Source organism: Shewanella frigidimarina NCIMB 400 (assembly GCF_000014705.1).
Taxonomy (GTDB): Bacteria; Pseudomonadota; Gammaproteobacteria; order Enterobacterales; family Shewanellaceae; genus Shewanella; species Shewanella frigidimarina.
Map to the genome: position 1 here is coordinate 1,441,499 of NC_008345.1, position 57,671 is coordinate 1,499,169.

At 42.4% G+C, this 57,671-nt stretch carries 47 protein-coding genes (2 of these 47 running past the window's edge); 21 read left to right on the forward strand and 26 right to left on the reverse strand.

Annotated elements, in window-relative coordinates; translation table 11 throughout:
• The 17 genes from SFRI_RS06290 to SFRI_RS06370 form a co-directional block, all read right to left on the reverse strand.
• Nucleotides 1-5,610, reverse strand: partial view of a type I polyketide synthase gene (locus tag SFRI_RS06290; RefSeq protein ID WP_011636695.1) — the 5' portion only. The gene continues 2,253 nt to the left of window position 1, outside the view; only the first 5,610 of its 7,863 coding nucleotides appear in the window; it begins with the start codon at nt 5,608-5,610; the stop codon falls past the left edge of the window.
• Nucleotides 5,594-6,475 carry a COG3415 family protein gene (locus tag SFRI_RS06295; RefSeq protein WP_011636696.1) on the reverse strand — a complete coding sequence of 294 codons (882 nt, stop codon included), beginning with the start codon at nt 6,473-6,475 and terminating at the stop codon, nt 5,594-5,596. Before SFRI_RS06295 ends, SFRI_RS06290 begins: the two co-directional genes overlap by 17 nt.
• A gap of 445 nt (nt 6,476-6,920) precedes the next feature.
• Entirely contained in the window at nt 6,921-7,919 is a 999-nt protein-coding gene (locus tag SFRI_RS06300) for an AgmX/PglI C-terminal domain-containing protein (RefSeq protein WP_011636697.1), read from the reverse strand.
• Between the two features lies 1 nt (nt 7,920).
• Entirely contained in the window at nt 7,921-8,454 is a 534-nt protein-coding gene (locus SFRI_RS06305) for an ExbD/TolR family protein (protein WP_011636698.1), read from the reverse strand.
• Entirely contained in the window at nt 8,451-9,017 is a 567-nt protein-coding gene (locus tag SFRI_RS06310; RefSeq protein ID WP_011636699.1) for a biopolymer transporter ExbD, read from the reverse strand. The genes SFRI_RS06305 and SFRI_RS06310 overlap by 4 nt, the downstream gene beginning before the upstream one ends.
• Before the next feature lie 5 nt (nt 9,018-9,022).
• Complete coding sequence (locus SFRI_RS06315; protein WP_011636700.1) at nt 9,023-9,676, reverse strand: MotA/TolQ/ExbB proton channel family protein; 654 nt, start codon at nt 9,674-9,676, stop codon at nt 9,023-9,025.
• A gap of 132 nt (nt 9,677-9,808) precedes the next feature.
• The gene (locus SFRI_RS06320) at nt 9,809-10,162 is read right to left on the reverse strand and encodes a hypothetical protein (RefSeq protein ID WP_011636701.1); all 354 of its coding nucleotides are present in this window, start codon (nt 10,160-10,162) and stop codon (nt 9,809-9,811) included.
• A 1-nt stretch (nt 10,163) separates the two neighbouring features.
• Complete coding sequence (locus tag SFRI_RS06325) at nt 10,164-10,955, reverse strand: tetratricopeptide repeat protein (protein WP_011636702.1); 792 nt, start codon at nt 10,953-10,955, stop codon at nt 10,164-10,166.
• The gene (locus tag SFRI_RS06330) at nt 10,942-13,992 is read right to left on the reverse strand and encodes a tetratricopeptide repeat protein (protein WP_011636703.1); all 3,051 of its coding nucleotides are present in this window, start codon (nt 13,990-13,992) and stop codon (nt 10,942-10,944) included. The genes SFRI_RS06325 and SFRI_RS06330 overlap by 14 nt, the downstream gene beginning before the upstream one ends.
• Nucleotides 13,992-16,112: a tetratricopeptide repeat protein gene (locus tag SFRI_RS06335; RefSeq protein ID WP_150099374.1), complete on the reverse strand. Its 2,121-nt coding sequence runs from the start codon at nt 16,110-16,112 to the stop codon at nt 13,992-13,994. Before SFRI_RS06335 ends, SFRI_RS06330 begins: the two co-directional genes overlap by 1 nt.
• A gap of 117 nt (nt 16,113-16,229) precedes the next feature.
• Entirely contained in the window at nt 16,230-16,790 is a 561-nt protein-coding gene (locus SFRI_RS06340; RefSeq protein WP_011636705.1) for a hypothetical protein, read from the reverse strand.
• 54 nt (nt 16,791-16,844) lie between these two features.
• A complete protein-coding gene (locus tag SFRI_RS06345; RefSeq protein ID WP_049763576.1) occupies nt 16,845-17,999 on the reverse strand; it encodes a DUF3570 domain-containing protein in 1,155 nt (384 codons plus the stop codon).
• Complete coding sequence (locus tag SFRI_RS06350; RefSeq protein ID WP_011636707.1) at nt 17,986-18,246, reverse strand: DUF4266 domain-containing protein; 261 nt, start codon at nt 18,244-18,246, stop codon at nt 17,986-17,988. The genes SFRI_RS06345 and SFRI_RS06350 overlap by 14 nt, the downstream gene beginning before the upstream one ends.
• 4 nt (nt 18,247-18,250) lie before the next feature.
• Nucleotides 18,251-18,754 (reverse strand): TlpA family protein disulfide reductase, encoded by a 504-nt coding sequence (locus tag SFRI_RS06355; RefSeq protein WP_011636708.1) that lies wholly within the window; start codon nt 18,752-18,754, stop codon nt 18,251-18,253.
• Nucleotides 18,755-18,831: 77 nt separating this feature from the next.
• Nucleotides 18,832-19,494, reverse strand: coding sequence for an outer membrane beta-barrel domain-containing protein (locus SFRI_RS06360; protein ID WP_041412848.1), 663 nt, complete (start codon nt 19,492-19,494; stop codon nt 18,832-18,834).
• A complete protein-coding gene (locus tag SFRI_RS06365) occupies nt 19,464-20,204 on the reverse strand; it encodes an SH3 domain-containing protein (RefSeq protein WP_011636710.1) in 741 nt (246 codons plus the stop codon). The genes SFRI_RS06360 and SFRI_RS06365 overlap by 31 nt, the downstream gene beginning before the upstream one ends.
• A 57-nt stretch (nt 20,205-20,261) precedes the next feature.
• On the reverse strand, nt 20,262-22,919 hold the full coding sequence (locus SFRI_RS06370; RefSeq protein WP_011636711.1) for an HzsA-related protein: 2,658 nt from the start codon (nt 22,917-22,919) through the stop codon (nt 20,262-20,264).
• Nucleotides 22,920-23,222: 303 nt separating this feature from the next.
• Here SFRI_RS06370 and SFRI_RS06375 point away from each other — a divergent pair, with 303 nt between their 5' ends.
• The 7 genes from SFRI_RS06375 (at nt 23,223) to SFRI_RS06400 (ending at nt 32,152) form a co-directional block, all read left to right on the forward strand.
• Nucleotides 23,223-24,491, forward strand: a complete 1,269-nt coding sequence (locus SFRI_RS06375; RefSeq protein WP_011636712.1) for a hypothetical protein — start codon at nt 23,223-23,225, stop codon at nt 24,489-24,491.
• A 2-nt stretch (nt 24,492-24,493) separates the two neighbouring features.
• Entirely contained in the window at nt 24,494-26,932 is a 2,439-nt protein-coding gene (locus tag SFRI_RS06380; protein ID WP_244262857.1) for a LamG domain-containing protein, read from the forward strand.
• Between the two features lie 11 nt (nt 26,933-26,943).
• A complete protein-coding gene (locus SFRI_RS21645; RefSeq protein ID WP_167526086.1) occupies nt 26,944-27,084 on the forward strand; it encodes a hypothetical protein in 141 nt (46 codons plus the stop codon).
• The gene (locus SFRI_RS06385) at nt 27,077-28,654 is read left to right on the forward strand and encodes a hypothetical protein (protein ID WP_011636714.1); all 1,578 of its coding nucleotides are present in this window, start codon (nt 27,077-27,079) and stop codon (nt 28,652-28,654) included. Before SFRI_RS21645 ends, SFRI_RS06385 begins: the two co-directional genes overlap by 8 nt.
• Nucleotides 28,655-29,306: 652 nt before the next feature.
• The gene (locus SFRI_RS06390) at nt 29,307-30,383 is read left to right on the forward strand and encodes a hypothetical protein (protein WP_011636715.1); all 1,077 of its coding nucleotides are present in this window, start codon (nt 29,307-29,309) and stop codon (nt 30,381-30,383) included.
• Nucleotides 30,384-30,808: 425 nt separating this feature from the next.
• Nucleotides 30,809-31,552, forward strand: a complete 744-nt coding sequence (locus SFRI_RS06395; protein WP_011636716.1) for a DUF4145 domain-containing protein — start codon at nt 30,809-30,811, stop codon at nt 31,550-31,552.
• Nucleotides 31,553-31,672: 120 nt separating this feature from the next.
• Entirely contained in the window at nt 31,673-32,152 is a 480-nt protein-coding gene (locus SFRI_RS06400) for a hypothetical protein (RefSeq protein WP_011636717.1), read from the forward strand.
• A gap of 240 nt (nt 32,153-32,392) precedes the next feature.
• Here SFRI_RS06400 and SFRI_RS06405 read toward each other — a convergent pair whose 3' ends face one another.
• Nucleotides 32,393-33,376 carry an FAD:protein FMN transferase gene (locus SFRI_RS06405; RefSeq protein ID WP_041413467.1) on the reverse strand — a complete coding sequence of 328 codons (984 nt, stop codon included), beginning with the start codon at nt 33,374-33,376 and terminating at the stop codon, nt 32,393-32,395.
• Between the two features lie 215 nt (nt 33,377-33,591).
• On the opposite strand from SFRI_RS06405, the gene SFRI_RS06410 reads away from it, so the two are divergent.
• Nucleotides 33,592-34,587, forward strand: a complete 996-nt coding sequence (locus tag SFRI_RS06410) for a 4'-phosphopantetheinyl transferase family protein (protein ID WP_011636719.1) — start codon at nt 33,592-33,594, stop codon at nt 34,585-34,587.
• A 156-nt stretch (nt 34,588-34,743) separates the two neighbouring features.
• On the opposite strand, the gene SFRI_RS06415 is transcribed toward SFRI_RS06410, so the two are convergent.
• A complete protein-coding gene (locus tag SFRI_RS06415; protein WP_011636720.1) occupies nt 34,744-36,735 on the reverse strand; it encodes an alkyl/aryl-sulfatase in 1,992 nt (663 codons plus the stop codon).
• 215 nt (nt 36,736-36,950) lie between these two features.
• On the opposite strand from SFRI_RS06415, the gene SFRI_RS06420 reads away from it, so the two are divergent.
• On the forward strand, nt 36,951-37,907 hold the full coding sequence (locus SFRI_RS06420) for a LysR family transcriptional regulator (protein ID WP_011636721.1): 957 nt from the start codon (nt 36,951-36,953) through the stop codon (nt 37,905-37,907).
• Between the two features lie 148 nt (nt 37,908-38,055).
• Here SFRI_RS06420 and queF read toward each other — a convergent pair whose 3' ends face one another.
• Nucleotides 38,056-38,913, reverse strand: a complete 858-nt coding sequence (gene queF, locus SFRI_RS06425; protein WP_011636722.1) for an NADPH-dependent 7-cyano-7-deazaguanine reductase QueF — start codon at nt 38,911-38,913, stop codon at nt 38,056-38,058.
• Nucleotides 38,914-38,967: 54 nt separating this feature from the next.
• Here queF and syd point away from each other — a divergent pair, with 54 nt between their 5' ends.
• On the forward strand, nt 38,968-39,618 hold the full coding sequence (syd, locus tag SFRI_RS06430; RefSeq protein ID WP_011636723.1) for a SecY-interacting protein: 651 nt from the start codon (nt 38,968-38,970) through the stop codon (nt 39,616-39,618).
• A 114-nt stretch (nt 39,619-39,732) separates the two neighbouring features.
• Here syd and SFRI_RS06435 read toward each other — a convergent pair whose 3' ends face one another.
• The 3 genes from SFRI_RS06435 to SFRI_RS06445 all read right to left on the reverse strand — a co-directional run bounded on the left by SFRI_RS06435 (nt 39,733) and on the right by SFRI_RS06445 (nt 43,601).
• Complete coding sequence (locus tag SFRI_RS06435) at nt 39,733-42,372, reverse strand: DEAD/DEAH box helicase (RefSeq protein ID WP_244262858.1); 2,640 nt, start codon at nt 42,370-42,372, stop codon at nt 39,733-39,735.
• A gap of 89 nt (nt 42,373-42,461) precedes the next feature.
• Nucleotides 42,462-43,235, reverse strand: a complete 774-nt coding sequence (locus tag SFRI_RS06440; RefSeq protein ID WP_011636725.1) for a Zn-ribbon-containing protein — start codon at nt 43,233-43,235, stop codon at nt 42,462-42,464.
• On the reverse strand, nt 43,236-43,601 hold the full coding sequence (locus tag SFRI_RS06445; protein WP_011636726.1) for a hypothetical protein: 366 nt from the start codon (nt 43,599-43,601) through the stop codon (nt 43,236-43,238).
• A gap of 159 nt (nt 43,602-43,760) precedes the next feature.
• Between SFRI_RS06445 and SFRI_RS06450 the strand changes: the two genes are divergently transcribed.
• Nucleotides 43,761-44,144: a DUF3192 domain-containing protein gene (locus SFRI_RS06450; RefSeq protein ID WP_011636727.1), complete on the forward strand. Its 384-nt coding sequence runs from the start codon at nt 43,761-43,763 to the stop codon at nt 44,142-44,144.
• Nucleotides 44,145-44,178: 34 nt separating this feature from the next.
• Here SFRI_RS06450 and SFRI_RS06455 read toward each other — a convergent pair whose 3' ends face one another.
• Complete coding sequence (locus SFRI_RS06455; RefSeq protein WP_011636728.1) at nt 44,179-44,415, reverse strand: DUF2789 domain-containing protein; 237 nt, start codon at nt 44,413-44,415, stop codon at nt 44,179-44,181.
• A 173-nt stretch (nt 44,416-44,588) separates the two neighbouring features.
• Here SFRI_RS06455 and SFRI_RS06460 point away from each other — a divergent pair, with 173 nt between their 5' ends.
• From SFRI_RS06460 to SFRI_RS06475, 4 genes are all read left to right on the forward strand, one after another.
• Complete coding sequence (locus SFRI_RS06460) at nt 44,589-45,218, forward strand: GNAT family N-acetyltransferase (protein WP_011636729.1); 630 nt, start codon at nt 44,589-44,591, stop codon at nt 45,216-45,218.
• A gap of 69 nt (nt 45,219-45,287) precedes the next feature.
• Entirely contained in the window at nt 45,288-45,596 is a 309-nt protein-coding gene (locus SFRI_RS06465; RefSeq protein ID WP_011636730.1) for an Mpo1-like protein, read from the forward strand.
• A gap of 1,158 nt (nt 45,597-46,754) precedes the next feature.
• Nucleotides 46,755-47,801 (forward strand): oxidoreductase, encoded by a 1,047-nt coding sequence (locus SFRI_RS06470; protein WP_011636731.1) that lies wholly within the window; start codon nt 46,755-46,757, stop codon nt 47,799-47,801.
• A gap of 1,279 nt (nt 47,802-49,080) precedes the next feature.
• Entirely contained in the window at nt 49,081-49,788 is a 708-nt protein-coding gene (locus SFRI_RS06475; protein ID WP_011636732.1) for a hypothetical protein, read from the forward strand.
• A 94-nt stretch (nt 49,789-49,882) separates the two neighbouring features.
• On the opposite strand, the gene SFRI_RS06480 is transcribed toward SFRI_RS06475, so the two are convergent.
• Nucleotides 49,883-50,269, reverse strand: coding sequence for a DUF3301 domain-containing protein (locus SFRI_RS06480; RefSeq protein WP_011636733.1), 387 nt, complete (start codon nt 50,267-50,269; stop codon nt 49,883-49,885).
• Nucleotides 50,266-51,279, reverse strand: coding sequence for a DUF3549 family protein (locus SFRI_RS06485; RefSeq protein WP_011636734.1), 1,014 nt, complete (start codon nt 51,277-51,279; stop codon nt 50,266-50,268). The genes SFRI_RS06480 and SFRI_RS06485 overlap by 4 nt, the downstream gene beginning before the upstream one ends.
• Nucleotides 51,280-51,327: 48 nt before the next feature.
• On the opposite strand from SFRI_RS06485, the gene SFRI_RS06490 reads away from it, so the two are divergent.
• From SFRI_RS06490 to SFRI_RS06515, 6 genes are all read left to right on the forward strand, one after another.
• Nucleotides 51,328-51,690, forward strand: coding sequence for a YqcC family protein (locus SFRI_RS06490; protein ID WP_011636735.1), 363 nt, complete (start codon nt 51,328-51,330; stop codon nt 51,688-51,690).
• Nucleotides 51,691-51,773: 83 nt separating this feature from the next.
• On the forward strand, nt 51,774-52,655 hold the full coding sequence (truC, locus tag SFRI_RS06495) for a tRNA pseudouridine(65) synthase TruC (protein ID WP_011636736.1): 882 nt from the start codon (nt 51,774-51,776) through the stop codon (nt 52,653-52,655).
• 327 nt (nt 52,656-52,982) lie between these two features.
• Complete coding sequence (locus tag SFRI_RS06500) at nt 52,983-53,447, forward strand: flavodoxin (protein WP_011636737.1); 465 nt, start codon at nt 52,983-52,985, stop codon at nt 53,445-53,447.
• On the forward strand, nt 53,399-54,877 hold the full coding sequence (locus SFRI_RS06505; protein ID WP_011636738.1) for a PTS transporter subunit EIIC: 1,479 nt from the start codon (nt 53,399-53,401) through the stop codon (nt 54,875-54,877). Before SFRI_RS06500 ends, SFRI_RS06505 begins: the two co-directional genes overlap by 49 nt.
• Nucleotides 54,878-55,056: 179 nt before the next feature.
• On the forward strand, nt 55,057-55,929 hold the full coding sequence (gene purU, locus SFRI_RS06510) for a formyltetrahydrofolate deformylase (protein ID WP_011636739.1): 873 nt from the start codon (nt 55,057-55,059) through the stop codon (nt 55,927-55,929).
• A gap of 166 nt (nt 55,930-56,095) precedes the next feature.
• Nucleotides 56,096-57,671: the 5' portion of an HD domain-containing phosphohydrolase gene (locus SFRI_RS06515; RefSeq protein ID WP_011636740.1), read on the forward strand. The gene runs 320 nt beyond the window's last position; the window shows 1,576 of its 1,896 coding nt (coding positions 1-1,576); the start codon lies at nt 56,096-56,098; the stop codon falls past the right edge of the window.

Genomic DNA, 57,671 nt, shown 5'->3' on the forward strand with positions numbered 1-57,671 from the left:
AAACTCAGCGTGAAGATGCTTAGCCCACAAAAACGCGTTGTCGACAGCGGCTTTTGCTGCAACAGTGCACGACATTAATTCGCTGCTGTTAGCGGTAGCTTGCGGCTGTAAATGAATAAAGCCCGCAATGGCATGTTCAGCGCCCAAGTCGGCCTTAATATCGGCAATCACTTGTGCAATTTGGGCATCATCAATGCTGCTCAACGTGTAGCTTTTAATATCACTGCTTAAGGGTGAATGTGCCACGGTAATGGTTTGTGGGTTACGAATAACGGCGACGGTTAATCCCTTTGCATTTAGCTTTTCTGCTAGTAAACCTGCACTGTGGCCATCGTCTGTGATGACAATACAAGAGTCTGTTGAAAAGCAATCTACGAGTTTATCCGCCGCTGGTAACTTTTTTAGCGCTACCTCGCTGTGTGGAGGTAATGCTGCGGTGTTAACGTCAACCTTGTTTGCAGTTGATGTTGGTGCGACCGGCGCAATCGCGTTTGCTGCAGGCAATTTGGTTTGCATGTAACAAACGATTTCACCTAGGGTGCGACATTCGGCTAAATCTTCTGGGTTCAACTCAGGTAAGCCTGGAAGCTCATCTTGCACAGTACCTAAAATCTCGACGCGTTTGATTGAGTCGATACCTAAATCGGCTTCCATGTCCATGCTCAGTTCAAGCATTTCTGCAGGGTAACCTGTTTTGTCGGCTACCACTGACATCATGGTGCTTAAAACGGTATCAGCACTTAATCCTGGTGTTGCTGGAGCAGATACTGGGGCCTCAGTGTTGGTTGCAGGCAATTTGGTTTGCATGTAGCTAACTATTTCGCCCAAGGTACGACACTCGGCTAAATCTTCTGGGTTCAGCTCAGGTAAACCTGGTAGTTCGTCTTGCACTGTGCCTAGAATTTCAACACGTTTGATTGAATCGATACCAAGGTCGGCTTCCATGTCCATGCTCAGTTCAAGCATTTCAGCAGGGTAACCGGTTTTGTCGGCTACTACTGACATCATGGTGCTTAATACTGTATCAGCACTCAAGCCCGAAGTTGCAGGTGCAGATACAATTGCTACTGGAGCCAATGTGCTGACAGCAGGTAATTTAGTTTGCATGTAGCTGACGATTTCGCCTAAGGTGCGACACTCGGCTAAATCTTCTGGATTCAGTTCAGGCAAACCAGGGAGCTCGTCTTGCACTGTGCCGAGAATTTCAACGCGTTTAATTGAGTCGATACCAAGGTCGGCTTCCATGTCCATGCCCAGTTCAAGCATTTCAGTTGGGTAACCGGTTTTATCGGCAACCACAGCTAACATAGTACGCTGAACGCTTTCTGCACTTAAGCCTGTTGCTGGCGCTGCAGATGCAATTGGTGCTGCAGCCACTGTGCTGGCAGCAGGCAGTTTAGTTTGCATGTAGCTAACGATTTCACCCAAGGTGCGACACTCAGCTAAATCTTCTGGGCTCAGTTCAGGTAAACCTGGAAGCTCATCTTGTACTGTGCCTAAAATTTCCACACGCTTGATGGAGTCGATACCAAGGTCTGCTTCCATGTCCATGCCCAGTTCAAGCATTTCAGTTGGGTAACCGGTTTTATCGGCAACCACAGCTAACATGGTACGTTGGACGTTTTCAGCCGTTAAGCCTGTTGATGCTGGTGCTGCAGTAACTACCGATGTTGATCCCGTTGACGCTGCAGCAACCGAGTTGGCCGCTGGTAATTTGGTTTGCATGTAGCTAACGATTTCGCCCAAGGTGCGACACTCGGCTAGATCTTCTGGGCTCAGTTCTGGTAAGCCTGGAAGCTCATCTTGTACTGTGCCTAAGATTTCGACCCGCTTGATTGAGTCGATACCAAGGTCTGCTTCCATGTCCATGCCAAGTTCAAGCATTTCTGTTGGGTAACCAGTTTTGTCAGCAACTACATTGAGCATAGTGTCTAACACTTGTTGCTGTGTTAGTCCGGCTGTTGGTGCAGAAACCGCTGCTGAGCTAACTTGCTGAGCGACAGGAGCCTGGACAGGTTTACTGGCTGTTGGTTGTGATTGAACCGCTTGAGTTGTTTGAACCTGAGCAACAGGAGCTACGACAGGTGAAGGTGTCGTTGTGGCTTGAGCAACTTGGCTTGGCTGCACAAATGCAGGCTGTACTGATGGAGCAGGTACAGATACTGTTGCTTGTATTGAAGGTGTTACCGTTTGCCCTTGCAACATGGCTAATGCGGCTTGGTTTGCTTGTGCTTGCTGCGTTAAAAATTGGGTATGACTTTGCAATGTTTGTGCTTGATGCTGGTGGAACATCTCCATCGAACGTTGCAAGCTTTCTGGAATGGCTAATCCCGATGACGCCATTTGTGCTTGGGCTGTCATCAGGTGAGCAAAGGTGTCGCCATATTGCTGTGGTATGGCTAAAAACTGCTGATGTAATTCAGCTGTTTGTTGCTGCGCAGCAAAAAATGCACCGATACTATCGGCCGACGCTGGTACACTTAAGCTAACCGGTTGAGCTTTAGCTACAGGAGTCGTTGCCGCTAAAGGTGCGGCGACTGCAGAGGCTTGAGCTTGTGCTGCAGGCACTTCAATATATTCAGTTTTAATGACTTCTTTTTCCACAATCTTTTCCACAACTTTTTCGACAGGCACTTCCACTGTCTGGCTGGTAACGGTGCCAGTTTGCAATGATTTTTGCATTTTGGCTTGAGTGGCGGGACTAATATAATTACTCGCGGTTAACTTAACGTTCATCGGTGACACTTTTGCAAGCTCAGCGATAGGCGCTTGATATGGATCAACCTCGGTTAATGCAACACCTAATACTGCAAGCTGACAAGCCGCTTGGCGTAGTTGAGTGTCACTATTGCCTTTAGGATTTGGGTTCAAGCTCACTACACTTACTGACTCTGCTTTGTTGCCTAGGGTCGCTTCAACCAACTTGTGGAGGATATTCTTAGGACCAAACTCAACAAATACACGAGCACCAGCATCATACATGGCATTTAGTTGCTCGCTAAAACGAACCGATTGCAACATATGTTCACTAAATACTGCTTGGATTGCTTTAGCATCGTTAGGATGTGCTTTACCTGTGCCATTGGCATAAAGGCTTAGTTTTGGCTTAGCAAATTTAATCTTATTGATTGCCGCAGCAAACGGCTGCTGCGCATGTGCCACTAATGGAGTGTGGAACGCACCAGAAACCGGCAGGGCTATTGCTTTAAAACCAAGTTCGGTGGTGATAGCTTGTGCCGCTAAGGTACATGACGCTGTTGGGCCTGCAATAACCAGTTGGGTTGGTGCATTGTAATTAGCCACCTTGACGCCTTCAAATGCACTAATGCACTGTTCAAGCTTTTCAACTCCGTTGTCAACAGATTGAGCTGGGACAATAATGGCGTACATTACGCCAGCGTCTTGATCTTTAGGTGTTGCCGCCATTGCTTGGCCACGAGCGAAGGCCAATTGGTAATAATCAGCTTGGCTAATGACGCCTGCAGCACATAATGCTGACAGTTCACCAAAACTATGGCCAGCAACCATATCGGCTTTAAAACCTGCTTGAGTCAATAATGCATATTGGCCCATGCTGACCGCGCCAATAGCACTCTGGGCATTGGCTGTATTGGTTAATGCTGCCTGTTGTGCGGCAATATCTTCGGCTTCAAAAGCAGGGTTTGGGTACATAATTTGCGATAGTGGCGTTTGTTTATGTTGCGCAAACACCTTGTCTGCTTGCATCAGTTGTTGACGCATTTCTGGATACAAACAGGCTAAATCGGCGCCCATGTTCAGATATTGTGCCCCTTGCCCAGCAAATAGTGCTGCCACTTTATGGCTTGCCGCTTCAGGATGAATCAATGCTGCTGCGCGATAACTGGTACCAGAAGGCAATTGCCAGCTGTCGGCAGTATTTGAGCTTAACTGCGCAAGCGCCTGAGTCAGCTGAATGGTTAAGTCTGCTAATGAAGCAACCACTAAGCCTATACGTGCCGCATTAGGGGCGATGGTATTTAAGGCAAAACGTTTACCAAAATCGGCTAATACAATTTCTTGGCGATTTTGCTGTGTGGTATCAACAGCCTTAATTTCAGTTTGCAGGGCGGTTAATTGAGCCTGTAATGCAGCTTTATTTTCAGCATGGATCAATAGACTTTGTGGTACTGAGCGTTGACGATACTTATCGCCTCGAACATGTTCTTGGCGATATTCTTCCAACACAATGTGGAAGTTGGTGCCACCAAAACCAAATGCACTAATACCCGCGCGGCGCGGCGTATTGTCTGCACGAGGTAACCAAGGGCGGGTTTCGGTGTTTAAATAAAATGGCGAATCTTGAATGTTTAAATTGGGATTCGGTTTACTGACGTTAATGGTCGGTGGCAACACTTTATGATGCAAAGCCAGAGCCGCTTTAATCACACCAGCGGTTCCTGCGGTTGATTTAGTGTGGCCAACTTGCGATTTAACAGACCCAAGAGCAATATGCTGTTGAGTGTCATTACCGTCTGCAAACACCGACTTTAGGCCATTGAACTCCGCAACATCACCTGCTGCAGTACCAGTACCATGGGCTTCAATTAAGCCAACAGTTTGCGGCGCAAAACCTGCATCATCATAAGCGCGTCTTAATGCTTTAGCTTGGCCTTCAGGGCGCGGTGCATAAATACTTTTAAACTTACCATCTGATGATGAGCCAATACCTTTAATAACAGCATAAATTCGGTCACCATCACGTTCGGCATCATCAAGACGTTTAAGCGCCATCATGCCAATACCTTCACCTATCATCATGCCTTTTGAATCAATGTCAAAAGGTTGAATGGTGTCGTTGGTGGTAAATGCCGGTGTTTTTGAAAAGCTCATGTACATAGATGGCGAGTTATCGGTACACACACCACCGGTGATCATCATGTCACTGCGGCCTTCAACTAATTCTGTAATCGCCATGCGCATTGCCGCTAAAGAACCGGCACAAGCTGCGTCAACCACGCAATTCATGCCGCCTAGATCAAAGCGGTTAGCGATACGCCCTGCAATTACATTGCCGAGTGAACCTGGAAATGAGTTTTCTTCCCAGTGAATATATTGATCCTGAAACTTTTTGATCAACATCTCAGTGTCTTCATCACTTAGACCACTATTTTTAAATACTTTTTTGAGTATTGGGTACTGTAAGCGACCGCTGAGGCTATGATTGATTTTTTGACCACCGCCGACACCTAATGTAATACCGATGCGATCGGTATCGTACTGTGCATCAATACCTGCATCTGCCAGCACTTCTTTGGCGACCACTAACGATAATAGTTGTGAGGTGTCTGTTAGTTCGAGGATATTAGGTGGCAGGCCAAATTCCATTGGATTGAAATCGACTTCCGGTAAAAAACCACCGCGCTTACAGTAGCTTTTATCGGCCATTGATTTATCGGCATTGTAGTAATCTTCAGCATTCCAATGGCTTTCTGGAACGTCGATAATCGCATCAATTTTTTCGCTGATTAAATCCCAAAACTTGTTTAGGTAACGTGAGTTAGCAAAAATACTTGCCATGCCGACAATCGCGATAGGCATGTCTTTTAAGCGTTTGTTTAAACGCTTATCTTTATTACTGGATTGGCTCATATGAGTCTCCGTTTGATAACTGAGGTTCAGTTATCTGGTGTTGGGATCCAGCTGCATCAATGGTGCTAGTGGATACTGCTGCTGGTTGACTTGCTCCGGGAAAACGAGCAAGAAAAGTGTGATAATTGCGAACCAATAACTTACGTAAATGAAATGGTCCGTGCTTTAAGACATGCGTGATATAGCGATTACTCGCTTGGGTATGGCTGTCTTGATAAATATCGAGGTAAACCCAGTCAGACTTAAAATCGACTCCAAGCAAAACAGAATAGGCTTGCTGCTTCGTTAATTGAGGCGGAATACTTAACGACACTACTTGCACTACGTTGTCTGGATCTGGACTCGGCAGGGACAAAGTATCGGCTAAGGTCTTAGGGTTAACGGTATAGGTTTGTATATCAGCGCCCTGAGTAATCGGCAGCTGATTGAAGAATTTTTCTGGCACAAAAGGGCTGTCAAATTCGTCTAGTTTAGAGACCCCAAAACGCTTTAAGCAGCGGGCAAGGCCGGAGCGAGAGACATTGGGGTTGATAAATTCTTGGGTGACTTTTAGTAGCCGATCTAAAGGCATTTTTAATTGATAACGCAAGCCCAGCATCACGTATTCTTCCATCGGAGATAGTGTCGTGTTGAGTTTGTGCGGGGTATTCGGGGTGTTATCGATTGAGTCACGTTTACGCCATTTACGTACTGTGGCTTCGCTGATATTGAGAATTTTGGATAACTGACTGACACTGTAATCGGATTGCTGAATAAATTGACGCATTTCAGGCGTCGTCGTCGCATTACGGTGTTGAACCGTTTTTTGGCGAGGCTTGCCCTTAAATAAACCTGATTCTAAATGTGTTGTTATCTTTTTTGTCATCTAGACCGGGATTCCAAATAATCTATTGGGACTTTAGCGCATTTAAACTTACCGATACTTACTTAAGTCATACTTAAAGAAGTTAAAAGTTAGTCTAAATATCCATTTATGCTTTTTTTAGCACAAAGCACATTACCTGAGGTTTCACTCCGATACAATCACCCGAGACTGAAAACGATATCTTAGATGTAAAAAAATATTTACCTAAGGAATGTGAGGAGCGACCACCTTCGCTCATTAGGGGATAACAATACGTTATACATTCCAGACCCAGTATTGATTCTTTTGAAATAAGTGATGAACTGTCGATGGGGGAGCTGTTTATAAAAGGCCCGAATTCAACTCTAGCTGTTCATCTATTTAATCTTCGTATTCAAATAAAAAAAGCAGGTAAGAGTTGCCTCATTACCTGCTTTTTTATCAATCGACATTAAGGTTACACCAATCAACTCGGGAAGAAGTCGATAGCCCAGATAGTGGTCATTACCGCGACTTTTTCTGCTGGGAAGCTGATAGAGCGTAATACCAAGGTTAATTGGCGCTCTAATTTGGCGTTATTTAGCTCGCTTGAGTTAATCGTCACTTTACTGACATTGCCATTAGGTTGGATGACAATTTCAAACATCACTTTGCCTTTTAAGAACGGATCTTTTCGCAGTGCGCGATTGTATAACGAATAAAGCCGAGACTTATTGGCCTCCAATGTACGCCTAAGTGCCGCTTCTGAACGTTGTCCATTTTGGCTCGCTTGGCTGGCTTTTTCTGCAGAGGCACCTTGGGTGGCTAACACTTCTTCTTTTGCTAAGCGTATTTGTTGAGTTTGATTGCCACTTAATGACTCAGCTGCAACGGTTTGGCTAATGGCTGACTTGGCTAAGCTTTCGGTTTGCTTATTCGCAGCACCAGCCAACAAGTCACGCTTTACTTTGACTTCTTGTGCCGTCGTTTGATCAAGTTTACGTTGCGCAGCGGGTTTAACGTCAAAGGCTTCGCGCATTGAAAAAAGCTCGTCTTTCATCGCCGCTAAGCCTGATGTGCTGGCTTTTTCTTTTGCTGCTTCACGCGTCGTCGGCTGCACTATTTGTGGCTTTACAGCTTGTTCAACAGGCTTTTCTGGTACTTTTTCTTCTGGTGGTGCTAGCTCAGGCTCTAGTTTTGGCAGCGGTTCTGGCTCGGGCGGTTTCACTTCTGGTTTGACAGGTGGCGGTAGCTGCTTTTCTTGCAAGATGATTTTGGCTAATTGTGGCGGTACTTGCTCTTTCACTTCGCGCGGCAGTTCAACTTGTTCAAGCATGGGCACTACGACCGCAAAGACGACATAAACTAACAGCAACAACCACAAAATCTGTTTAAACAGTTTGTCTTGTTTGCTGGGTTTAAATAAGTCGCCTAAATCATTAAAACTCTGATTGGCTTCATGATGGTGTAAGGTTGCTGTTGTCATATTAGCCCTCACCATTAGTTTGCTTTGCTTGTTGTTCAACCGCCAACGAAATATCGCGGTAACCGGTTGCCGCGCAAGCAGTCATAATTTGCTTAAGCACCACATAAGGTGTTGATGCATCGCCAATAATAGTTACCGCACGACCATTTTGTTGCTCGGTTTCGCTTAGTTCAATACGTTTACTGGCTTGATAGGTTAACTCTGTGGTTAAGGTGCTAATAAACTCAGGGTTTTCTTGTTCGGTTAAGCCCACTCCATCTGGGCCTTTTTGCCATATTGCGCGTTCTTGCACTAATACTGTGTCTGCTAGTACAGTAATCACCAGATTTTCGACTGGCAGGGCTTCTGCCACCGACACTGGTAAAGTCATCTTGTCGATGTTTTGCAGTACTCGCACTTCAGATTGATTCACAATCAAGAAAAATACCAAAATGGTAAAAATATCCATTAACGCAACAAGGTTGAGCTTGCTACCGGCTTTTAAGCGTTTGTGATGTTTGGCTAATCTTCGGCTTCTTGCCGATTGCTTCATCATGGCTTAGCTCCTACTGGTTTTCCAATAGTGGCTTGTGTCGGTGGGGCGATATCTGCGTCATTAGTGGCCGGAGCATCACCTAATGAGATCATCGGAAACAGTTCCGCATCTACCAAATTGGCTGCCACTACCGCTTTAAATGATCGTACCGTGTCCATGGCGGACACTATGGTTTGATAGTCAACCGCAGGATCAAGTAACAATACGATGTCATTTTTTTCTATGCCTTGTTGCTGAAACGTCAGTTTCAAGTCTTGTAGATACACAGACAATGCGGCGAAATCATAACCTTTATCAGTCAGTTCAAACTGTTTAAGTGACATGCCTGCAGGGTAGTTTAGTGCTAAGCGCGCAGGGGTAATCACGAGTTCGAGTATTTTGGGCTCTTGATCATCTTGTGCTTGTTCAGCTTCTGACAATACTGGTAATTGCAGATTTAAAATACGCACTTGTGAGAACACCAAACTCAGCAGAAGTACTGGCACTAACACGATCATCAAATTCATGAATGAGGTGATATCCAGTTCTGCGTCTTGGGTATTGGGGCGACGACGGCGTCTCATACTCATTAGCCTCGGTTGTTATCCGTTTGCTTGTTAAATGACAATGAATTGAGCAGTTTAATGCCTGCCATTTCAATAGAGTCAACTATAGTTGCCGTTTTAGTTTGTAGGCTTGAATGAAATAAAATCAGCGGAATGGCAGTGATCAAACCAAATGCGGTGGTGTTCATCGCAACCGAAATACTAGAAGACAATAAGTTGGCTTTTTCAGCTGGATCGGCGCTAGCCACTGCCGAGAATGCTGCGATTAAGCCCATAATGGTACCTAATAGACCCAATAAGGTGGCGATGTTAGCGAGAGTGGCAATAAAGGGGGTGCGTTTTTCAAGGCGTAACATGTATTCCATCACGGTTTCTTCCATGGCGTATTCCACGTCTTCACGGCGACTTGCACTTGATATACGGGCAATACCTGACTGCAATACATCAAACACGGGGGCTTTATGGTTTTGTGCATGCTGGCTAATGGTGTTGATGTCACCGGTTTTTAAAGCATTTTTAATCAGTGCAAAAGCCTGTTGATTGGTGCGATGTGCAGAGCTTAAATATAACCAGCGCTCAATGGTAATGGCCAAACCGACCACTAACACTAAGGCGATAGGGTAGATAAATGGGCCGCCATTTTGTAAAAACGCAATGATATGGTCGGTAAAACTCATGTGATGTTCCTTCTCTTATTGTCGTATTGAACACTGGCGTTAATGGCTACAGGTGTTCAATTGTTTTTGTTAGGTATTACTCAGTTTTTGGCTAGCATGTTGCTTATTTAGAGTCATTATTTAATGATGCATTTATTGATCATTTTCTGGTTTGCCGTTGGCAAAATCTCTCACTTGTTGCCTAAATATTTTAGGGTTAATGGGTTTAAATTCTGGCAAGGTTAGCGGCATGTCTTGGTTGTTAATATTTATTGGGTTGGTGATCCCTTGCCACGGCATAATATAAAGCACTTTGGGTTGCTCTTGTGAGCCGGTCACTTGGCTTTGGATCACCACAGGTTTGTTGCTTGTGGGTTTCACTGTTTGTTGTTTTTCAGTGTCATCATTGGCAACCACCTGAGCAGAGACACTCAGTAAACTGACGGCTAAAAACAGCGGCAATGTGCCAAGACGACACCTTGCTTGAAACACCTTTTTCATGGTCATCTTAGCCTGCTCCATTAGCATTGTCGGGTAATGTTAACCCAGCGCGTTGAATTTTAATTTCCACGCCAGCGAGCCAACGCTTGGCTTGTTCATCATTTGGTTGGTTAACCAAATAAGCCAGGTAGTATTGGCGTGCTTGCAGCAGCTTGCCACGATATAACTCTAATAATATCGCCAAATTTAATTGCGCTTGTGGGTATTGTGGCCACAGTGTCAACGCTGTTAAGTAACCTTGCTCGGCCTGAGCATACTGGCCTTGTCGCCTTGCGATATTGGCTTTTATTTGATGCGCATATGGATTGTTGTTATTAACTGCTATCGCTTGTACAAGCAGTGCATCAGCTTGATCTAATTGCTGCAGGTCCATCGCGATGATGGCTTTATTCACATACGCGCCCGACAACTGAGGCTGGGCTGCAATCACTTTATCAAACAAACTATTCGCTGCTTGCCATTGCTGGTTTTTCATGTGGCTAATAGCTTGCTGATATTGACTTAATACCGATGCGGGCACATCGGCTAAACGTTGTGAGGCTTGTTCAAGATACACATTATGAGTATCTGTTGAGCTTGCACTGATACTGGTGCTGTTATTGGCTCGGTTAGTATCGAGGCTAACTAAGTCGACAATGTCCTTATTCATGCCATCTAGGCTTGGATCCTTAGCGGTTTGCTTATTCACATCATTACTGCTTGGCGATGAACTACAACCGGGTAACAGCATGAGGCTTACTAGCGCGAAGAGTGCCACTTGCGCTGTCGATGAGGTAAATAATGATTTAATGAATAGCATCGATGACCTCATGAGTGAGTTCTTGTTTTTGATAAAGGGCAGGGGACATTTGTGCCAAGCGTTTAAAGCTTTGTTCTATCCATTGGTCAACAATATCATCCCATGCTCTTTGGGTATTACTGATGTGAATTTCAATGGCTTTCTCTTCAAATGGATAAGCCAGCTCTTCGAGTAAAATCTCGTACTCTTCCAAGGCTAATTCATCTAAATCGCCAGGGCGTTGTGAGCTCATCATGTCGGCCGCAAGTTGGCGATACATTTCAGCAAGATTGTATGTCGCATGAGGTACGTATTTAGCCAATTGAAAATCGAGCACTTGTTGATAATAACCAATGGCTTTTTTCATCGCATCTTGTTTGCGCATCAAGCTTTTCTGCAAAGGCGCGTTGAGTTTAATTGCCGCAAAACTGCGTTGTTCTGCTTCACCCAAGGCAAACGCCGCGATAGAGGCAAGTTCAATTTGACGAGCCTGAATGGCATTCGCATCTTGCTGCAATTGTTTGCGATCGAAGCTGAGTATTTGTCTAAACCAGTAATATTCCTTATTAGCTTCACCGCTTTGGCGGTAAAACTCACTCATTTTAAAGCGGACTTCTTGTGCCACATCAAACGGTTGTGGGTAGGTTTTTGCATACGTTCTAAAGGTGCTGAGTGCGTTACTGTTATCGCCTGCTTTTAAGTAATATTCTGCTGCCGTGTACAAGGCTTCACGTTTTAGTGGGCCGGGCTTTTCATTGGTGACAATGATCAAAAGCTGCTCGGCGGCCAAGTCCCATTGGGCAAGTGCTTCGTAGGACTGGGTTAATTTGGCCGGAATAATCGCGCTAAACTCATGGTTTGGATAACGTTGTTGAAACGGTTTTAATACGTCGACCGCTTCTTGCCAGCGCTGTTGTTCCAGCAATAAGTTTGCTGCGTCGAGTTCGGCATTAACCGCATATTTTGATTCGGGTACTGCCTGAGCGACTCGTAATAATTGACTCACGGCTAACTCTGGTTGTGTTTGTTTAACGGCTTGCGCTTGGAAGTAAATGCTTGAAGCTAACAGATTACGCATTTCAGACCATGAGTCTGTGCTCTTGTCTGTGTATTGCAGCGCTAAAATGTAACCCTCTTCTGCCTGCGCGTATTGCTCTTGCTGATACAAGCTATTGGCATAAAGCTGGCTAACAAACTGCACTTGCTTACGGGCGGCGTCTGACAACGGCGTTGCGGTTTGCACTGAGCTTGCCGCGTCATTGAGTGTGTTAATGCCGTGGGTTTGTAATACAAAATCAGTAAAATATTTAAGGTCTGTGTAGTGTTGAGCATCAAACGAATATTGGGCGGCGTTACTGGCGAGCTGTAAGGCTCGGTTGTCAGATGGGTACTGATTGATAAATTCTTTATCTAACTGATTACGTTGTGAAATGAGTGTGTTGTAATCATCAGTATTGCGTTGTTCATTTTGGTTTTGTTGGCTTTGACCATGTTGCGAAAGGATTTCGCGTACTGTGACGGTTGTTGCGTAAGCCGATTGCTGTTGTATCTTGCGCAAGGCCGCAGACGTTGCTGTAGCGTCATAGGCAATGGCGTAATAACTGGCAAGGGCTTGCTGATATTGTTTTGCTTCAAAATTGGCGTCAGCAAACAAGTACTCGTCATTAAGAATATCTTTAGTGAGTAACTTGCTGGCTTGAGGTAATTTGGCCAATTGTAAATAGGTGTTTAATGCGCTGGCAGCCTGTGCGAAAGCGCTAATTCGTTGTGCACCTTGCTGAGTTTGTGCATCGGCATACAAACGGCGGCTATGCTCGTCACTAAAGCTAAGCAGTTGTGGTAATAACTCTGCTTGCTGCGCTGTGTTGGCATTTACCCAAAATGTGCTGCTAAGACCATATTGATTAACATAGTCATTTTTGAGCTGATGCATTGCTGCAAATTTGCCTTGACGCTGATAAAGGTCGAGCAAATCTAGCGAATAGCGAGCTGCCCAGATATTGTCTGACGCTAAATCTATATATGCCTGATAAGTTAGTTCTGCATCGTAGTCGAGTTTTTTGTCGAGTAAAAATTGGGCCAAATTGGCAAATAATACATGCTGATATAAGTTGATATTCGGCAAAGATTGATTGGCTTTAACTAAGGATACTAACGACTGAGATTGCAGTTGTTGGCTTAATGAAATGCTCAATACTCTTTGGGTATCAATCGCCAAATTTTGCGCGCGGCTGCCGAGCTTTTCAAAAGCAAAGTTGTCGGAGGTTAAGTTTGCAATATCACGATTACTTTGCTGGCCGGCCACTAAGGCTTCAAACACTTGCACGAATGCTTTGTCGGCATTGGCAAGTCGATTGAGTTTAAATTCAGACCAGCCGAGCATATATAAACTATTCAATTGGTATTTTTGATTATCATTAGCGGTTAATACTTGCTGATATGCTGTAATGGCTGCAGAGTAATTCTGTAAGTTGTAATAGATTTCACCGCGTCTAAAGTTAAGCTCGGCAAGATACATTGTCTGCGGATAGTGTCGCAGTAATGATTCAACTTCAGCCAAACTTGCATCCAACTTGCCCTGTAAATCGAGCGCTTTAGCTAATTGATATTGTATGTGTTCGTTTTCAGATCGCTGCGGATAACGCTGCAATAATTGTTGATATTCGTTAACTAATTTTTGCAGTGCCGCATCGTTTTGAGTCAACTGAGCTAGCACTTGACTGTCTGGTTGCGACTCATCATCGAGGTCTGCATAAGACTGGGCTTCAAATGATTCGGTATTGATTTGCGCTAAGCGATATTCAACGTGCGTCCGGATTTCAGGATCGGGCTCAAGTGTCAGCAATTGCTGATAAATATTAGCCAACTTGGCACTGCGTTGAGTTTTGCTCATTTCAACACTCGCCACCGTTTCGCTGCTGCGTTTGTTGGCCAAATCGCCTAAGCTAGTGCGTTTAGCTTGTTGAGCATACTCAGTTTGACCGCTGCTAAAACAACCCGATAATGCAATACCACTGATTAAGATTAATGCGCCTGATAAATAAGCCGATACTGACATTAGTGCGCTCCTTGTGCAGCTGACTCATCTACAGCGGAATCACTTTCAGTCGATTCGCTTGCAGCCGATTCGTTTGCTGAGAAGGGATTGATTGGCGCAGTGTCTGCTTGTGACATTTGTTCTAATACATTGGCCATTTGGTGGCGAGTGGTGAGCAGTAGTTGCTGTAACGTATATTGCTGTTGCTGGGTAAATATGCTGATTTTCCCACGAATATATCGGTCGGTTTTATCACGTAGTCCGGTAATATTACGGTTCATGCTATTAATGTCGGTTTGGGTTTGTTGCTGACGTAACTCAAAGTCAGACAGCAAACGGGTGTTACTCGACAATGCACTAAATCGACTGGCTTGTACTTCAAGCTGTTCAAGTTGCTTTGTTAATTGCATAAGGCTTTTTTTATGTTGCCAAAGTCGTTGTGGCAATGTTTGCTGCAACTGCCAATGCAATACTCCTTTAACCTTATCAAGTCTTTGTTGTTCATCGTCGATATTACGTTGAGGTGCCAATTTAGTTAACGTGGCTTGGCTGGCATCAATACGGTCTATCCATTGCTGCTGGTTTTGGTCGGCAAACACTTGCCCGTTTTGCTCTGCTTCAGCTTGTTCAATAATCTTCGCAATACGTTGTTTTTGCTCGGTGAGCGCATTAATCATCTCTGTGTAAGCGAGCTGTCTTTGCTGTTCAATAACGTTTGCTTGGCGTTGAGTGTTGAGCGCTAAAGTGTCTTTTAACCATTGACTGTTAATCTGTTGTTTTTGCACATTGTCGCTAAGTAAATCTAGGCTTAGTAAGGTTTGATAATCGGTCGCTAATTGCGGGTCATTTAAGGCTTTTTTTAGCCAAGGAGAATCAGTGCTAAAACGCTCGGTAAGGATAAGCTCTAACGCGTCAGACTTAGGCGCCAAGGAAGGTGTTTGTTGATCAAGCGTCTTACTGGCAAAGTCGGTGACATTGCTAATGGTGCTAACTGTTTCTGCAAACCCTTTTATTTCGACAATTTTTTGTAAATACAGCTGTTCAGCTTGCTGATACAAGGTTAATCCTTGGGCTAAAGATTGCTGCTCACTCACTTGTTTCGCATTTAACAACGCGGCTTGCCAAGCTAAATTTGAATAGGGGTATTGCTGCTGCAATAGCGTGAGCAATTTAAATGACATGTCATAGTGCTGTTGTTGCTGGGCCGAGTAGGCAAATAAAAACAAAGCGGATTCAGTGTAAGGGCTTTGCTCTGGAAAGTCGGCCAGTTCGTTATAGGCTAAATCGTATTGTTTATTGGCAACATACAACTGAGCTAACAGTAACTTTGCATAATCATTGACGGCTTGTTGTTGCAATAAGGCGTCTTTAACTTCTGGTAATAACTCGTCGTCATCGTCAAAAATATTGGGTTCTGCAAAAGGGTTAAACACTTGCTGCCAAAAATTAATCTTGGGTGGCTGCCATTGTTGGCTTTTAAGCTCGATCAATATAGGTTGTGCTGCACTGTATTGTTGCTGCTTCATATGCAACAACGCCTGGTTTAATGCGATGTAGGCGGCAGATGAACTTGCTGGTGGCTGGTCATCTTCTGATATTGATTGTTGCTGTACTTGCGCGGTTAACGGCGGCGCATCTGGCCAATAAGCTAATTGATTTAACACATGATATTGTTCGACATAATCGGGCAGTAATGTGGTAATTCTGCCTAGTGTGAGTTTGGCCGCATCAATATCGCCTTGTTCAATTTGCTGTTCGCTGAGTTGCAACAAAGCGATTAATAATAATTCAGTTGGCGATGTGACTGACTTCGTTTTGCTGCTATTGGTATTAGTACTGGTATTCGCTGTGGTTTTGGCCGTAGCATTCGCTTGCTGTTGTTCAAATTGCACCAAGGTTTGGGTGGCTTGATCGTGTAAGCCTATCGACACTTGAAGTCCGGCTTCGAACAATTGGCTTCGATCAGAATAGATGCCTTTGCGTTGGCGGTTGAGGCTGATTTGCCTTAATGCCGCGCCATAATCACCGGCAAAATAAAAGTACAATGATTGGCGGTAAAACTTATCTTCTAAGTCTGTTTTAGCTGCCGTTGTCTCCATTGAGTCCTTCACAGCGTTTTCTGCCGCTTGAAGGTCAGCCATGTGCAAGAGAGCCAAGCAACTGCAAAACATGGCGGCACAGCCCAAACCTTGTGTGAGTCGGTTACTGATATGAGCTAGCTTAACGCTAAGTGATTGAGTATTAACAGCCATTGTTGTTTACAATACCCACTGTTCGACTTTGATATCAGCACGATAGCTTGATTCACTGTCTTCGACTTTGAGTTCTATCATTACCGTTTCATCGGTTTTATCAAAACTATGGCTAATGGCGCGTTGCACCGTGCGGCCTTCGGCATCGTTGCCGGTAAAAATTGCCGTTAGTTGGTGAGGACCCATTTTAAGATTACCCAAGTAAATACGTTGAATTCCACCTTGCTCTAGTGCTTTACGTTGACGCTCTGTATATAAAAAACCACTGACATTGTTGTCGTCAATTTTTAACTCTACACTGTCTAGCTTTAGAAAACGCCCCACATCAACCGATACAAATACTGCGATTTGGGTGCTGGCAGGAAACAACAAATCCTCTTCTAAAATAAATAAATCGCGATTGAGTTTTAGCACTTGGCTTTTAATGTCTTCAAGCTCGCTGGCTAATGCACCATTGCCTTGTTTGGTATCTTCAGCTTGAGCTGGTAATGCAAATAAACCAGCAATCAGTAACGTTGCTGCGAATAACCGCGTTAAAAAAGTACCCCATTTACGATCGGTAGTCATAGTTATGGCCTTGGCAATTACGTTGTTAAAAGTGTCAATGTTTAGGGCTAGCAATTAAAAATACACGCTGACAAAAGCACGGATGACATTGGCTGAAAACCCATAAAACGGTTCGTTGCCCACTCCGCCATCTGCAGTAGGATCCCTAAAGTTATTGTATTGAAAGTCAATATAATCCCATTGCAGCGATGCTTCCGAGCGAGTGTCGCCAAACGATACCGAGGCGGGTAATTGATAGGTAATGCCTATCCCGTAAGTGATGTCACTAAAGTCACTGAGTTCTTTGTCGCGCGCAAGGTAGTTTTGTGCGTCGCGATAAGGAAACAAATCACTGTAAAATTCAGCTTGAGTTTGCTGGTAATAACGCACTTTAAATTCTAATTCGAGACTATCGCCCAGCGGATGTCGATATCCAAGCTCTACATCACTGGCGGTGATTTCCCAGCTGTCGTTAAAGTGACGGTAATGAAAAAACAAGGCTGCGCGATAAGGTAAAAAGTAACTGGCAGATAATTTTGCCGCAAACGAGTTGCGAGTTTCTGGGTACACTTCTGCCTGATAAGCCACACCTGATGGAACGCTGTTGTCTACGTATCTCACTGTGCGGTATGGGTTATTTAAATAACCACTGTCGGCAATGGCTTCAACGTTAATACTCGCCGTAAGGTTGCGGGTTAAAATTTGATTGATGCCAGCGCGAATCCGATATTGCTCGCTTTGCTCTTCAAATAAATCATCACCATTACGTTTAATTTCATTGTCGCCATAAGACAAACCCAGATTTAAATTGGTTAAATCGCCAAAGGTGTCTTGTGACACATTGATGCTAAATGATTGCGCTAAATAATCGTCTTCATCACTTTGGCGCAGGTTAAATGACATCAAGGTTTTGTCATGCAGGTATTCAACCCCAAATTGACCTTCGTTACGCTTTTCTGTGTACGCACTGGCTGTGCTGATAACATCTACCGATGCAGATGAAATACTGTCTAAATAATAATATGCGGTAAATGCGACCGATTCAGAGGTCTTTTTTCTGAGTAACACTGACGGACCATCAATGGTCATGCCGCCACCTTCGTAGCTGTGATACAACACATCAGCGCGATCAGGATCGAGCACCGCAGCTTGGACAGACAAGCTCGTCATACTGACAAGCAGTACCGCCAATAACTTAACGCCTTTATTGATAAAATTAGTTACAGCCACAACCACCACCTCCGGTTCCTTCTGCGCCACGGGCCGATTCACGACCTTCAAGTACATGAGCCATATGCATGCTGGCACTGGGATGACGATTTAAGCGCATGATGGGGTCGGCTAAGTTTTGACGCTCGTATGGTTTAACCCAAGGTTCAATGCCCATGCTCGTGCAGCCGCTCAAACTAATTAAGCTTAATAGCGCAATGCAATTAAGCGATAAAGCCGTGACGCGAGGAGATAAGGTGTTTGTCATCAATTTACTCCCTAATCAGCTGTTTGATGGCTGCAGCATACTTTTTATCAAAGCCGTCTTGATAGCCTTGAAATATAAAGCGCACATTACCATCGCGATCAATAATCACTGTGGTTGGCATGGCCTCAACTTGATAGGTCTTAGACAAAGAATTGGTTTGGTCGAAAAATATCGGGAAACGTAAATCAAGATCGGCTAGAAAGTCTTTGCCTGCTTGGTTTTCTTGTTCAACATTAATGCCCCAGACTTGAACGCCGAGGTCTTGATACTTGTCCTGTAATTTTTGCAAAACCGGCATTTCTTTACGGCATGGTCCACACCAAGATGCCCAAAAGTTGATCAAGATAATCTCGCCACGTTGCTCGGCTAAATTGAGGTTAGTCCCTTGCTGGTTTTTTAAGGTGAAGTCGGGTGCTGCTTGGCCAAGCGTGAGCGCCTGTACCTGCATCGACAACAATATTGCACCTAATGCAATAAGACATTTACCACTAAATCGACTGAACAACATTGTATTTCCTTATTGGTTTTTCACTTTTGCTACTCGAATATTCTATGGTCTCTTTTAACGACCGCTATCGAGGTAGATTAAAAATAGAACGACACACCCGTAGCAAAATTCAGGTTATGGGTTGTTTTAGACGCGCCAGTGACCTCGGTATTAAACAGGTAATCACTCATGCTTAAATCCCATGCTATCCAGTCGGTTAAAAATACTCGGTAGTTTGCTGTGAGGTTGACGGTAAATTGCTCATCACCGGCAAACTCGGTACTGCCGCCACCTAATTCGATTGAAAAGACACTGTTAAACACCGTGTCTTTGCTGAAAAAGATTTCACCAGGCAACAAGTTATAACCAATGTTTAAGCCGTAATAAGTTAACTCGCGCTCAGCATCAGTTAACAAAGGGGCTGCGTTAGACAGTTTTTCAAAACTGGTTTCACCTGCTTTGGCTTGGGCATAGCGAGCTTTGACGTAAAAGTGCTCGCTGATGTGGTAACCCACATGGGCACTTATCCAAGGATTTGATTCAAAATCCTCAATCGACAAAATACCGCCTTGAATACCCACTTCAAAGTTTTCAGTATCAATCACATCATCAAGCATCGTTCGACGTTCTACATCGGCTTTGACTGTGGTTGGAGCATCGTCTGCTGCAAATGCTGCTGAGCTTGGCGTTAATGCGGTCAGCGCTAAAGTACTAGCGGTGAACAAAGGCATTAAAAAAATACGCTGAATCCTATTTTCCATGTTTGGATCTCTTCATTTTCATCTCGGTCGGTTAAGGCTAACGAGAGTTTATATTCGGCCCGTAATAAAAAATTACGTGCAAGGTGATATTTAATCCCAACCGCAGCACTCATTAAGGTGCTGCGACGCGATTCGGTGTCGGCTAACACACTGTGGGGTTCGGTATTAATGATCCCCGCCCCAACGCCAATGTATGGCACTACGATTAAGTCGGGTAGAGGTTGGCTAAACAGCATGACTTCAAATACATCACTGTCAGAAATACTCCCTAGTGCTTTACCCGCTGATATTTCAGCACTAAATACGGGGGTAAATGCATAGCCTGCATAGATATTGTAAAAATTGGCACCTTCTAAATCGCCGTACATGACACCAGCTTCTATTTGACGATTGATGACGTCTTGATCTGTTATCAAGTTCGCATTTATAGCTTGGCCATCTTGGGATAAACCTTTTAGGTTATCTTCATGAAACCAACCTTCAACGCCACGTTTGTTTTGCACTTTTAACCAGGACGTACGCTTAAGCAGCACTGTGACTATGTCATTTTTTTCGATAATCGATACCACAGGGTAGCCAGCACTTGGCCCAGAATGTAGCTCAATAAAGGGCACCTCAATACGCAAACTTGGGTTGTCGTCGGCCTGCAACACTGGGCTTAAGCACAGCAAAATCAGTAACAAAAAGGTGTTTCGTAAATATGTTCGCATAATTCCCTATCGCAAAGTCATGAAGCAAACCTATGGATTTGCTTGTGGCATGCTTTGTTAGTCTTGTGAGTAAAATGGCGTGTTGTAATATTGCGCGCCAATGTCTAGCCATTCGTTGAGTAATTTGAGCTCATCTGCCGACAGCATATTTTGATGGGTGGTGTTACTCATCACTTCAAAAAAAGTACTGCTTGAGCGAGCACCATTAGTCGATAAAACAGCGGGTACATTGACTGTGGTTAACACTGGAATAGGGTTACCGTCTGCGTCGAGAATAAGTTCACCATTACTGTCTACTTGATAAACTACGTTGCCATCGGCATCGAGCACTTCAACTAATTTATCGATTAAAATACCGTCGACTTCTTCTTGCTCAACGTCGTTAAACAGCAATTCACGGTATGAGGTTAAGTGTGCGGCTTGATCGCCTGAAGGTGAATTGATTAACGACAACTGTCCCGCTGGTACTTGCGCTGCGCCATCTACATCGACGATATTATGGCAACTGGTACAAGTGTTATCGGCAACGATCATTTGAGTTGTCTCGTCTATAACGGGTCGAGCTAAGTCCCACAGCGGTTGAATATGTTCAACATAATTAATTTGAATGCGGCAATAGGGCGTCCAATTTTCAAAGCATTCACTGCCATTAGGTGCCGGTGTGGCTAAATTACTGTAGCTGTATTCAATATTTGGATTAACGGCAGACAATACGGGGTTAGTCCAAATATCTTGATATTTGATGCTGTCGCTAAGCTCGGCAAGGCCATTCACCATTTCATCGGCTTCGGCCATGGTTTGTCCTTGCTCAGGAATGATATTGCTAGTGGTATTAGGGTAGGCTGAACCACCCGCGGCTCCGGTATTAATGCTGGCTGCTTGGGCGTCGAGTCTGCCATGAGGCAGTTGACTATTAGCGGTGTGACAACCGGTACATTCTAGGTTTTCACCCGGCGTTAAGGTTATCCATTGACTGTGGCGTCCACCAATACGCTGACCATTGATGTCTAATACACTGATGGCCAATGGGACATTAGCAGGCACTTTTATTTTGACTGAACCATCGGGTTGAATAGGACTATATCCAACAATTTCGCGCATGAGTTGGTTATTACTGCGGCCAAAATCTGTATTGGCAATATCTCTAACATCGTCTGGTGGCATGGGAACGCCACGAACGATACGCAAAAAACGTGCTGGCAAATCTACCGCGGGTGTTTGCGACGGGTCGCTAAGCAGAGTTAACCCGCCTGCGCTAGTTGTGCTGTCAACGCCATCAAAGTCATAAACGCTACGAATGTGAATCGAGCCGGCTAACTCTTGGCTTAATTGCGAATCAAGTTCGTTGCCGACAACCTTGTCAGCGATAAAGGTTTTTGGTTGTGCACTTGGTTGCATTACGACAGATTCAGTTAGCACTGTGCCTTGAGATGTGGTGGCCACTAATTGTTGAGTATTGTTGGCATTATTGAGTAGCCATAACTCGTATAATGGATCGGCTTGAATCAGATTGTCGTCAGCGAGTTGCTCCGCGGTGAGTTGGCCGCAGGCACGGACGATGTCATTTACAACAACACGACACAAATCCCAACTCATTAAAAAGCGCTGGCTGTTATCGGGTAGTGGGTATAAATGATTGATTCTACCGTTTTCTGACAATGTGGCAGAAAATGAGAAGTTAAACTCCGATAACGTGGCGTCTGTAATCGCTTCGCCTTGCGCGCCAGAGTTGGCAGTGGCTTGCTGAGCATCAATGTAGTCATCAATATTAATCAGCACCGGACGCTTTTGAATCCTGGTGTCATCCTGTGATGCCAACAACATCAATATCTCGCCGCTAGCTAATTGTTGTGGCTTGATGAAATCTATCGGCTCGGCTTGGCCGTCAAGGGGCAATTGATGCGAATGCCAGCCAAATACTAATTCGTTTTCTGTTCCGTCTGGATTCATACGGTACAGGTTAATTCCATGGCCGCCGCCCATTCGATCCCAGCGGCTGTATAAAATCTTTCCGCTTTGCAGTACCAATGGGTAAAAGTCATGGCTTAAGTTAAAGGTTAACTGCTTAATGGCGCTGCCGTCTGGGTCCATTACATGGATGTTAAAGGTTTCATTAGCACGGCTTTCATCTAATGCTGTGTATTGTGGTTTACCTTCATCAAGCAAAATAGCGCGAGATAAACGTTGTCTGGTTGATGCAAATATAATTCTGCCGTCTGGCAAAAACGCCGGCATTAGGTCATTGCCTTGCTCAGCTGTTATGTCACTCGTGATAATTCGTTCTAAGGTTTGGCTAGCAACTGTATAACGCCAGATATTCCATTTAGGTTGTTCATCGTCGTCAACACCATCGATTTCTGGTGCGCGAATGGCCATAAGCAGTTGTTGGCCATCGTCAGACACTGACAGATCGCGAATATCAATCAGCTGATCTTCAGCAAATAAGGCGGCGGTTAAATTCGTCGCAGGTGAATCAGCGAAGGCATTACGTTTAATGAGCAATTGAGCGCCAGGATTAAAATGGCCTGGATTGAGAGGTTCAAATTGTGCAGGGTTTTGATCGACCGCTGTTAAATTACGCTCAATATAAGCTACTGGATATTCAACAAGAACGGGATCAGGCTGTTGATCTTTAATTGCTGTCTCAGTGTTACATCCTAATAACAATGTAATTACCGTAAACATCATAATGTTATAGCCCAAAGTCGGCCTCATTTGTTTTCCTTAACGATTTATTATTTTTGTGGGTATCATGGCAAAACCTGATGGCGCCTGACATTATTGCTTTCTAGGACCAGTGTTTCAACATTTTTTATTAAATAATTGAATACTTTATTTTGACGCTGCAAGACACTTTTTTGGCGCCAAGTTATTGGCTGCAAGTGTCAAAAAAATTAACAAAATAAAAACTTTTATTGTGAGCCGTTGAATGATTTAATCAGCACCATTCGATTTTCAGCATGTCCAACATCAATGTCAGTTCAATGTAAGGCAGTCAAGTGCTAACAAGGAGACAGTATGAAGCAACGACTTCGTACGGTAAAAAGCCTCAGCTTATTATCTTATTATGGAAAAACAATGCATTCTAAGGCGTTTAGGAGTGTATTAGTACTTGGTGTGTTTGGTCTTTTCTCGATCAATGCAGTAGCGGCTAGCCTAGAGCAAGCAAAGCAACTGCACGACCGCATAACTGGTGTTCCAGCATCCGAAACCACATTGCAAAATATGGCGGCATTACTGGATGACGGAAAACCCATTGACGCTGCATACCTCGCCATGGAAACGCCGGCATTTTATTCCACTACATTAAAATTATTCGCTACGCCGTGGACCAATATTGATCAAGACATTTTTGCGCCGTTAAATGACTATTCTGCCACTGTGATTGGTGCGGTTAGGGACGATGTTGATTTCAGAGATATTCTGCAAGCAGACATGGTGTATGTGGGTAAAAACAGTTTGAATTTACCCGGTTACAATCGTAATAATAATGACCATTATCAGGCATTAGAAGACCAATTTATTGATTTAAAAGACGGCTTAGAGCGCACCACTCAATCGAGTGTGAATGGATTACCTGCGGATGCAACCGCAGGGGTGTTAACGAGCCGTGCAGCGGCAAAAGAGTTTTTTTATTTAGGCACTAACCGCGCCATGTTCCGTTTTACCTTAATGAATCATTTGTGTACCGATTTAGAGCCATTAAAAGACAACACCCGCCCAACCGATCGTATTCGCCAAGATGTGAGCCGCAGTCCTGGTGGTGACAGCCGTTTATTTATTAATAACTGCTCAAGTTGTCATAGTGGTATGGATCCACTGGCGCAAGCGTTTGCTTATTATGAATATGAGTTTAACCGTGACCAAGATCCAACCGGTGAGGCAGGTGCGATAGCTTACAACACCAGCGGTCAAACCGACCTAGCCACTGGCACCCGAGTGCAAGGTAAGTATCATATCAATTCAACCAGCTTTCCTTTTGGCTATGCCACACCAAACGATAAATGGAACAATTACTGGCGCGAAGGACCTAATCAGAAATTGGGTTGGGATAACAGTTTATCGGGCCAAGGTAGTGGTGCTAAATCTTTAGGGCAAGAGTTGGCAAACAGCAATGCCTTTGCCCAATGCCAGGTTAAAAAGGTGTTTAAAACTGTGTGTTTACGAGACGCAGAAAGCCAAGCTGATATTGCACAAATTAGTGCTACTACGGCTTCTTTTAAACAGAACTCTTACCAACTTAAGCGCGTGTTTGCTGAAGTTGGCAACTACTGTATGGGAGAATAACCGTGAAGTATTTAATGGCTAAAGGCCTTGTTATTGTCTCATTAATCTTGGGACTTTCTGCTTGTGGCGGTGGCGATGTTGAAAAAAATCCGCCTGCGCAACAAATTCCGCAATCTGACGTGTATACCGGCCCCGCAGCAGCAACGGCTGATATTCAAAAATACAAAGCATCATTGTGGGATAATATTTCAACCCAAGACAAATGCGGTGCGTGTCATACAGAAGGTAATCAAGCACCTTATTTTGCCAGTCGCAATGATGTAAATGATGCTTATGCCGCCACGAATCCATTGGTTGATTTAACCGACCCCAAAGCATCACGTTTGGTTAGCAAAGTGGCTGGTGGCCACAATTGTTGGCTCGCCAGTGATTCAGCTTGCGGCGAAACCATGACTCAATGGATTAAATTATGGGCAGATGAACGTGTTAGCAGTGCCAATACTATTGAGCTGACCGCACCGGTTATTCGTGATCCTGGTTCAAGTAAAAACTTCCCAGATGACAACAGCTTATTTAGTCAGCACGTTTATCCCATCCTGAGTCAATATTGTGCGTCTTGCCATAACCAAGGCGTGCAGGCTGCACAGTCGCCTTTTTTTGCCAGTAACGACATTGAACAAGCTTATGAAGCGGCTAAAGGGGTGATTAATTTAGATGATCCTGCGCAATCAAGGCTTGTAGTGCGGTTAGGTTCTGAGTTTCATAATTGTTGGAGCAATTGTGTAGACGACAGCATTGAAATGCGTGATGCGATTATGGCGCTCAGTGATGGCATTGAACTTGATGAGATTTCACCAGACATGGTGGTGTCAAAGTCATTGCGTTTAACCGATGGTATTACCGCATCAAGTGGTGGCCGTTTTGAAACTGACGTGATTGCGCTTTACCAATTTAAAACCGGTGAGGGCACGATTGCTTATGACACCTCAGGTATATCTCCAGCCGCTAATTTGACCTTAACCGGTGATGTAGATTGGTTAGGCAGTTGGGGCTTGTCGTTTACTAACGGTAAAGCGCAGGCGAGTACGGCTAACAGTAAAAAGTTGCATGATTTAATTACTGCCACTGGTGAGCTTTCTGTTGAAGCCTGGGTGACACCTAATAATGTAACTCAAGAAGGTCCAGCAAGAATAGTGACCTATTCAGCAGGAAACAGCGCACGTAATTTTACCTTAGGTCAAACTCAATATAACTATGACTTTATGCTGCGCACGCAAGCATCTAGCATCAATGGTGAGCCGGCATTAAGTACGCCAGATGCCGATGAAGTATTACAGGCAACATTGCAGCATGTCGTGATGACCTACAATGCAACGACTGGCCGCAGTATTTATGTTAATGGTCAATTAATTGATGTGGCCGATGAAGACATTGCGCCACTGGCCAATTGGGACGACAGCTTTGCGCTTATTTTGGGTAAAGAAGCGTCAAACCAGCATGTATGGCAAGGCGATATTCGCTTATTGGCTATTTATAACCGGGTGCTCGCACCTGAGCAAGTACAGCAAAACTATAATGTTGGAGTGGGTGAAAAATTCTTTTTACTATTCTCGATAAGTCATTTAATTGATCTTCCCAATACCTACGTCATGTTTGAAGTCAGTCAGTTTGATAACTACAGCTATTTGTTCAGCAATGCTGCCATTGTCAACATTGATGGTACGCCTGTTGCCGACAGTTTTGATATTAAAGGCTTACGTATTGGTATAAATGGTAAAGAAAGTGCTCAAGGTCAGTCCTACGCCAATCTGGATTTATCAATATCTGCAGGGCAAGCGATTGCAGAGCCGTTTTCTATCTCGGCATTAGGCACCATTATCGCCCTTGAAAAAGGCGCTAATTTGGATGAGTTTTTCTTAACCTTTGAACAATTAGGCGAACACACCAATGTGGTGTTACCTGGGGTATTTGTTACCCCTGCCGAGGTGCCTGCAACCACTCAATCTGCACAAATCGGCGTGCGTAACTTTGCTGAAATCAATCACAGTATGAGTATGCTGACGGGCGTTGACCAGAAGTCGACTAAAGTGTTTAACACCTATCAATTAGTTAAACGCCAATTACCGAGTCTTGAAAATATTGAAACCTTTATTTCAGCTCAGCAAATGGGCATTACCCAGCTTGCCATAGCCTATTGTGACACTGCGATTGAAGGCAGCACTATTCGTGGTAATTGGTTCCCTGATGTGGACTTTACTGCCGTGCCTAGTGTGGCGTTAAATTCGACGAATCGCGCTAATTTATTGAACCCATTAATTAACCAACTTATGCCGTTATCGTTAGCCAGTCAGCCAAGCCAAAGTGCAGTTTACAATGAGCTGGATAGCTTGGTGAGCAGTCTGTCGGTTTGTAGTGGCACTTGTACTGCTGAGCGCACCCGTACTATCGCTAAGTCTAGTTGCGCAGCCGTATTGGCCAGTGCCGTGATGCTAGTGCAATAGGAGGCGACAGTATGAAACGACACATAAAACGATTGATACCATTAACCGCGCAGCAGCTTAGGCAAACGGTTGTTGGACTGACTGTTTCACGATTAACTTATGCAACTGATGTAGCCGTAATACAAGCACAAAAAGGATTCAACAATGACTAGACCTAAGCACCTTCATCCAGACAGTCCATTGTTGTTTGCTGATCATCGTAAGCCGATGACTAGGCGAGATTTTATTTCGACAGGCTTGTACAAAGGCGGCGCTGCAGTTGCTGGTTTGTCACTATTTAGCCTGTTTGCTAACCCTAACAATGCCCATGCGGCGTTATCGCCCGATCTTGAAGCATTAAGAGACTCTTGTGGCATCAGCGTACAAGGGGCGGGCAAAATTCCGTTTATTAGTTTCGATTTAGCCGGTGGTGCCAATATTGCGGGTTCTAATGTGTTGGTTGGCGGCGCTGGCGGGCAGCAAGATTTCTTATCCACGGCTGGTTATAACAAACTGGGTTTACCAGGTGATATGGCTCCGTCTATTGCAAACCCTAATGCGGGAATGTCTGATTTTATTAATACTGATTTAGGGCTGGCGTTTCACTCTGACTCAGCATTTTTACGCGGGATTTTAGAGAAAGTGTCTTCTGATACCGCATCGCGTATCAACGGTGCTGTGATCCCAAATCGCTCAGACAATGACACGGGCAATAATCCACACAATCCAATGTATGCCATTGCGGCGGCAGGGGCGAACGGTTCGTTAATGCCGCTAGTGGGGTCGCGTAATTCAGATTCAGGCGGCAATTCAATGGCGCCCACCAGCTTTATCGATTTAAGCAAACGGCCCACTAAAATTGACCGACCTTCAGACGTAACGGGTTTAGTGGATGTAGGTGATTTATTCAGTTTATTGTCGCAACGAGATGCTGTGGCCGTAATGGAAAGTATTCAACGTATTAGCGCGCAAAAAATGGCGGCGGTGAACACGCAAGTTACCCGCGGTGATGTGATTAAAGATTTGGTTAATTGTGGTTATGTTAAAAGTGCTGACCTTGCCGACCGTTTTGGCGATCCATCAACATTAAATCCATTGTTAGATCCTGATATTGTTGGCCCTGGCGGTATTTTTGGTATTAATGAATTTGACTCAGAGTCTGAGTTCCAAAAAACCGCGTCAATCATGAAGTTAGTGGTGAATGGCTTTTCAGGTGCGGGCACTGTCACCATGGGGGGGTTTGACTATCACACTGGCGAGCGCGCCACAGGTGAGTTAAGAGATTTACGAGCTGGTCGCTGCATGGGCGCGTGTTTAGAATATGCCTCACGTCGTAATATGCCGTTAATGTTATACGTGTTTAGTGATGGCTCAGTTGCTAGCAATGGCCGCATCGATGACTCAATGGAAGGGCGCGGTAAAGGTGAGTGGACAGGCGATAATTCATCAACAGGTGCGTCTTTCTTTTTGGTTTACAATCCGTCTGGCAAACCACAATTAATGGGTGGCAGCGCCGACCAAATGGCCAGAAAACAACAAATTGGTTTTATGCGCAGTGATGCATCAGTTGATACCGCGTCAGCCCCGTCGGCCAATAACGTTAATTTGTTGGTAGAAACCGTATTGCTTAATTACATGGCATTGCATGGCGAACAAAGCCAGTTTACGTCAATTGCCCCAGGACAAGGATTAGGCAATGCAACCATGCTTGATTCGTTAACCGCGTTTCAACCGATAGTGTAGCTTGGTTTTTCTGTAAGATAATCAAAGGACATTGTTGATATTGCACTGGCATGGATGTTACTCAATCGCCTCGAGTGCAAACACTTCTGTGACACGCTGCGAGTACATCCTTGTAAGCTCGGCCATGACGTCCATGTCATGGACGGTCACAGCCGCGCTTACACCCGAGGCTCTATTTCTTCGTCGCTGGCTGTGTATCGACACAAAAGTGCAGAGAATATTGGCTCATGGATTCGGCTGAATCACCTCGAACAAAGGAGCATCTTAATCGGAAGCTGCGCATTTGAAAAAATCAAAAGTGTTAAAAACAAAATCAGCATGAATACTTTTATGTGACATGTACTGATTTTATGTACAGGTATAATGGTTTTTCATCGATTTACGCTAAAGAATGATTAAAAATCGTTCTTTAGTTGTATCGTTTTAAAAATAAAGAAATCATAATTGTCTGATATTGTTATCTTTAATTTTTTGTACAGTGAAAGCTAATTCTACTTTACGCGCAAGCTCGGGTTGTTTTTGTCTGTTAGACATAATTAATTGCTTTACTTCAATAAGATAGCAAATGTAGGATGATATTAATCAATAACTTAAACGGCCGACTTTAAATTTATTTAGCCCTTTAATAAGCTGTTATATTTTTGGGGCAATTATGGCTATAACTGTATTTAGTAAGAAATTTTTCCGAGAAGTTGATGCACTCCAATACTTTTCATTAATTGGTCACAACGTAAAACAAGATCAAGAATTAAAGCTCATTACGGACATAGAAAGATCAATTGTTCGAGCTGATATTTCTTGCCCGTCATGCGGCGTAACTAATGCAATTATTGTTTCTGGAGCTAAAGGACATCGAAACTCTTCTTTACGTCAACCGCATTTCAGGTTTATCGATGAAAATGGTAATGAGTCCCATGATGAGTTTTGTGACTTAAAAACAGTAAAACCATTCAAAGATGAAACATCACATTATGAAAGTTTTACTTTAAATAAATCTAATACAGATACGACTAGAATTATTGGCAAGTTAATATCAAATGCTTTATCTAATAACATTATAAACGTAAGCGATATAGTAGGATTTCGACAATGGCATTTTAATATTAAAAAAAATAATATTGTTTATGTCGATTTTAACTCGGATAAACTCCACCCATATTTGGTTTATCGTCATAGAGAAAATTTAGATTTAAACTTGGCGCTTTCACCAACTGTTGATTCTAAGTCGGTAATTAATAAATTAGCACTAGATAAAGTTGTAGCATTAAATAAAGGTACTCTTGATAGAATATTACAACAACCTAAATTCAAGATGAAAGAACGAGAGCTTGATAAATTCTTTAAAAATGGTGGTAAATCCATTTTCGATGTCAGAAAAATAATAAAGGAATATTATCTGGTTAATATGCTTGGAAATGCAATGCTAGATAGTTTTAACTGTTCTCTTCGTGGCATAAAAGATACTTCGGCTTTACAGGCTTATTGTGGCTTGCTTCTTTATGTAAATGAATGGAGTGTGGATAATAGTATCGAGATGTGTAATAAAATAATTAATTGTAAAATTAACGAGCCAGCTATATTAGGTAATATCATTGGGCTAAATCCATTTTATAAATTTGAACTGTATTCCGCAATTCTAGATATTAATGAAGTTCAGACTGATTTGCCTTCAAGTGAAAAGCTAAAAGAGTTAATGCAAGAAGCTGCAAATAGTATTGTTCAAAAATAAAAAATATAACAATGCGTTTAAAACGTAACTAAAACAGTTGGTTAGGTTCCGCTTCGCTACACATTATAACCAACAATTTTAGTCCGCTTAACGCGACGTTGAACTAAGCCGCTGCGCGGAATCTAATGCTGACTCAATCGAGTGTATTAACCCCATTGAATCAGTTAGACTTAAAAAAGATGTGATGGAACACCACAATGACAAGGGAATTTCAATGAGACACGAACAAATCAAGCCACATATTCAGTTCAAAACGGCTCTACAGCCCAGAACTAGCCTCAAAAAACGTAAATTCCTTTAGCATAAAGCGTACCAATTAACCTGGACTCGGCATCGGCCAAGTCCAACAAGCGATTTATGCCATGCAAACAGCGCAACGCATAAATACTAAAACGTTATGTGCCCAACTAAATAGGAGTTAAATTTTGGATTTAAGCCCAGAATTCAAAAGCGGAAGGTTTCAGTGTCCGCATTGTAAGATTGCATCTCAACAAACATGGTTTGATGTAGATAGTTCGAGTGAAGCTGCCAACAAGATTCTTAGTCATGTTTTTTATGATTATCGGACTAAAATTAAGGACTACCAACAAAATGCAATCTCTGCTTTTATTAGTGAACTAGAGCTCGCGAACGAAAGGCATATGCCCGAGTTCGTACCTGACGGATTTTCTGTCGCAACTTGTTCAACATGTTCAGAGATCTCCCTATGGGTAAACGAAAAAATTGTTTTCCCAAAACAAACGGCAGTGGCTCCGCCTAATGAAGATATGGAGCAAGATATACGAGACTTATATACAGAAGCTTCAACAATTGTTATTGATTCGCCAAAGGGGGCTACAGCATTGCTTCGGCTAGCTCTTCAGTTACTACTTAAGCAGCTAGGTAAGTCGGGAAAAAACATAAATAACGATATAAAAGAGCTTGTCTCCGAAGGATTAAGCCCAAAAATACAGAAAGCTTTGGATTTGCTTCGTGTGGTAGGGAATAACGCTGTTCACCCGGGACAAATAGACCTTGAAGATGGTCGGGATATTGCCTTAAAGCTATTTCATGTACTTAATTTTATTGCAGATGAAATGATTTCAAAGCCCAAGGAACTTGATCTTCTATATGCCGATGTTGTCCCTGAAGAAACTCAGAAACACATTAATGAAAGAGATGGGAAATAATGCCTCGCATCAAGGCCGCACATAACAAGCGCATGTTCTCGGACTGGTTTTCCGCTGCACTCCAAACCAGCCGCAAATGCGGGCGTTAGTGTTCCTTAAGATTGAGTTTTTAAATTTAAGATGAATGAAGAGAACGAAAATTACTTTATAGCAAAGTATGTGGCTGGTGCTTGTGATACTGATGATTTGGTCAATTATGCAAATTATAAGTTAAACAGTGGCATTTATTCTGACGGGTTACTGGGTATCATTGATGCAGAGCCTAAATGTTGGGATATCGTTTCACCTCTTTTTGAAAAACTTATTGCTCAACTTCCCTCATTTGATGATTCAATTCATTTAATAATCAAACATCACTTAAAGTTAATTGCTTGTGAAAAAATCGACCCATTCATTCAATTTAGGCAGCTGCTCAATGATATTGCTAATTTTGATCTACATGAAAATGTGACTAAATATGTTGGTGATAATGTAGGGATCGAGCATCTATATGGGTTGTATTACGCTAGAGATGATTTGGAAGTAAATGACAATTATGGTGTTGTGGAAATAGGAGCCTTAATGCAAGAAGAATCTATCAAGTGGCTATCGGAACACTAACAAACGACTAAACTCCGAAAAATTAACATAGCCATATATGGACCTTCCGGTGAGTGGCGGCTGGGCCAATTCTTTTATGAATAGAAAGAGGGAACAGCCGTTGGTTTCCTCTTGGTCTGGTGTGGGCGAAGCGCCACGACGTTAGTGGCCGCAGGCCATAAGTTCATAAGTACAAATCAAAATAACTACCTGGATCCCGGCTCAAAAGCATTACTGGGACGACGAGAAGATTGTTAATGATTAATCTTGTTGTAGTCCCGTCGATACATGTAACGTTTGTTGATTGTCTATTATGATCGCTTCGTATTCAGGTAACTCATTGATTAGCGCCATGCCTTGTTGTAATCCCATGACAAAAATGGCGGTGGAAAGGGCATCCACAAAAGTTGGATTTTTGCCGATAATCGACACGCTGACAACATTGCGTGCTGAGTCGCCTGTTTTAGGATTAATAATGTGATGATAACGCACGCCGTCTTCAATAAAGTAACGTTCGTAATCGCCAGAAGTTGAAATTGACTCGTTACTAAGTGGTAATTGCACCGCAGTTTTATCGTCAGCACGAGGGTGTTTTATCCCGACAAACCAAGGGCGTCCGATGCGATCGCCCAGTAATGTCGTGTCGCCGCCAGCGCTGATAAGAGCATGTTCTATGCTTGCATCTTTTAATATCGAAATACAATTTTTAACCGCATGTCCTTTGGCTATGCCGCCTAAATCAATTTTGACATCGGTATTAGCAAAACGAACTGAAGAGGTTGATTTATCGAGCATTACTGCTTGGTAGTTTATTGCTTTTAATGCGTTGTTAATGGCTGCTTGGTCGGGCTTTTGGTGTTTACGGTAATCATATTGATAGCCGATAGAAGCGTAGGTGATATCAAACATGCCGTTGGTTAATTTGGCAATATCTTGCGCGTCGGTGAGTAAATCAAATAGCTCTGGGCTTATGGCCACAGTTTTTGTGGCGGCATCGCGATTAATGATACTGAGTTCGCTGGTGGCGATGTAAGGACTCATTGTTTGATCAATGCGCTGCATTTCATGCTCTACAGCGGCAATTAAACTTTCTGCCGTTGATGACTCGGCAGTGTCGGGTAGCCAAAACTCAACATGGGCCAGTGTTCCCATTACATCAAAACTCTTTTGATGCCATTGAGCAAACGCAGCGTTTGAGCTGAGTAGCGATAAAAATAGCATGATGACTAAACTGATTATGCGCATGAAGGTATAAGCTTTCGATGTTGTGATGATAGTGGTGATTGTTGATGAATTAGCGTCAATCATCAACAGTAAAAGTGAAAATATCTTTTTTGATGCTAAAAGTGCTTATTTGCACTACTCGCTATATGGGTTTTATTTGACAAAACTCTCGCGGCATCGGTCTTATTACGGTAATTTAGCCGTATTATCGTTTAATAGAGTGTTATGTATTTTTAATGTCGGTCATGTCCTCTGCAACTCAATCAACGACACCATTAGCTGTTCAATCAGGCACTCGATCAACAGGGCTTTCTCAGCCCTATGTTTATTTTGTGCCGCTTAATGGGGCGCTATCACCTGCTGATTATGAAGCGGGTTTAGCCTTAGGTTGGTTAACTGATGACGAGGTCGTTAAGGTGAGCCGTTATAGGAGCTTGTCGGCACGCAATAATGGTTTACAAGTACGCTTAGGGCTTCGGGCTGTGTTATCACTGCATAGTGAACTAAAGCCCAATGAGTGGCGTTTTAATTACGGTGCTAAAGGTAAACCGGCACTAACACCAGATTTGTTGGCGAAAACAGGGCTGCATTTTAATTTAAGTCACAGTGGTGAGTGGTTAATGATTGGGATTTTAATTGCTTCCAATGCCGAACAAAAAACTGAGCCAGCGAGTGAAGATGCAAGTAACGAGTGGGTATGTCGTCCTCAGCAAGCTATTTGCTTTGGTGTCGACATTGAACGCGAGCGCAGCAGTACTGATATAGTGCCCATTTTGAATCACTATTTTACCGACGCAGAAACCAACACCTTGTTGCAATTGCCCGAGGAATTACAACGACAACGTTTTTTTGATCTGTGGTCTGTAAAAGAATCCTACATTAAGGCGCGTGGACTTGGATTAGCGTTATCACTCAAGTCATTTAGTGTTGATTTTAGTCGTTCACAACAGTGTCATATCCCGCTACAGTTGATTGATAATGGCAGTAAGCCAATCGAGTTACATAAGCTAGTAAAGCTGAAGTTCACTGATAGTAAAGAGCCTGCCGCAAGCGATTTTAGTTGGCAAACGGTGATGGGACGACTCGATGAAGAATACCGTTTTGCAGTGACTTTGGGGTTGGCTAGCTCAGCAGCTTCTACCTTGGCAACTGAGTCATACTCCATTTACAACACGTTATCGTGTACTCAATTAAGCCTTGATGATTTGCTGAATGTATACAAGGAGTCTTAACCAAAGCAGAGCTTTGGCTAAGACTCAAGTGAGTGTCAGTCTTTAAACCTTGCCAACATAGGTAACATCAATACAACCAACATGACACGGCCAATCCCAAAACCGCTAGCATTGAGCCAATCAGCCCATCATTCACGTAAATATACCGTCACTCGATTAGTTTAATGGCACAATTTCAAATTGGTCATTGAACTGCACTAAGGTTGAGGCTATTTTGCCAAAAGCTTGTTTGTCGCCGGTCATGTTAGCTTTACCTTGTTGTAGCAATTGTTTTAATGATGTTTTACCTAATAACATGTTGACCATATCCGTTTTGGCAATCGTTAATGTGGCATCGGCAGGTTGTGGGCTGTCAACAACAATATTGTTCAAGTTTCCATGGCTAAGCTCTACGAATATGGTTGTTTCAACGTCACCTTGTTTAGTTTTAGTGACCACATTTAAACTGACGTTTCCAAGTTTAGCTGCGGCTATGCTATCGACTTTTACGGCAAGAAAATCAAATAATGTAGTCACATCCATTTCACCCAACACATCAGCCGATGCCGACTTAGGTGCGCCTGGTTGAATACCCACGCGTAACTCTTGTGCGCCAGTTAAATAGATGTTTCTCCAACCTGCGCCTTCAGCTTGATAACCCAACTGCTCATAGGCATCGGCGAGTAAATCACGTGCCTGTTGATGACTAGGCTCCGCCATCACGACTTTGTTTAATACAGTGGCAACAAATCGGTAATCACCTTGGTTAAAGTCCGCTTGTGCTTTTTCAACCACTTTGTTGGCGCCGCCCATGTATTCAACAAACTTAAGCGACTCTTTTTTTGTGGGTAAGGGATTCAGATTGGCAGGGTTCATATCGAAATAACCCAGATACATATTATAAACTGCTTTGGCATTATGGCTGTAAGTACCGTGATAGCCATTGGTGTACCAGGTTTGCTTAACCTCTTGCGGAATAGTATTCATGATCGCATTGCCAATATCTTGTAATACTACGCCTTGGTTAGCTAATCGTAATGATTGGTTATGGACCAAACCATAGTTATCGCGTTGCATTTTAAGGTAAGTGTTTACTTGTTCGTTGCCCCATACCGGTGCTGAATGCGATGCAAAAAGCACTTCAACATCTTGGCCGAACGAGCTGATCATTTGGTTAATATTTTTAGACCACTTAAGTGCATCGCGTACTTTGGCACCTCGTAGGGTGTAGATATTGTGCATACCATCGTAGGTAAGCTCTGCCGTCGATAACGCTTTTTTTGACGGAATATAGGTCACCATTTCACTTGCTGCTTCTGTACCAGACACGTCCATAAAGACCATTTCTAGGCCATCAATGACCAGAGTTTCCCATGGTCCTTGTTGATTAATTTCATAATCTGGTTTTACGTAAGTGATTTCGCCTTTTGATAATCCTTTTGCCAATGCTGCATCAATAATACCGTGATTATTTTTACCCAGTGTTACGCCATATTGGTAACTGGCTCGGCGACTCATGGCATTACCTGCAAGCACATTTTCGTCTACTATTTCAGCGGTAATATTATTTGAACCGTACACTTTCACGTCAGGATATAAGTTTTGAACCCCGCGCGCTCCACCAAAGTGATCTGCATGACTGTGGGAATAAATCATTGCTACAATGGGTAAGTTGTTGCCTTCTGGTAAGTGTTCAAAAGCAAATTTTAGTGATTGCTCTGCGGCTTCTTTTGTTAACAGTACATCATAAACAATCCAGCCTGTTTCACCTCGAATCAAGGTCATATTAGATAAGTCAGTGCCACGAATTTGGTAGATACCATCAGTCACTTTATATAAACCGTTGGGTACCATATTAAGTTGTGCTTGACGATAAAGTGATGGATTAACCGAGTCAGGAAATTGTTCACTGATAAAGCTAAATTCTGCCCGTAAAATGTCAGCGGTTACTTGGTCGAACTCAGCAATTTGGTTTCGACTAAAGCGGTCAAAGGCTGTTTTATCGTTAAAGTTAAGGCCTTTTGCAACTTCGGCATTATGCGCCGCCGTAACGGGTGTAGCAGGCTTGCCTGAATAGTCGACACTAATGTGGTCGTGTTGATGTTGAGCTGCAAATACAGTGAATGGAAGTGTCGTTAGCATTGAAATGGCTATGAGGGATTTTTTCATCAATTAGTTATCACCCTATGTGTATATAAAATGTAAAAAGATGAATTTATCTTAGTGGCTAAACATCAAAAGATAACTATAGCTAAATGGTGGTAATGCATTTATGTTGTGAATGTATAGGGAATGGATAACGTATTAGTAATGTCGCTAAAGCCAGTAAGTGGAAATCTTGGTTTAAAAGCATGGAATAAACAGAGCAGGGCGATGGAGCCAACATGGGTGATGAAATAACCAATAAGCTAGGTCAGCAAGTCTATAACAAACTGCCCATGCTGGATTTAAACTTATTGCGGGTATTCTGTACTGTGTGTCAGCATTCGTCTATCACTCGTGCGGCAGAGCAGTTAGGGTTAACGCAGTCATCGGTCAGTAATGCGATTAACCGTCTTAAGCATGCTCTGGAATGTGAATTGTTTATTCGTATCGGTCGCGGTATTGAGCCAACAGCCATCGGAACTCATATTTTTAATACTGTACAACCTATGCTTGATACCATTGAACAAACGTTAATGGGGATTAAAGCGTTCGATCCTAGTACCTCTAAACGGGTGTTTACCATTTATGCTAATGAAGCTGTTATCGATTTGTTACAACCACAGTTAGATAACGCATTAGCGCATTTGTCTGTCAGGGTGGTGCTACGCAACTCACCTGTTTTTGAGGCTGAGCAGTTTCAAGATTTGCAAATGCAAAAAGTGGATTTGGTCATCGATATCGTGCCACCAAAACTGAAAATGTTTAGTTGCCAAAAAGTTGCACAAGAACGAATCGTCTGTGTGGTGCGCCAAGGCCATCCGGTGATAAAAAACCATCTAAGTCGAGACGACTATTTTGCCGCCGAACACGTTATGTATCGATTTCATCGCGACAATATGCGTGTGGCGGACATTATTGCTAACGCACCTTTGCCACAACGAACTTTATACAGTGAGCAGTCATCTTTATTAAGTATGCTGTCGTTGATCAGCAAGTCTAACGCGATTGGTATTGCCCCTTATATTTTCACCCAAAACTACGCTGAGTTGTTTAAACTGACGTTACTTGAACTACCTTTTGAAACTCGTCCAATCGATTTGTACAGCATTTGGCCAACTAAGCACGCGTTAGACAAGTCGTGTATTTGGTTAAGGAAAACCATCGTTGAGTTAATAGAAAAGGCTTATAACCTCTAAACTTAGGGTTTTATATCGCGCGCTGTAAATAAGGTTGTGAGCCACAGCAAACTGCCAATAAAAAAGCCAACCTGATTTAGGTTGGCTTTCATGTTTTTTCAGCTAGTAACCATTGGCGATGATGAATCGTTCACATCATCAATCGCGATTATTGTCTGGCTAAGCGATTTGATTCAGGTGGGTTTTCAAAGTCGCTGCGGTATGGATTGATGTCTAAGCCACCACGACGCGTGTAACGTGCGTAAACGGTTAACTTAGTACACTGGCAGTATTTTTTTAAGTCGACAAAAATACGCTCAACGCACTGTTCGTGAAACTCATTATGCTGACGGAATGAGATTAAATAGCGCAGCAATTTTTCACGATCAATTTTAGGGCCTTGATAACGGACCATCACACTGCCCCAATCGGGTTGCGAGGTGATTAAACAATTAGACTTCAATAAGTTTGAGTTCAGTGTTTCTGCCACGTTTTTATCAGGATCTGTACCACCGATTAAATGGTCTGGATTAAATTCGTACTCGGTTACTTCAATATCCAAGTCATCAATACACGTACCCGGCAAATCAATAATTCGTTCAAGATTAAAATGCTTAGGTTCGATGACTTTTACGGTCACTTCGCCTTCAGCACAAGCGGCTAAATCGCGGCTTAAGGTTTCTTGTACGGCTTCGACACTGTCAAACTTAGTTTGGTTAAAACTATTTAAGTACAGTTTAAACGATTTAGATTCAATCAAATTGACACTGTTGATATCTAACTGAACTTCCAAAATGGCAACAACAGGCTTGCCTTTAGCATTAAGCCAAGACAATTCATATCCGGTCCAAATATCGGTACCGTGAAAAGGGAGTTCACCACTTAATTGAATAGCATCTCGGTTAAGTTTACGTGGAACCCCTTGCAGCAGTGACGCGTCATACTCAGCTTGATAAGCAGTTGCTTGGCCTAATGTAAGGCCTTTTAATGCTGCTGCATCACTATAAGGGTCGTGATTGTGTGTCATCTAATCGGTTTCCGTGTCAAAATATGGTTTTATTATAAACTACGAGTGGCTTAAGTGTCTTGTTCATCTGCATTAGATTGCTTTATAAAAAATTATCTTAAATCTTATCAAGATACGCTATCTGAATTTCCGCGCTATTATCCTTTGGGCGAAGACTCAATATGTATTCAAGGTACATTTAATGCGGACACTGATGATACCGTGTTCTGGCAGCCTGTTAAACGTGACAATGTCGCTGACTTTAGTAACGTGGAGCATGCATTAAATATTCAATTACACCAAGATATTCATGCATTTTATGGCCAATATTTTTCAGCGCCATTACCGTTTACTGCATCATTTGGTGACGGTGAATTACTCCAAGCATGGAATCAAGATGACTTTGAAAATTTGCAACAAAATGTAATTGGTCATTTGATCATGAAGAAAAAGCTTAAACAACCAGCAACTTGGTTTATTGGTGTGTTAGGCGAGGGCGACGAAATGCTGACGGTAAACAATGACGATGGCAGTGTGTGGATTGAAATTCCTGGTGAAAAACAGCGCACTAAATTAGCCGAATCATTGACCGAGTTTTTAGAAAGCCTATCTCCGATGATAAAACCGCCATCAAAACCCGTCGAGGAATTACCTCATACGGTAGATCATCCAGGAATTTGGCAACGCATTAAAACCATGTGGGATTATTTGTTACGTAAAAAGTAACCGCATGAAGCATTGAAGTGCCATTCTAGGGGGGCTTCAATGCGTTCATTGAATGCAAACACGAGCATTCAAACACGAATATTCAAACACTCATCTTCCTCGTAACATCCTCCTTTATGCTTCGCTGATATTATTGATTCCACACTCTAGTGTTTGAGTGATTTTATCTATGCACGCTTGTTTATCAACAATCCACAATCCGTAGCTTATGGGCAATACTTCAACGCCAGCCCGTTTAAATAATTTGTAGGTTGTTAGCTCAAAAAAGTTAGCCCAAGGCCCAGGAAAACCAATAAGATCAACAGCAAGGTATTTTTCTGCATAACGACACAATAGATCTATTTCGGTGCCGGCAATGGTATATCCTGCCCAAGTATCTACCTTGTACCTTGCTAATACCTCAATGATCTCTTGTTGAAATGTGTCTATCTCGGTGGTCATGCTGTGTTTGGCATTAAAGGTTGTTATAGAAGTAACATATTGGCGTAACAGGTTGTGTTCTGGTAATAACGAGTCGTCAATAGACAAATATATCAACTGTTTTTGACGTGCCCTGGTAATGGTGACGTTAAACACATCCGCTTTATTTAAATACGCAGCCGCACGTTTACTGTCGTTATCAATCGCAAATGAAATCAGCATGATATCCCGTTCTTCGCCTTGAAACCCAAACGGCGTGGCTGCGCGTATGCTGTGTTTAATGACATCTGTTTGAGGGATCTTCTGCTCAATCAATGTGGCGATATATTCAGCCTGTGCGCTAAAAGGCGAGATAATCCCAATACTATGAGTGATGCCTGTTTGGGCATCTTGTGTTATTTGATGTTGGATCTCTGCTAATAAACTCTGTGCTTCTTGTGGGTTAACGCCAGATGCATCACGAGTGCCGGCTATACGATGAAGGTGCAAATGGCCTGAACTGGTGCAGGGGCGATGTTGCATGATTTTTAATTTAGATTGATAAAAAGACTGGTTACTAAAATGAATAAGCTCAGGCTTACTTCTAAAGTGTTCATCTAAAAAGGCCAACTCTTGCGCGCTAGTTAACGTTTTTAACGCTAAATCTAAGATGGAATTATCTCGATAACTGATGGCACCTGGGCTGCTTTCGGGCACATTATTTTTGGCAAGCAATTGAGTTTGTTTGCTTCTGGCTAAAAAGGAATAGTGCTTTAATTGCTTAGTATCGCCAACAATCAATACACGTTTTGCACGGTATAGCGCAGGTAAGCAACTGCTAATATTGCACTGTGTTGCCTCGTCAATAATCACTAAATCAAACATCTCACGATTAAGTGGCAATACTCTGTGTAGGCTGTTTAAGCTGGCGAGCCAGATGGGAAACGCGGCAAATAATGTGGCGTATTCTATTTTTTCAAATAACGCAAGTTGTTTACTAGACGTTCTACTGCGAATAGCTTGGTTAAAGGCCTGTAGCGATTTACGGTGCTGATTAACTAAAGTGGTTAAGTTATTCTTTTTTAATGCGTTAAGATATTCAGCTGCCAGTGTTTCCCGCGTGACAGTGTGCTTGTTGATAGTGTTTAACGCATCCCATTGTCGATGCCATTGGTTTATTGACCCTTGGGTAAAAAACAAATAAACCCGTTTTAGCCATGTTGATTGTTGTGCTTGAAGTTTATGTAGGTGCAACCCACGGCTAATAGACCTGCGACTGAACGCCAGGAAACGTTTTTCCAGTTTTATCAGTAATCGTTGCAGCTTATTCAGTTCGTCTTCACATGCTTGCGGGTTTTGGCTTAAGTCATCGCTAAAGTATCCTGCGAGTAAGTCCGCGGTATAATCTTTTAATTGTTTTAAAAATGCTTTTTGTCCTGCGCGAATAGACACTTCGCCCAAGTTAAAATTACTCGCCAATTTAGCTGCAATCACATCAAGGGCTACGTCATTATTGGCCACAATAAGCACCGACTCACCGCGCGCCATATGTTCGGCAGCAACAGCCGCTATGGTGTAGCTCTTGCCCGTTCCTGGCGGACCAGACACGCAGCCTAAATCGGCATTGGCAGCGATATGAATAACTTTCTTTTGTGGCGTAGATAATAACCCCGGTAAAAAGTCATATTTAAGTATCGGCTCTCTGAGTCTTACAGCCCGTTTTTCAAACGTTTGGTTAAACAGCTTACAAATGGGAGCCGATTGTTCATTGGCGTTAATGATACTTTCTAATTCGTGAAGAACACCACGACTGCTCGAAGACCGCTCAACAAAAAGTAGCATCGAAATAGGTAACAAACGGGGTGTTTTTTGGGTTAACGCTTTTTTAATGTCTTGGTGTTCGGCAAGTTTTGGATAGTTCAGTAATTCAAGCGAATGAATGTCTATGTGATTGTGATTAAAGAATGACGTCCAAAACGACGGTGAATGTACGTCTTCATTAATGAGCTGTTGTGATAGCTCATTATCTTCTGGTAGCAATTGCAGCAGCAGGGCTTCATTGATTTCAGTGTCTTCAGCTTGGGCCGAAAAATAGAAACTATTGTTTTGTTGTTCAATGGTGGCTTCATTAAACAGTAGCGGCGAGACAACCGTTTTGAGCTCACCTTTTATGGTTACTTTACCGACAAATAGAAATCGTGCGTACAGCAGTATTCTTTCCCTTTGATACATCGCCACTCGTTTAAGCATTGGCTCGGCAAATTCTTGCGGGATAGGTAAACGAGGTAAAAAACCTGTACCTAGTTCATCTTGCCCCTCAAGAATGAGACGATCTTCTTGTTTAAACTTGTTCACATTCCAAAGATTGATGGAGGCGCTATCTTCCTTATAACAATCTTTGTAGTAGGAAATAATCTGCTGATAACTCAATGGCACAATTCCATTTATTGATGATCCCAAGACAAATTAGACACAATACGGCAAGGCTCGCAGCGAAAGTGAAACATGTCTAAAAGTGGTTCATCTAGCTTCCAATCTTCAGCGCCGCAGCGTGGGCAGGGGCGAGATAACTCTGCTTGCAATGATTCGCCGCCCACACGGTATAAGTAATAATAGGTGGGGATATTAGTTAGATATTCTATCCGGCCACGTAAATCCCAACCGCGTCTAAACAGGTCACTGTCCGTCCGAGTTATCTCATCCAAAGCTGCAAACTCTGCTTTAGTGGCTGCGGCCATTTGCAGTTCATCGCATGCTTGCCATTCTGTTTGCCATTTTATGATGCGCTTATGATCGCCATTGAAAGTAGCAGGCAGTTGATAAAGAGGGATCGGTAATAGATTGTCACCATTACGCAGTGGCGAACACATGTGCACATAACTGGTATACAGCAGTTGCCATGAAGGCGTGTCGGTATTACTAGCTTCTGAATTAATGTCTTGGCCGATAAACTTTTCTCTAGGGGCCAATAGTTTGGCTGCGGTTAAGCCTGCTAAGGTCACTTTTACCCATGGGCTACTGTGACGGTTTGCTAAGCTGGTTTTTTCAGGTAGCAGCAGACGAACTCTAAATTCACCATCATTAAATGCGACCGCAAATTCACGTCCTAAAATTTGTCCATTAGCTCGTAAGGCTTCAAGAAAAGCGTTAATGGCTTTCTCTACCGTCTCAATAGTCGTATCGGCAAAACATTCAAAGCGTAGTTCGGTGACAAACATCTATTGGTCAGCCTTATTATTGATTATGTTGCTTTGAGCCATATTATTTTGTGCTTGGTGCTCTAACTCAGTAACTCGTTGGGTTAGCTGAGCAATGTGTTGCTGTAGGGTTATAACCTGTTGGATCACTTGAGCAAGATCGGGTTGGTCATGTGATGGGACGTCGGCTATTGATGGAATGTCTGTTAATTCCGGTAAATGTTGCCACTCAGATTTAGGCAATGCCTTAAATTGTTGTAAACCTTGGATAAGGGTAGGCATTGGGATGCTATTGCCTAAACGGCTTTTTATCAGGGCCAAGCTGGGCGTATGCCCATTGTTAGCAATCGATTTTGCTGCGGCAAGCACTTGTTCAATTGGACTCATTGTTGGTTTAATTCCTTAATTCCATATAGTGAGATTAACTAATTCTTGTTGAGTTAAAACATAAAGCTATATAAATCAGTGCATTATTTTATGGCACGATTTTGGCTTAAAGGATCTGTAAATACAATGTGGATTTTATTTTAACAAAAAGGATGCAACATGAAATTAAAACTTATCGCAGCGGCATTAATTGGCGCGACATCACTAGGATTAAGTGGTTGTGTTATCAGTGTCGGTGACCATGAATCGGGTAAAAGTGCTGATTATTGGCAAGTGCAACAAGATAAAAATCGTGACCTGTTGAGCAAATTGTCTATGGGAATGAGCAGTGATCAAGTGACAACTTTAATGGGAACTGCTGATTTTAGTGAAGCTTATACTAAGTCGACTCAAAATAATGCAGAACAATCCATCAAAGTGTTGTTTTATCGTACCCAATGGGCTGAAGGAGATGGTAAAACAACCAAAGATGAATGCACGCCAATTGTGTTCAGAGATGACGTCTTAGTGGGCTGGGGCGACACAGCCTATAGACAACACTAATTGCCGAGTGACGTTATCAGACATTAAGCGTTAATTACAATTTAGCTCGCATCATCACGTCCAATTGGTCAATCACTTCTGACCATTGGGCGTCTTCTAATAATGCCTCTTTTAAAAATGCTTTTTGACCTGGATTCCAGCAATCAGCATCAATAATCAATGTGTGTTTAGCAAGTTTGTTTTGGATAACAAAGTCGTCGATTCCCTCTTGATCATGAGGTAACCCTAATTGCTTAAATAAGTGACTTAAATCATTTGATGTAGTGTCCATTTGACGCATTCCTTATGATGGTTAGATAAACAATTTTAGTATCCGTCTTGATGAGATAAATAGCAAACAACTGACACTCACTGCCGCTAAAAAGTAAAATGGGTAAACAAAACTTGTACAATGTTTCAAACTTGTTAAGTTAAGTTTAGCGAGTTCATCAACAAGGAATAATAATGGACAATAACACCTTGGAAACTTTACGTGCAGTGTATTTGACGGCAGAAGACTTACGAGTGGCGGCTTCAATACTTTATAACGCTTATCATGATGATCCCTATTTTATCGAAGTACTTGGCCAACATGACAATCAACAATATGAACAAAAACTTCGAGCTGCGATTCGTGAAGAGTTAAACGAGTTATGGCAACAAGAACAACCTTTGATTGGCCTATTTGACGGCGACCGTTTAATCGGAGTTGCCTGTGTGATCACGCAACAAGTACCTTTGGGGGAGGGGCGTTATTGGCATTGGCGTTTTAAAATGATGCTGGGAACAGGATGGAAATCAACTCAAGGATTAATGCAAAAAGAAACCTGCATTTTAGAACATCTTCCTTCGCAAAAATGCGGGGTTTTACAATTTATTGCGTTATCCCCCAATGAACAGCACAAAGGCTATGGTGCCAGATTAATTCAAGCGGTATTGAGTTGGTGTGATGAGCAACCTGGGCTTGATGGCATCGGGGTATTTGTGAGTAATCCTTCGCACCATCAGGCGTTCGTTAAACAAGAGTTTACCAGCATTGCCACTGTTAGTATTGGCAATGTTGACGGCGAAATATTGTTTTACAGCAAGGCCTAGCGCCTAAACTGAGAATAATCTAACCCTAACAGAGCATGCCATTAGCGAGTTGTTAATAAGGAGTGAGTAATGGAACCTAAGCGTTATTCTTCATTTGCAGAGTTTTATCCATTTTATCTGTCGCAACATCAAGATCCCGTTTGTCGAAGACTGCATTACATTGGCAGTAGCATTATTTTAGTGATCATTATTAACACTTTGATTAACCAACATTGGTGGCAGTTATTATGGTTGCCGGTAGTAAGTTATGGTTTTGCATGGTTAGGGCATTTTATATTTGAAAAAAATCGCCCCGCAACATTCACTTATCCGCTATACAGCTTATGGGCAGATTGGGTAATGTTTGGCCAAATGATAAGGCGTTTATGGCGCAAATAACCCTGGAAGTATTAACTTGCTCACGCTTTTGTAAGCAATATCCTACAAGTGTGTAAGGGATCTTATCTAAAGCTGTCAGTGTTTAACGTTATAAATTGTTTTTAACCCTTTAAAATCAGCTGGTTACGCTTCTTTAACGTTTTGCAGACATGTGGGATGTTTATTTAAATGGAGTTGAGTGACTTTTATCGGCGTTTATTTTGGCTAGAATGTAGTTATCGAAAGCGGGTCATCAGTTGGTTTTCTTAGGATGAGAAATAAGACTAATGATGCTTAAGAATATTAAGGATGATACTAGGACACGCTCACGGATTAGGGCATAAGCTCGGCAAATGGATAGCCGAATCAAGGATGGGTGAAGACAGTAAATAGTCGACACAAGGACAAAAAGGATAAAGCTGCAGGATGCAGCTGGGAAAATTCAACGGATTGAATAGATTTATCGCTCAGCCAATGGATAGGCTGTTCAACGGAATGAAACTCATGCGTTTGTTTGCGTTACACAAATAGACAAGGAAATGAGAACAGGGAAAAGGACTGCAGGAAGCATGTTTACATGGATGGTGCAGGGAGCAAACTTTCAGCCGGATTGCTGACAAAAGTGTTAACGGGCACAACCTTATAACTTAAGGTTGTGCCTTTTTGCTTTCTGGCGTAAAAATTTCTGGAATTTTAGTTGTGCGATTGCAGTCGCAAAAAGAGCTTAAGCAAGCTTGATAAACTACTAACTCATTTTGCTACATGCCATGTTTGAGCCAACGATCCTAACATCAGCGAACCCTTACTGATTTTACTAAAATCGTGGTGAATAAATTTTACTTCACAATATGTTTTGCAAAGCCCTGGGTGTGTTAATCGACACTCACGTTAATACAGTAGTTAGTAGATACAGTTGTGAGTAGATCAAGTTGTGTTCTAACGCTAAAATTCCGATGTTACGGCCCCGCCAATTTCAGCCTGAAGCTTTATTAAGTACAATACTTTATTTAGTCGTATCTGGCTGGTTAGAAATCGATTTATAAAAATAATGATGGTTCATTTTCTATAATTTAAATCGTCCAGCTGCAAATCGTTGTGTAAGGTAAATTCACAAAATAAAGCCGCTTTTTTAGGTATTGACGAATATTATATTTTGCCGTCCATGTTAGGAATTAGTTTATGACAAAGATACTCAAAACAGGCATTGTTAGTTACGGCTATGCCGCAAAAACGTTTCATGCACCATTGATTAAGGCTGTACCGGGCCTGCAACTCGCCGCAATATCCTCCAGCAATCCGGCAAAGGTGCATATAGACCAACCTGATTTGCCTGTGTTCTCATCCCCCGGAGAGTTATTTTCCTGTGCTGATATCGATTTGGTGGTTATTCCCACTCCCAACGAGACGCATTTTCCACTAGCGGCAGCAGCGCTAGCTGCCGGAAAGCACGTCGTCTTGGATAAGCCGTTCACCCTCACTACCGATGAAGGTAAAGAGCTTATTAAGCTCGCTCATCAATGTGATCGACAGCTATCAGTATTTCATAATCGCCGTTGGGATTCCGATTTTCTGACGTTACAGAAGGTGCTGCGGGAAGGTTCACTAGGCCGTGTGACACATTTTGAATCACACTTTGACCGCTATAGGCCTGAAGTTCAAACGCGCTGGCGTGAGTCGGCAGCTCTAGGCGGAGGTTTGTGGTTTGACTTGGGCTCGCATTTACTCGATCAGGCACTGCAGTTGTTCGGTACACCAAAAACAATGTGGTTAGACCTTGCCCGACAACGTGATGGAGCAGTCGCAGACGACTGGTTTCATGCTGTGCTGGGATATGACGAAATGCGGGTAATTCTTCATGGTAGTGCATTGGTTGCTAACCCTGGCCCACGTATGACCGTGCATGGCACTAGTGGCAGTTTTACTAAGTTTGGTCTTGATACGCAGGAAAATGCGCTTAAGTCAGGTCAGCAGCCTGGAATTCCGGGATGGGGGAACGATCCACTTTCATGCAAATTATCGCTGAAACACAAAGGCGCGATTATCGAGCAAGACATCATAACTACTCCAGGTAATTATCAAGCATATTATGAAGGCATCCGCGATGCGATTTGTCTTGGCAGCCCAAATCCAGTAACAGCAGAGCAGGCTCTTTTGGTCATGAGACTTATTGAACTCGGCATTGACAGTGCTCAAGAAGGTCGTAAGTTGTTAGTGTCTGAACGATAAGCACATACCCTAGTCCATTTATTGTTAATCGAGCAAGAATGTTTGCTTGATTAACAATTAACTTATGTTCTGTAATGAAGTTATAGTCGATAAGCTTTATTTATACTTTTCAATGAGTCGCTATTTAACTCTTGTTTAAGTTAAAGTCATAAAAGTAAGCATTAAGTGTTAAATCAGTAAGCGCTTGTGGTTGTGTTACGTGTAAAGGTTAAATATTACTCTTACTCAAAAGTGACATCGCGTGGACTATTGGGCGAATTAACATGTTATTAGGTATTGACGGCTGATAACAAATGCAGCGCATCTCAATGTTTATCGCCAGAATGGTTCAATACAAAAACTCTCAACAATAGCTCTATTCAATGTAATTAACAGATATGCCACTAAGCTGAACTTTTTCAGATTACGTCAATTAAGATCAAACCGAATTTGCTAGTTCGCGTCGGAATTTGAGCTGTTTGTTAGTTGCCGATGTTTATCTAATGTTAATAGTTAACTTGGCGCTTACCTTTTCTGCCTGACGCTTTGTGAGATATATCTCACAAAGCATGTGAGCCAAATCACCTAATTATGGGGTGGTATTTCTCCATGGTGCTCAACCAATTGATTTAATAGATTATTTTATTTCGTGTTATCTGTGAGATATTTTAATCATTTAGAGGTACCTGTTTACGTCGAGGTAAATGAATTATTATTTACCCGTTCCTAGGACGGGAACATTACAAGGTAGTAAAGAGGTCTTGGAAGACCATAAGTATATGGAAATAACGGACGATATTGAGTTTCAGGATGAAACGTTAAGCTTGCTCAATGGACGCAATAGCGGATTAAGCAAGTTTTATAACATTATCAGGATGATAGTGTGCAATGGATGCAAGATTCTACGCAAATGATTTGCGACAGGATACGTTAAGAATTTCATGGATGATATAAGGACACGCTCAGGATGGAGCAGGCTCGGTAAAAGGATAATCGAGTAAGAGGGAAAGTACTTAATTGTACAAGGAACATCAAGGATTGAACAAGGATAGAGCAGGAAGCAAGCGATACGCATGGATGGTGCAGGGAGCACATTTATAGCTGGAAAGCTTAACAAGAGATAAAGAGGCCGCGACAGTTACTGTCGCGGCCTTTCTTTTGGCTTTTTTTCAGTATCGGTGGAACTAATGGTGTTTATGTTGTCAAATTGTAAAGTGCCTATGTGCAGGGTTTGAGTACTTCATTTGAGTACCTCATTTAAGTACACAACATCTAACTCACCATTGTATAAGGAGATAGCATGAAAGGGTTTAAAGTTGGACTATTGGTTGGTTTTTCATTCGTTTGCTATAACGCCAATGCAGTCGTGAGCGAAGAACAACAACAATGGGTTAAGCAAGCGTTCAGCGATCTCAATAGTAATAATGACGGTACCAAGGTGCTTTGGCAGTATTCACAGCAAACAGTGATGCCCGACATGACACGTATTGAACAATTCAATGCATCCTTACCTGAAACTGAACGTTGGAGTTTGGTGTCTGAAAATGGTGATACTCCTAGTAAAAAGCGCTTAACTGAATACCGAGAGCGTCAACAAGATCTGCATGAAGATAAAGACGAAACTAGCTATGAATTAGCGTTTTCTGATTTAATTGATTTGTCGACATTGGTTTTTGTCGGTGAGGATGACAATAATATGTCATTTACGTTTACACCCAATATTGATGAGCTAGACAATAACGCATTAGCAGGCGTGCTTTATTTGGATAAAACATCCAAGCATTTACGTAAAATTATCATCAGAAATACTGACGAGATAAATCCTGCGTTTTCAGTTACTTTAACTAAATTTGAATTAGAGTTAAGTTTTGATGTGTTTGAGGGATTAGTGATGCCAGCTCATACATCAACCACTATAATGGGTACAGCGGCAATTTTTAAGTCACTCGACAGTGTTCAAACTGTTACCTACAGCGATTATAAAATCCTCAACAATCCACAAACTTAATTGCATTTTGGGGCAATAAAAAACGCTATTTTTTTGAAAAATAGCGTTTTTTTATATCATTTCTTAGTTATTTTGCCTAAAAAGTAGAACTGCTTTAATGGCATTTACCTGAATCACAGCTTTTACTGCTTCCACAACTGCCAAATTTACCGCTGGCCAGTGGAGCATCCATCCATTCTGGTTCTGGGAAAATGGGCCATTCGATTTTTTTTGCTCGATTACCATGCATTAAAATATGGCCTCGATATTGGTTAATGCCATCGGTGCTAAATTCGAACATGAATGTTGCTTTCCAACAAATGCCAGTACTGCCACCAATACTTGGACGGGCCGATTCCATCGCAATAGCGAGTAGTTGTACGTTTTGTTTTTTACAGGCTTGCTCTGTAATCGTTCGGCTTAACTCTGCCATTTGTCGAAGTTGCCAAAAAAAAGCAGCAACAACAACTAAAGCAACAATTAATAAAAAATCAGTCATCATAGGCTGGTTGCTCTAAATAATCCGCCAATCGCGGTTGCTAATTGAACGCTTCTGTCAGGATGCCTTAAGTCGGCTAATAATCCAGAACGTAAGCTAGGTATTGCCACGATATCAGCAAATACTTGATTAAAGAAGTGCTGTGGCTGTTTTGCTAGCGCTTCTAAATAGTGTTTACGAGTGGCATCATCTTTTAACGCTAACCAGTTACGTGCTGCAATTGTTATTAGCGTGTTGTCGTCTAAATGTTGTTGTTCATTGAGTTGGTTAATCGCTGTCATACTGTATTGAACATCAGATGCTAATGCCGCTAAATACATCACTTTTATATGATCTTGAGCTTGTTCTAATTGATTAAATAAGTGTTCCGCAAGGCGTTTATCAATATTAATGTGTTCTAAGCATTGGCAAAGGGCGGCTTGCACTTCAATAGGTGCATTATCAAGTGCATTTATAATGTCATCAAGATGGTTGAATTGATGTGCGCGAACGCAAATATCGGCTAAACCTTGTAAACCCAGTTGTGGCCATGTGTCTTGCGCTGCTTGGCCAGACAAATACTGCGTAGCAAATTCATATTGGCTCGATGCTGGTTGACCAAGCTGAAGCCTGACCAATGCATTAAATAACGCCAGTTTGTGTTGGTTAGGTTTAAAGCTGAAAGGGTGATTGGCTAATTGTTCTTGCTGTGCATCAGTTAATGCTTGGGTTGGATTACGACCCAGGGCTTCTAAAATCATTTTAATAAACTGAGTTCGAGGCGCAGGAGATAATAAACCTTGTTCATCTAAAGGTAATTTTACAAACCAAATATAGGGTAATTGCTCTTGTTGCCAAAACACGATAGCAAACTGCGCATGGCCTTGAATGGGATAAGGATACGGCGCCAGTAAAGAGTCAATTTGCTGAAAAGCTAACATATCGATATGTTGCACTCGACGACCTAAATCGTATATTTGAAATTGAGTATTTGCGGTCGTCAGAAACTGGCTTAAGGTGGTTATCTCGGTCATGGGGTCGTCACTAAATCAAAGAAGTTGGATGGGTATTCAATGGGCTAAATGATATCATACTCCGACTTAGCCTTTATATTGTCGTTCATGTTTATGCTTTATTTAGCCAGCCATAATTATTTAATTAAATTAGAACAATTGCTTAAGGAATTTCAGTTGTGGTCTGATACCTCACCTCCGGTATCTGCTTTAACGAGTACGGCACCATTTAGCTGCGATGTAATGGCATTTGAGCAATGGTTGCAGTTTATTTTTATTCCAAAGATGACCGAGTTAGTTGTGCAACGACAGCCTTTGCCGACCAATATGGCTTTAGCGCCCATGGCTGAGCATGTGTGGCAAGGTATGCACTATGGGGATGTTCTGATTGCTCAATTACAACAATTTGATACTTTGCTCAGTCAGCGTTAAGCGAGCAACAAACGCCACCACATAACAAAACAAACTAAGCCGATTCTGAGTTGGCCAATACATAATAAGTAAAGTGATAACACATGATCTCAAAAGAAAACGATGCTGAATACTCATTAGATAACGATGACTTATATGAACAAATAGGCTCGGAATATATTGATGAGAACGCTACTGCAGATACCGAATTAGACGATGACTTACACCCTCCCCATATCGACATTCTATTTGAAGATGAGCACCTAGTTGCTATCCATAAGCCTGCAGGTTTATTGGTTCATCGTAGTTATTTAGCCCGTAGGGAGCGATTTTTTGCGATGCAGATGACTCGTGATTTAGTGGGCTGCCATGTTTTTCCGGTGCACCGCCTAGATAGACCTACATCTGGAGTATTACTGTTTGCCAAATCGAGTGAGGTGGCTCGTGCATTATGTGAGCAATTTGCTGATCATAGTATTAAGAAGCATTATTTAGCCATTGTTCGTGGCAATATGCATGAGTCTGGCACGCTAGATTATGCCCTAAAACAGGAGTTTGATGATTTAGGCGATAAACATGTGGACCAGAACAAGGCTGCTCAAGATGCCGTGACGGATTATCAACCATTATTGAATACGGAAATACCGTTTAGTTCAGGTCGATACCCAACTAGTCGTTATGGCTTGGTAAAATTAAGCCCTCATACTGGCCGCAAGCACCAATTACGTCGTCATATGGCACATTTACGTCATCCAATTGTTGGTGATACAACCCATGGCGATGGTAAACAAAATAAGTTCTTTCGCGAACATTTTACTATTAACCGTTTGTGGTTGATTGCAAAAAGCTTGCAGTTTGTACACCCAGTAACTCAGCAATCAATGCATATTGAAACTGAGTTAGAAGCTGAATGGTTGACTGTTTTTAACGCATTTGGCTGGGATGATGATCAATTATCATCAATGCCAAGTATGTTATTAAGTTAATTCATTCGGTCTGCAAGCAAGGCTTTAAGCTTTTCAAATTCGGGGATATGCGGTATGGGTTCGTGCTGCTGTTGTTCGATGTGGAAATAATAGTTACGACGAATGTGGGCGAATTTGTGTTGTAGTTTTAGTCTTCGCTTTCTGCTCACTTGTCGCATCGTCTTGATTCCGTTTTTACGCTATTTCATTTGAGCCAACCGATGTTGACCATAACGATTTACATTACATAATAAAAGACACTTGCGAGAGACTCAAACAATACAGTAAGGTAAGCCACTAAGACTCAAGGTATTTTATAACGTATTACATTTAAGAGGAAAGTATACCATGAAAAAGGTCAATGTTGTTTTTGGTACCGTTTATGGTAGCGCACAATTTACTGCTGAAACAGTGACTAAGGCGATTGCAAAATTAGGCTTTACGACTAAGCTTTGGCAACCCAATGAATTATCTGGTTTTGTACCACCACAAGATGAGCTATTAATTGTAGTTTCATCAACCACGGGGCAAGGGGATATACCCGAAGATATTTCACCTTGGTTTAGTGAACTTAAATCCAGCGCACCGTATTTACCATTATTACAATACAGCCTAATTGGCTTAGGCGACTCGAGCTATGAAACTTTTTGTGGGGCGATAAAACAATTTGATGAATTGTTAACCGAGTTGGGCGCTAAACCGCTGACAGAACGATTAGAAATTGACGCCTGTGAAACAATGGAACCCGAAATAGAAGCTAAAACATGGATAGCCAGTTGGCACAACGCCGTCACATCGGTAAACGCAGCGTAAGTTTTTTTACGCAACAATGGTTTAAATTCGCACAGCGCCTAAGTCAGGCTCTGCTCATACCTATTGCTATTTTGCCTGCTGCAGGGGTGATGTTAGGGTTAACCGTTAACCCGTTACCATTTATTCCTGCAGAATTAAATACGGTGTTTTCTGCGGTCGGCAATCTAGTTTTTACCATGATGCCTTTGTTGTTTAGTGTTGCGATAGCGATTGGTTTTTGTCGTGATCAAGGCATTGCAGCATTTTCAGCCGTCTTTGGTTTTGGAGTGTTTTTATCCACAATGGGAGCTCTGACCAATATTTATGGTCTGGTATCTCGTCCTCTCTGGGGCATGCAAACAATTGACACTGGTATCGCTGGCGGCATGTTAGTCGGCGCGATGACATGTTTAGCTGTCAATCTTAGTCAACATGTTAAATTACCTGCTATTTTTTCCTTTTTTGAAGGACGTCGCAGTGCTCCAATAATTACCATTCCGCTGTCTATGGCACTTGCTTACCTATTGGTGCATGTTTGGCCGCCCTTATCGCATATTATTGAACTCCTTTCTGATTGGGCTGTATACCAAGACCCCGCTATTGCTTTTGGTGTTTATGGCACGGTCGAACGTTTATTAATTCCGTTAGGATTACATCACATTTGGAATGCCCCATTTTATCTTGAAGTCGGACAGTACATTAACCAGGGGACTGTAGTTCGAGGTGAAGTGGCTCGTTATTTGGCCGGCGATCCATTGGCGGGAAATCTTGCTGGTGGTTATTTGATTAAAATGTGGGGTTTACCTGCAGCTGCCTTAGCGATTTGGCGTTGTGCAGATAAGTCTGAACGTAACCGAGTTGCGGGGATTATGTTATCAGCGGCGACAGCCAGTTGGTTAACCGGGGTGACAGAGCCGATAGAATTTGCCTTTATGTTTATCGCACCGATTCTGTTTATTGTACATGCATTACTCACGGGAATTGCTTATAGCGTGTGTATTCTACTCGACGTTCATCACAGCATTGTGTTCTCTCATGGGTTGGTAGATTTTACCTTATTGTTTTCGCGCTCTGCTAATACTCAGTGGATTTGGATATTGGGTCCGCTCACAGCAATAATCTATTATGCAATTTTTAGGGCCAGTATTTTAGCGTTCAATCTAAAAACGCCTGGCCGATTAGAGCAAAGTGATTTACCCGCTGAGCCTAAAGAGAGCTTACGGGCAATGATTTCTGCATTGGGCGGCCGCGAGAATATTGTCGAGATTAATGCTTGTTTAACACGCTTACGTATTAGTGTTAATCAAGCAAATCTGATCGATAAAGCTAGATTAATGCGCTTAGGTGCTAAAGGCGTGGTTGTTATGGGTAAAGGTGTACAAGTTGTTTATGGCACTAAGGCTGAAACATTACGTAAATTACTGCAAAAATATTTAGATTCTCGGCGTTAGTACGAACGGTTGTTCCATTAAGCCATAATAGTTGTTGCTTAACTTGTTATACATATTTGAGAATTTTGTATATAAAGCAAGATTATTTATCTTTTATGAGAATTTATCATTAAAAACATCACCTAAAAATCTTTTTAAATGGCACACTGTAAAACAGTATTTTAAGAGGAGTTGTACGCGTGAGCCATCAAGATAAAACCATTATTACCCAAGCTAATTTACAACGTAAAGTGCTAATAACCGATTGTGCTGATGCTCAGGGGTTAATAGCTAAAATCACCAACGTCTGTTTTGCTCATCAATTAAACATTATTAAAAACACCGAATTTGTTGACCACACACAAGGCCGATTTTTTATGCGCGCCGAGCTTGAAGGGGTGTTTGATGATGAACGCTTACTGAATGAATTACGTGAAGTGTTGCCAGCTCAAAATCACATGAAACTCGTTGATATGGGTAAAAAACGTATCGTGGTCATGGTGACAAAAGAAGCTCATTGCTTAGGCGATATTCTGATGAAATCTTATTATGGTGGCTTGGATGTTGAGATTGCTGCTGTGGTAGGCAATTATGATGTGTTGCAGGCATTAACTGAAAAGTTCGATATCCCATTTCATTATGTCAGTCATGAAGGCTTAAATCGTCAAGAACATGAGCAAGCGATGCTTAAAGTGATAAAATCTTATGATCCGGACTTTGTTGTACTCGCTAAATATATGCGAGTATTAACACCTGAGTTTGTAACAGCATTTGCGGATAAAATTATTAATATTCATCATTCTTTTTTACCAGCATTCATTGGTGCATCACCTTATAAGCAAGCATGGGATCGTGGTGTTAAAATTATTGGTGCAACAGCACACTTTGTGAATAATCACTTGGATGAAGGACCGATTATTAAACAAGATGTTATTTCAGTTGATCACAGTTATAGCGCAGAAGAATTAGCTCATAATGGCCGTGATGTTGAAAAAAGCGTATTAAGTAAAGCGCTGCAATTGGTATTAAATGAACAAGTTGTGGTGTACGGTAATAAAACAGTCGTGTTTTAAAGTGTACTGATATGCATCATTTGACGTTAAATCCAATGATGCTATCTTATTTAGAATAAATAGCTGTGAGCAAGCTGCTGTATTAATGGTCTATTTTTAGATTTACTGTGATATATTCAAACGGTATTGATATGTTAGATCTGTATAAATAAGAACGGGGAACTGGATGTTACAAAAAGCTGATTTTTTCTTAAAACCTTCAGAATTACCCAAAACAGTTGGGTTATGTTGGGGCATTCTTAATGATAGGCTTGAATTAATTAAGCTGAGTGAACCGTTATACAAATTGGTCAAAAAACCCATATCAGCCATTCTAAAGCAACCGTTGTCTAATGCTTTTTCAATGCTTACCCATGATCAAATAGATCTTACCAATCATCTTTCTTCACAACTGATCAATTTTGTTGATGACAACGGTCATGCACTACAAGCTACAGTTACCCCGATAGAAGAAAGCAGCGAGCATTGGTGTATTACCTTTATAGAAATCGAACTCGATAAAGCATGGTTATCAGATTTACATCCTGATTATCATCAAGCGATTCAGTCTAGTGATGATTGGCTTAATCAAATCGAAGAAGTGATTAATGCCAGTGGTGATATGGTGTTTGCTATTTCATTAAAACAGGCACTTTCATTGACACAATCTACTGTAGGTTATCTGCATATATTTGATGAAAAAAACAATCAAATTGTGCGAACCACATGGAGTGAAAACGTTAGTGATTATTTTACGATTGCCAAACAACAAACGTATAAAGCTGATTCAGGTATTTGGGCAGAAACCATCCAAACCCGTAAATCGACGGTGCACAATGAGTTAACCAGTATTTCTGAGAACCGCACACAACAACAAGGTTTTTTTGCCTTTAGTAATCATCTTTGTGTGCCCATTCATTATCGCAAAAAACTCGTTGGCATTATCGGCGTTGGCAATCGTGACAAACCTTATACCCAAGTAGACGCCAAATCGTTAAGTATTTTTGCGACTATTTTGTGGCACAGCGTCGAATTGCCACGCACCATGAAAGCAGTGTCGAGGCAATCTAGCATTATTAAAATGCAAAAAGAAAAGATGACCCTCATTTTGGTGCAGTTGATTGGTGCCATTTCAGAAGCGCTAGAATTAAAAGATGCTTATACCGCGGGGCATCAAAAGTCGGTTGCGCAGTTAAGCTATCTTATTGGCGAGAAAATGGGCTTAACACCTGAAGTATTGGAAGGATTAAAATTGGGTTCATTGATCCACGATATCGGTAAATTGGCCATTCCAAGTCAGATTCTATCTAAACCCTCAAGGTTAAGTGATGCTGAGTTTGGCTTAGTTAAACAGCACCCTGAGCAAGGTGCGTTAATCGTTGATGAAGTGGAGTTTCCTTGGCCTATTAAGCAAATGATCCTTCAACATCATGAGCGCTTAGACGGTTCTGGTTACCCCAAAGGATTAAAAGCGGATGACATCATACTTGAGGCTAAGATCATTGCTGTCGCCGACGTTGCTGATTCGATTCTTAGCCATCGTCCTTATCGACCATCGCTGGGAATGGAAGTGTTAACCCAAGAGTTATTAAAAGGCAGAGGTAAAGTCTTCGATGCCGCTGTTGTGGACGCATGTATTGATATTTTGGCTGTGGAAGACTTCAAAGAAGAAGAGTATGTTAGCAGTTTGTCATTAGCCCCAGTTGTATTTTTGGAAGAATATCATACTCTTGAACACGCTGAGTCTATGATGAAGAAAGCTA

What these genes read in the sequence shown, in the direction of transcription:
- SFRI_RS06295 (WP_011636696.1), bottom strand. Translation starts at nt 6,475, where the DNA reads ATGACAAAAAAGATAACAACACATTTAGAATCAGGTTTATTTAAGGGC.
- SFRI_RS06300 (WP_011636697.1), bottom strand. Translation starts at nt 7,919, where the DNA reads ATGACAACAGCAACCTTACACCATCATGAAGCCAATCAGAGTTTTAAT.
- SFRI_RS06305 (WP_011636698.1), bottom strand. Translation starts at nt 8,454, where the DNA reads ATGATGAAGCAATCGGCAAGAAGCCGAAGATTAGCCAAACATCACAAA.
- SFRI_RS06310 (WP_011636699.1), bottom strand. Translation starts at nt 9,017, where the DNA reads ATGAGACGCCGTCGTCGCCCCAATACCCAAGACGCAGAACTGGATATC.
- SFRI_RS06315 (WP_011636700.1), bottom strand. Translation starts at nt 9,676, where the DNA reads ATGAGTTTTACCGACCATATCATTGCGTTTTTACAAAATGGCGGCCCA.
- SFRI_RS06320 (WP_011636701.1), bottom strand. Translation starts at nt 10,162, where the DNA reads ATGACCATGAAAAAGGTGTTTCAAGCAAGGTGTCGTCTTGGCACATTG.
- SFRI_RS06325 (WP_011636702.1), bottom strand. Translation starts at nt 10,955, where the DNA reads ATGCTATTCATTAAATCATTATTTACCTCATCGACAGCGCAAGTGGCA.
- SFRI_RS06330 (WP_011636703.1), bottom strand. Translation starts at nt 13,992, where the DNA reads ATGTCAGTATCGGCTTATTTATCAGGCGCATTAATCTTAATCAGTGGT.
- SFRI_RS06335 (WP_150099374.1), bottom strand. Translation starts at nt 16,112, where the DNA reads ATGGCTGACCTTCAAGCGGCAGAAAACGCTGTGAAGGACTCAATGGAG.
- SFRI_RS06340 (WP_011636705.1), bottom strand. Translation starts at nt 16,790, where the DNA reads ATGACTACCGATCGTAAATGGGGTACTTTTTTAACGCGGTTATTCGCA.
- SFRI_RS06350 (WP_011636707.1), bottom strand. Translation starts at nt 18,246, where the DNA reads ATGACAAACACCTTATCTCCTCGCGTCACGGCTTTATCGCTTAATTGC.
- SFRI_RS06355 (WP_011636708.1), bottom strand. Translation starts at nt 18,754, where the DNA reads ATGTTGTTCAGTCGATTTAGTGGTAAATGTCTTATTGCATTAGGTGCA.
- SFRI_RS06360 (WP_041412848.1), bottom strand. Translation starts at nt 19,494, where the DNA reads ATGGAAAATAGGATTCAGCGTATTTTTTTAATGCCTTTGTTCACCGCT.
- SFRI_RS06365 (WP_011636710.1), bottom strand. Translation starts at nt 20,204, where the DNA reads ATGCGAACATATTTACGAAACACCTTTTTGTTACTGATTTTGCTGTGC.
- SFRI_RS06370 (WP_011636711.1), bottom strand. Translation starts at nt 22,919, where the DNA reads ATGAGGCCGACTTTGGGCTATAACATTATGATGTTTACGGTAATTACA.
- SFRI_RS06375 (WP_011636712.1), top strand. Translation starts at nt 23,223, where the DNA reads ATGAAGCAACGACTTCGTACGGTAAAAAGCCTCAGCTTATTATCTTAT.
- SFRI_RS21645 (WP_167526086.1), top strand. Translation starts at nt 26,944, where the DNA reads ATGAAACGACACATAAAACGATTGATACCATTAACCGCGCAGCAGCTT.
- SFRI_RS06385 (WP_011636714.1), top strand. Translation starts at nt 27,077, where the DNA reads ATGACTAGACCTAAGCACCTTCATCCAGACAGTCCATTGTTGTTTGCT.
- SFRI_RS06390 (WP_011636715.1), top strand. Translation starts at nt 29,307, where the DNA reads ATGGCTATAACTGTATTTAGTAAGAAATTTTTCCGAGAAGTTGATGCA.
- SFRI_RS06400 (WP_011636717.1), top strand. Translation starts at nt 31,673, where the DNA reads ATGAATGAAGAGAACGAAAATTACTTTATAGCAAAGTATGTGGCTGGT.
- SFRI_RS06405 (WP_041413467.1), bottom strand. Translation starts at nt 33,376, where the DNA reads ATGCGCATAATCAGTTTAGTCATCATGCTATTTTTATCGCTACTCAGC.
- SFRI_RS06410 (WP_011636719.1), top strand. Translation starts at nt 33,592, where the DNA reads ATGTCGGTCATGTCCTCTGCAACTCAATCAACGACACCATTAGCTGTT.
- SFRI_RS06415 (WP_011636720.1), bottom strand. Translation starts at nt 36,735, where the DNA reads ATGAAAAAATCCCTCATAGCCATTTCAATGCTAACGACACTTCCATTC.
- SFRI_RS06420 (WP_011636721.1), top strand. Translation starts at nt 36,951, where the DNA reads ATGGGTGATGAAATAACCAATAAGCTAGGTCAGCAAGTCTATAACAAA.
- queF (WP_011636722.1), bottom strand. Translation starts at nt 38,913, where the DNA reads ATGACACACAATCACGACCCTTATAGTGATGCAGCAGCATTAAAAGGC.
- SFRI_RS06440 (WP_011636725.1), bottom strand. Translation starts at nt 43,235, where the DNA reads ATGTTTGTCACCGAACTACGCTTTGAATGTTTTGCCGATACGACTATT.
- SFRI_RS06445 (WP_011636726.1), bottom strand. Translation starts at nt 43,601, where the DNA reads ATGAGTCCAATTGAACAAGTGCTTGCCGCAGCAAAATCGATTGCTAAC.
- SFRI_RS06450 (WP_011636727.1), top strand. Translation starts at nt 43,761, where the DNA reads ATGAAATTAAAACTTATCGCAGCGGCATTAATTGGCGCGACATCACTA.
- SFRI_RS06455 (WP_011636728.1), bottom strand. Translation starts at nt 44,415, where the DNA reads ATGGACACTACATCAAATGATTTAAGTCACTTATTTAAGCAATTAGGG.
- SFRI_RS06460 (WP_011636729.1), top strand. Translation starts at nt 44,589, where the DNA reads ATGGACAATAACACCTTGGAAACTTTACGTGCAGTGTATTTGACGGCA.
- SFRI_RS06465 (WP_011636730.1), top strand. Translation starts at nt 45,288, where the DNA reads ATGGAACCTAAGCGTTATTCTTCATTTGCAGAGTTTTATCCATTTTAT.
- SFRI_RS06470 (WP_011636731.1), top strand. Translation starts at nt 46,755, where the DNA reads ATGACAAAGATACTCAAAACAGGCATTGTTAGTTACGGCTATGCCGCA.
- SFRI_RS06475 (WP_011636732.1), top strand. Translation starts at nt 49,081, where the DNA reads ATGAAAGGGTTTAAAGTTGGACTATTGGTTGGTTTTTCATTCGTTTGC.
- SFRI_RS06480 (WP_011636733.1), bottom strand. Translation starts at nt 50,269, where the DNA reads ATGATGACTGATTTTTTATTAATTGTTGCTTTAGTTGTTGTTGCTGCT.
- SFRI_RS06485 (WP_011636734.1), bottom strand. Translation starts at nt 51,279, where the DNA reads ATGACCGAGATAACCACCTTAAGCCAGTTTCTGACGACCGCAAATACT.
- SFRI_RS06490 (WP_011636735.1), top strand. Translation starts at nt 51,328, where the DNA reads ATGATATCATACTCCGACTTAGCCTTTATATTGTCGTTCATGTTTATG.
- truC (WP_011636736.1), top strand. Translation starts at nt 51,774, where the DNA reads ATGATCTCAAAAGAAAACGATGCTGAATACTCATTAGATAACGATGAC.
- SFRI_RS06500 (WP_011636737.1), top strand. Translation starts at nt 52,983, where the DNA reads ATGAAAAAGGTCAATGTTGTTTTTGGTACCGTTTATGGTAGCGCACAA.
- SFRI_RS06505 (WP_011636738.1), top strand. Translation starts at nt 53,399, where the DNA reads ATGGATAGCCAGTTGGCACAACGCCGTCACATCGGTAAACGCAGCGTA.